The following is a 57,671-nucleotide window of genomic DNA, read 5'->3' on the forward strand; positions in this document are numbered from 1 at the left end:
TAGCTTCTTCTTAGCTTCCTTGTCATCACCGAGTTCAGCTGTTTTTCTTTCAATTGCTTCGGTCAGACTTGCCATAGCCTTGTCATAGTTTGGTTCTTCTGGCTGTTCTGGTGTTGGCGTATCATCTGTGCCATAATTTTCTTCCTTATCAAGGATCGTTTGCAAAGCGGCTACTGTCTTCAGAACTTCTTGTGCATTGGCATCACTTGCTGAAAGTTGCTCGGAGAATTTATCCAAGTTTGACTTGAAGGCTTGACGTGCCTCTGGAGTATTCTTCAAGCTTGTCTGGTCAAACTTAACCAACTCATCCTTCCAGTTCTTCATGGCTTGGATTAACTCTGCTTTGGTATAAAGAGCACTACCTTCACCATGAGTGATGAACTGGTCAACTTGGATACCAATATTTCTCGTAGTATCATTACGTTTTGGATCCAATTGCAAGGTTACAGCATGCCAACCTTCTTCGAGTCCAGTCAAACGAACAAGAGTCTGACCACCTTGACGTGTAGCAGCTGTACCACTGAAGTACTTCTTACCGTTGTACTCAGAAGCATTACCTAGGCCATCTTGATACTCGACTTTTCTACCGTCTAACGTCACCTTGTAGATACCATGTCCTGGATCCACATATCCTTTGATCTCAAGACCTGTTCCGTAGAAGTAGGCTGTTACGCTGGCATTTTTCTTCTGCTCTTCTGTCAAACGTCCAAATGACGCCCATGATTCTGTATTTTGGTATTTATCAGCTGAGTTCGTTTCATGGTTCCAACCTGGACTATAGTCAAGCTGAGTTGCCTGATCGTCATAGCTTGTCTGGTCTTTTAGGAGCAATTCTGCCTTCATCACTCGAATAGTAGCTTCTGAAGCAAAACCAAGAAGGGCATTGTCAGAAACGCTAGTCATTTTCACTTTGAAGTCAAAGATTGAATCAGCTTGCTCTGTAAAGTCGATCGTTGGAATCGTGATTGTTTTCTCAGTTTCACCGTCTTGGAAAGTCAGGTCAGCAGTCGTGTCCTTGTACACTTTACCATGAACCCCTGTTCCTGGTTCAGTCACGACATGGACTGTTGCTGTTCCTTTGCTACCACCAACACGTTTAATGGTTACAGTAACCGGTTGACCTTTTTGAACTTCATAGGTCGTTTCTTTCATCTCAAACATACCTTTACCAGCATTGTTGAGCGTGTAGATACCTTCCGTTGCAATAGGCTCGCCAGTCTTATTGACAAGCTTGATAGTATGTTCACCTGGAGCCAAGTCATCTGTTTCATAGACCATCTGACTACGCTTGCGAGCTGCATTTTTGGTTTGGACATCTGCAACCTTTTGACCATCCACGTAAACGGACATTTCACCGTGGTTTGGATCAACTGTAGACACTACATATGCTTTTGTTCCAGTGAAGCGGTAGGTTACGCTAGCATCTTTTTGGTTAGTCCACATAGATGTTCCGCGGACGCCTTCAGATTCATCATACCAAGTTGTATTCTCTTTATCAGCAGTTGTATTTGAATGGTAGTCTAGTCCTAGAGGGTAACCATCTGTCTTCTCGATACTGCTTGGTGTCTTATAAACAGAGAAGTTTGTCAAAATTGGAGTCGCTTGTGCACCAGTAATGGTTACACGAATCTTTTGTGCCTCTACTGGTTGACCTTGGATAAGACGACGATAACCAACAGTTGACCCCTCACCATATGGAACCCAACGACCATTGAGTTCAACTTCAACCTTGAAGCCAGAGATACGTTGACCCTTAGCGATATCTTCTTTGAGTTCGACTACATCAAAACGTCTCTTTTGTCCAAGATCGACAGTAAATTCACCTGTCTTAGCATCATTTGCTAGTGCCCAGCTCGTATCATCCTTACCATCTGTCAAATGACTTGCTTGATACAAGTGATTCTTACGAGTAGAGCTTGCAGTTACAGTTGCACCCTTAGCGAAGTCAGTTGCATACATTTGATCCAAGGTTGCTCGGAATTCTTTCAAGCGAGCGACGTCTGCATCTGCGAATTTACCTTCTTTATTAGGTGGAATATTGAGGAGAAGTGGCGTTCCACGACCAACAGACTTGAAGTAGATATCCATCAAATCTTTGATTGATTTTGGCTGTTGATTGTCATGGTAGAACCAACCTGAGCGGATAGAAACGTCTGCTTCACCAACTGAGTACATATCTCCTTCTGGATCTCCATGGTTGAGATACTCATTCTTCACATCATCAGTGATTTTAGCTTTCTTGACCTTATGCCAAACTGGATCTCCGGCGATACCACGTTCATTACCGATCCAACGGACACTTGTTGGTTGAGCAGAGAAGATAGCGATGTTTCCTTCAGCTTCCTTGATGTACTTGAACCACTCATCAAAGGTATAAGTTACTTTTTGAGCTCCGCTACCACGCGCACCGTCCATCCAAACTTCGATAAATTTACCTTTGTTTCCGTATTTAGGATTGCCAAGGATTTCCTTGAGTTGGTTGAGGTAGTATTCGTTGTACTCTTTCTCAGTTGCAACATGATATTTAGGATGGTTGGCATCCCATGGTGATAAGTAAACACCCATATTCATGTCATACTTAGTCGCTGATTTAGAGATCTCTTCGAGAAGGTCTCCCTTACCATCTTTCCATGGACTTGCAGCCACCGTATGGTCTGTATATTTAGATGGATAAATCACAAATCCGTCATGATGTTTTACAACCATGATTGTTCGTTTGAATCCAGCATCCTTCAAAGTCTTAATCCACTGATCTGTATCAAGATTTGTTGGATTGAAGTACTGAGGATTTTCTCTACCGTTCCCCCACTCAGAGTTGGTGTAGGTGTTCATACCATAGTGGATGAAGGCAGCCAATTCTTCCTTGTGGTAGTCCAATTGAGCCTTGCTTGGAAGTGGACCGTAAGCAGCAATTTCTGTTTCTTCATCTTTTGGATCAACCACTGGAGTTACAGGAGTTGCTGGTTTTGGATCTTCAATCTTTTCGTATTCAAAAATAACTTCATTCACCCCTTTATGTTGGATAGTTGCTTCTTGACTTGCATTTACTGCACGATAACCTGCAATTTCTTTAGCTTGGAATCTATGAACAAAGGAAACATCGTATTCCTTACCTTCGTTATTATCCACAGTTGCAGTCGCCAATTCTTGGTCGGTACCTTTCAAACGATAATGAATGTCAAAGGAACCTTTATTGACCTTATAAACAACCTTGATAACACGAGTTCCTGCAGGAGCCTTGCTCACAACGCTATAATCCTCATCCCAAGCGTCTTTCAATTGTTTATTGACAACTTTGCCATCAATCGATACAATCTCATATTTTTCTTTATTCTTCTTGAAGAAGTCAGTCTTTTCAATTTCTGTTTTGTAGTTATAGTTGAATTGAGTACCAACTTCTGCCTTATCTACAAAGGTATCGTTTTCTTTGACTGGGTTATCATTTTGGTCCACATGCTCGATAACTACACGACCATAGTCAACGCCTTCAAGGAGAGTTGCTACACCACTTTCATCGAATGAATATTTGTTTTCACCGATAACTGCTGTCTTATTTCTTAACATTTCTCCCTCTGGAGTGAAATAATAACGGCTACCGTTATCGCCTTGATACCAGCCTTTAACACCGTATTTATCAATGATGCCTTTAGCCCATGCTAATTGTTCTGGAGACAAGACTAGACCTCCACCGAAGCGGTCTTTTTCAGCAATGTTCGCATTATCAACAGTACCACGTTGGTGGATCCCAATGACCTTACCATCACCGTTGATGATACCGCCACCAGAAAGACCTGATACAGAAGTCAAACGATAGGTAACACCTACTGTTCCCTTATCATCATACTTTTCAGTATCTCTAACGACACCGTCTGCCTTATACAATTGACCAGGTACAATTGGTTCCTTCAATTCTGGTGAGCTTGAATCTGTAGGATAACCAATCGTACTAACAGGTTCTCCTGCTTTGTATTCCCGATGCTCTGCTAACGGAGTAAAGGTTGCAGCCTTATTTGGACTTGCAATCTGTACTGGAACTGGAGCCACAACCAAGGCTAGGTCATTTTTGTACCCTTCACCAAACTTTTCTTTATTCCAGAAATGAATATCCTTTTCTTGGAACAAAACAGTTTTTCCTGAGGTTGGCAATGATCTTTCTTTTGGAGTATTAGAACCAACATTGTAGTAGAACTTAGCAGTATCACCCCCTAAGATATTACCAGCATTGGTTTCAGCATCCTTCTTCAAGAAATTGTGAGCGACTGTCAGCATGATATTTGGAGCCACAAAGATACCTGAACCTGAATTGAGGTAACGCTGAGTTCCACCGTCTGCTAGAGGTGAACTGTAGATTGTGTAAATCATGGTAGCCGATGTAGCTGGTTGCCCCTCATAATTGATATGCTTAAGGTCTTGGCCACCATTGATAATAGCTCTATTTTCTTTTTCGCCTTCAGTTGTACTTGCTTCTTCAGCTTTTAAAATACTTTTAGTTTCAACTTTAGGGCTATCTTTTTCTGATACAATGGCTGAAGTGTCAAGTTTCTTCACTGGTGTATCAGGATAAGCACGGTCAGGAATTTCTGCTGGAAGTAAATCTCCAGCCTCTTCAGTAGTTTTAGTTTCTTCTGTTACTTTTTCTGAAGCAGGAGCTGCTTGTTTAGCAACTTCTTCTTTAACAGGACTCACTACTTCTTTAGTTTTCTTAACTGCTTCCGCTTTTTCTTTATCGACATCGATTACTTCTTTTGCTTGACCTTCTACTTCCAGTTTTGGCTCTAACACAACTTCGTTAGCGGCAACATTTCCAGATGCAAAAAAAGCCAGTCCAACTGCCACAGAGGCTACACCAACCGTTAGTTTACGAATACTGAATATACGACTTCTTTCAAAAAAATACTGTTTCATCAAATTCTCCTAATGAACAAAAGCAGTCAGCTACTGCAAGAGCCCAGTTTCTGCTGGCGACAATTTTATTTCTCAGTGCCTACTTTAAAACTCTTCTTCCTCCCACTCTTATCTTCTGTTTAGATTCATTTTAGAAATCGCTTACATTTTTTCTGAATAAAAAAATGACTTGATTTTACAACCGCTTTTTCGAGATTTCTCAGCATAATAAATATACTATATTATTTCAAGAAATGCAAGGGTTTCCAAAGTTTTATTAAAATTTTACCTAACTTTTTTCCTGCCAAAAAAACCTAAATTGGCAAAGCCAATTTAGGACTGTTTGGTTCTAAAATGATAATATGCACCGAGCATGCCAGCAGTATTCTGATGGTGAGCAAATTCAAGTCGAGTCTTGTCTGCCAAGCTTGGAACAAGCGAATCTTTCAAAGCCTTACGGATTTTTGGTTTCAAAATTGCTTCTTGCCCCATGATACCACCACCAAGGATGACAACTTCTGGATTGGCAACATAACAAATATTTGCGAGACCCTTGCCAAGGTAATCCACCATACGGTCAATCCCCTCCATACAGAGTTTATTGCCTTCGGTAGCTTCTTTGAAAATTCTGCGACCGTTCCACTGTTCCACTTCATCTCCATGTGCGTCTGCTACATACTTAACAAGAGCTGTCGTAGACGCTAAATCCTGGAAGGCTCCATCCTGCATGTGCAGATAACCAACTTCACAGGCAGAATTACTACAGCCATGAAAAACTTGGCCATCAATGATTAAGCAACCACCGATACCTGTTCCAATTGTCAAACAAAGGGTAATACTTGCACCCTTTCCCGAACCAGAGACAGCTTCAGCAAGGCCTGCACAGTTAACATCATTTTCAATTTCACAAGGAATGTTAAAGCTTTCTTCAATTTCCTTTTTAAATTGGGTTCCAGCATAATTTGGAATCTGTGGACCAGCATAGAAAATCTCACCCTTATCAGGATCAACCATTCCCGCTGAGGAAATGGCTACACCTGACACTGGTCCTTTTTCTAGATAGCAAGCTACGATATCTTTTGTTTTCTGTAAGATGTGTGGACCACCCTTGTGCGCCTCAGTCGCTACTTCGTTAGACTCTACAAGTTGTCCATCCTGATCAATTAAACCATATTTGATATTAGTTCCACCAATATCAATTGCAACGTAATTAGTCATAAAACCTCCTGTTGATTAGAGGAAACGCTCCTTAGTTTCACGAATCAATTGAGCAGCTGCTTCTACAACTGGACGATCTTCTTCGGTCACTGGTGTAAGTGGAGAACGAACTGATCCGATATTAAGCCCTTCATTGATTTTCAAGACTTCTTTAATCACACAGTACATATTACCATGAGCTGCAGTTAATTTACCGATGATAGCGTTGATAGCATATTGCAATTCACGCGCTGTTTCTAGGTCTTTATCTGCAATCAATTGGTTGAGTTTCAAGAAGAGTTCTGGCATAGCACCATAAGTACCACCGATACCAGCTTTTGCACCCATGAGACGTCCACCGAGGAATTGTTCATCTGGACCATTAAAGACGATATGATCTTCGCCACCAAGGCTAACGAATGTTTGAATATCTTGAACTGGCATTGAAGAGTTTTTAACACCGATAACACGTGGGTTCTTCAACATTTCTGTGTAAAGACTTGGAGTCAATGCAACACCCGCCAATTGAGGAATGTTATAGATGACATAGTCTGTATTTGGTGCAGCAGCACTGATGTCGTTCCAGTATTTTGCAACTGAGTATTCAGGTAAGCGGAAGTAAATTGGTGGGATTGTTGCAATAGCATCTACTCCCAAGCTTTCTGCATGACGAGCAAGTTCGATACTGTCTTTAGTATTGTTGCAAGCCACGTGAGCAATGATAGTCAACTTGCCTTTAGCAACTGCCATGACTTCTTCCAAGATCAATTTGCGGTCTTCTACGCTTTGGTAGATACATTCACCTGAAGAACCGTTGACATAAAGCCCTTGAACACCTTTATCAATAAAGTATTGTACCAAGGCACGAGTACGTTCTGGGCTAACTTCACCCGCATCATCATAACATGCGTAGAAGGCAGGAATGACACCTTCATATTTTTTTAAATCTGACATAGATTTCTCCTAAGATTTCTTTTTTCTGCTTTGAGCAGATGATTTTTTACTATTTTAGTATACACCTTGTAAAAAGCGCTTTCAATACATCTTAGCCACTTAGATTTTAATTTCTATTCATCTTCCATAGCTTTTCATGTTTGAAAGTAGTTTCATATCATTTTCAATCTGCTTGATATTTAGCAAACAATTTTTCCATTAATCCAGCTTGGCAAAAGGCAAGAAGACCAAAGCCAAAGAGTAGAAATGCTGAACCACCAAGCACTAGAGTAAAGCCTGATAGATAGAGAAGCATAATGATTAACAAAATAATCGCAAGCATCAAGAAGAACCATACGAAGTTAAAACTTACCAAAAGTAATCCCTTTTGGAGCACTTCTTTCCAAGTTAATTGATAGCGTGCAGCAATTGGATAGCTAGCCAACATAACTAGTGTTAAAAATATCAGAATTCCCAAACAAATAGCTTTAATGAGCTGAAAGGCAACACCAGTTTGACTCCAAAATAGTGATAAGTCAACCACGCTAATCAAAAAGATTCCTAATTCCAGCAAACCTAACTGAAAACCTAATTTCAAATTTTGCTTGAAGGCTCTAATATAGATTTTGAAAACAGGAATACGACGGCTGCGCTTCACTTCAAAGATTGTCTGATAGAGACTGATTTTAGCTACTCCAATAGTCACAATAGGCAAACAAGACACAACAAAGAGTAGGTTAACCGTCACGATATCTAAAACTTTCTCGCAAAAACGCATCAGAAAGTTATCCGTATCGAATGCTGCTTTTATCAATCCAGATCCTTTATGTGCCATTGTTTCTCCTCCTAACTGACTAATCGATTAAAATTTTAAATAAATATTTGCGAACTTTATCTTCCTTACCTGCATAACCGTTAGGCTGATGAGGTTCTCCTGGGAAGAAAACTGCAAAATTGTGATATCCCAACAAGAGTGGGTATTGTTCGTGACAATGAACAAAGCCAATATCGCTAGCTTCATCAAAGGCTACAGCCTCATCTTTGATACGAGAACCATAGCTAGAATACTCATGTCCTTCAACTAACAAATGTAAGTCTGCATAGTTTTTATGATGTTCAAAGCGATCATTTTCTTCTTTGTTGAGAACATTTTCCTGCACAACTAAGAAGACCTTATCTCCATCAATGTCGTATTTACCCAATTCAAAAGTTTCTTTACGATGCTCATAGAGATAATCAATAGCCTTGTCCAGATTTGGGTGAATTCCCTTGTAAAAGCTAATGTTTTTTAAATCATCAAAAATCATAGTAATTTCCTTCGCTTCTGATGCTTATTGCCAATTTGATTTATCTTTTTATAATTTCCCTTAAATAGTGCGGACGGAAGGTAAAATTATCCAGTGGATGATTTTAGAAAACCATGAAAAGAAAGTCCTAATTTTTGAGCTCCTCGCTCATTCATTTCTAGGCTCAGGCTAAAATAGTTCCCCGAACTATTTTACTCTCAAAAATTCCGTCCAAGATAAGTACAACATTCTTATCTTGGATACCACTAAAATGGGAAATAACTATTCTACATAATATCTAAAAAGTCAAAAATCAAGTTTATAAGTGTCTAACAAAACTTCATGAAGTAACCAACTCCTCTCCATTTTGTAGACACTTATAATACTATATCATTTTCAATAAATAGATTTTCCTATTCTCAATTAAAATTGAAGAGTAAACTAGGAAGCAATCCGCAGGCTGTACTTGAGTACGGCAAGGAGTCGCTGATGTGGTTTGAATTCAATTTTCGCAGAGTATTAACCTTTAACGGCTCCCATAGTAATCCCTTGAGTGAAGGATTTTTGGAAGACAAGGAAGACTGTTACAATTGGCACAGCCGCAAGAGCAGCCCCTGCCATAATTAAACCATAGTTGGTTGCCATCTCAGCCTGCATAGTCGCAACCCCGAGTGAGATGGTCAAGTTGTTACGAGATGTCAACATAACCAACTGCATAAAGTAGTCATTCCATGTATTGATGAAGGTAAAGATTGCAAGAGCTGCAAATCCTGGTTTCACAATAGGGAAGGCTACGCTCCAGAAAGTACGAATCTCACCACATCCATCAATCTTAGCTGATTCGAGCAATTCTGTTGGAATGTTTTCACTGAACTGTTTCATGAGGAAGACCCCAAATGGCCATCCGATCAAAGGCAAGATAACCGCCCAAAGAGTGTCATGGATTCCCATGAAGTTGACGATACGTACCAATGGTACAAGGACAACTTGTTTTGGAAGAGCCATGGCAGCGATAAAGATAGCAAACAGGATACGTTGACCGTAGAAACGTTTCTTAGCCAATACATAACCTGCTAGGGATGAAGTTGCACAAACCAAGAACATAGTAACCAATGAAATGAAGACTGAGTTCCACATCCATTGTAAGGCTGGGTTTTGCACCATCAATTGTTGGAAGTTCTCCATTGTTGGAGCTTTAGGGAACCATTGTGGTGGAATCATAATGGTATCTGGTTGTGATTTGAATGCACCTGTCAAAATCCAGTAGAATGGAAAGATAAAGAGTACAGTCAATAAAAGCAAGAAGATGGTTGAAATAACAGTGAAAGCTGTTAAAGGTTTCTTTTGTGTAGATTGCATAGCTGTCTCCTTTCTATTAATATTCTACGTCGTTTCCAAGTACTTTAAATTGAACAAAGCTGACGATAGCGATCATAACTGCCAAGAATACACCAATAGTATTGGCATAACCATACTCAGTCAATTGGAAGGCTTTCTCGTATAGGTAGTACATAAGTGTACTTGTTGAGTAGTTTGGACCACCAGAAGTCAAAAGCTGAATCAAAGCGAAACACTGGAATGAGTTGATTGTTGTAATGATTGCGATATAAAGAGTTGTTGGAAGGAGGCTTGGCCATTTAATCTTCCAGAAAACTTGTAACTCAGTTGCTCCGTCGACACGCGCCGCTTCAACAAGAGAGTTATCAATATTACCCATTGCAGCGATGTAAAGGATGATTGGTTGACCAACTGATGTTGTCAAAAGAATAATCATAATCGCCATCAAAGCCCAGTTTTTATCACCCAACCAAGAAATGTTTTGGCTAATGATATGGCTTGACTTAAGCACGAAATTCAAAATACCTGATAGAGGATCATAAATCCATTTCCATACAACCGTTACGGCAACACTACCTGTTACAACAGGAAGGAAGAATACGAAACGATAGAAGGATCTAGCAACTGCATTTTGTTGGTAAGTTTGTGATGCCACAAATAGTGAAAAGAGTACAACGACTGGTACAGATCCGATAACTAAGATTACGGTATTAATCAAAGATTTAGTAAAGACAGGGTCTTTAAACATGCGGATGTAGTTGTCAAGTCCCACAAATTCAAAGCTAGTCATCGAGTAGTTAAAGAAACTAGTGATGAATCCCATGATCATTGGAGCAAGGACAAAGACGGTAAAGAATATTAATACTGGTGCTAAGAAAGCATAAGAAACAATTGTTTCTCTCATGCGAATTTTATTGACTTTCACAGTCGGCACCTCACTTTCAAATAGTTTTTGTTTTTTTAATTGTTGTCTGACATTGATGTAAAATCAAAATGAAATTTTTTCCAAGAAAAGCCTATGTAAGAACTTCATTTTAATTTTGACCTGTCAGTTCCTTACACTTTTTAAACAAAACTCCCCCTTTTCGTACACAAATGTGCACAGGGAAAAGGGGGGATTTTACTTTTTATTTAGGGCTTATTGTTTAGCTGCTTTTTTGATTGTTTCATTCGCTTTTTCAGTGAATGTCTTCAAAGCTGCAGCAGGTTCTTGGTCACCATTAGATACTGCTTGCAACATTGGGAACCATAGAGTTCTCATTTCAGCAAATCCGTCGATTGTGTTGTAGTATGGAGAGTAGTATTTAGTCCAACCACTGATAGTTTCCATACGTTTATCATCATAAAGTTTTCCAAATGAAGTACGAACTGGGAAGGCACCTGTACGAACTACGTCTTTAGGACCCCACTCTTTATCATCAGCGATGAATTGGATGAATTTCTTAGCAGCAGCAACTTTCTTTTCATCTTTGTTGTTAAATACTGCAAATCCGTTTACAAGGTACTCAAGAGCTGGTTTGCCTGAATCAGATGGGAATGGAACTTCTACCACTTCAACTTTACTTGCTTCCAACAATTTAGCTTGGATACCGTTTTGAGCTGGTGCCCAAAGGATTGTGTATGATGTTTGACCGTTTGCAAAGTTTTGGATGTCTGCTCCACCGTCAAATTGTGAACCGTTGTTCAACAAACCATCTTTAATCCAGCTAGTTGCTTTTTCAAGACCTTTGACGAACTTAGGATCGTCAGTTGTGTATTTAGTAACTTCTTTGTCTGTTACAGAACCGCCGTAAAGGTTAGAGATGAAGGCACGTGTTCCTTGGTCTCCCCCTTGACCAGAACTGAACAATGAACCTGGAGTGTATCCTTTATCTTTAAGTGCTTTCAAGACTTTTTCAAAATCATCTGTTGTCCAACCTTCTTTAACAAGGTTAGCTACACCAGCATCTTCCAACATTTTCTTGTTCATAGCCATGTAGAATGGTGCAGAACTGATTGGATACATGTAAGCTTTATCACCAGCTTTACTTGCTTGAATGATGTTTTCGTTGTTAACATCTTTTACAAATTCATCTGTAAAGAGGTCATTCAACTCAGCCAATTTACCATTTTTACCGTAATTAATGATACGACCTGGTGCATCGAAAAGTACATCTGGAGCAGTTCCAGCTTCAATAGCTGTCGTGATTTTTTCTGGACCAGATTTGAAGTCGATTGTTTCTAGTTTAACTTTGATATCTGGGTTTGCTTTTTCGAAAGCTTCGATGATAGATTTTTCATAAGTTCCTACACCGTCACCAGATTTTTCTTGAGTGAAGACTGGGAAAGCCCACCAAGTGATTTCAGTTTTTCCTGCATCACTTGCAGCGTCTTTTTTAGCGTCTGATTTGCCACAAGCAGCAAGAGATAGAACAGCAGCACCCGCAAGTACTGTACAAGCTAGTTTTCTAAATTTCATTAGTATTCTCCTAAATGATGATAAGCGTATCCGAAACGGATAATGAGTATTGACAACTTTGTATACGTTTACATTTTGTTTTACTAATCAACCACTCTCCTCGTGTTTTAATTGTCTTATTTGAGACCTGCAACAAATCGTTCCGTGATCTCTTTTGGTCTAGTAATAGCGCCACCAACTACGATGCCTCGCACTCCGTAACCTAGGATTTGCTTAGCCTGTTCTGGTGTATGAATTTTTCCTTCTGCGATGACGTCTACACCTGCATCACAGAGTTTTTTAATAAGTTCAAAATCTGGACCATCCACTTTTGGACTATAAGATGTGTAGCCTGACAAGGTTGTTCCGACAAAGTCGATTCCCGCCTCAACTGCTGTTAGTCCTTCTTCAAAGGTACTTGTGTCAGCCATCAAGAGTTGGTTTGGATATTTTTCTTTGATTTGACGGATAAATTCTTGAATCTCTAGGCCATCATGGCGTTCTCTCTTGGTACAATCTAGAGCGATTACCTCAATATCTAGAGCTGCTAGTTCATCAACTTCTTTCATAGTAGCTGTGATGAATGGTTCCTGTGGTGGATAATCACGTTTGATAATTCCGATAATCGGAAGATTTGTGACCTCTTTGATTTCCTTAATATCTCGAACACTATTTGCTCGGATACCGACTGCTCCACCTTGCTCAGCCGCTTTGACTAGCAAGGGCATTACACCTCCCGCTTCTGTATAAAGCGGTTCGTGAGGAAGTGCTTGACAAGAAACGATGATTCCATCTTTAATCTGCTCAATCAAAGCTTCTTTACTGATCTGTGGCATCCACTTTCCTCCTTTTCTTTTTTCTTATGAACCTATTATATATCATTTTTGAAGCGCTTTCAATAACTTGCACTAGAATAGATTGAAGTTTCAAAACAATTTTAGGAAACAGAATCTCCTGAAAGTAGTTTCAGGGGAGAAATACCCGAGTTTGAATCGCCTTCCATCCGCTTATTCCCACTAGAATCTTAGCTTTCTACAAATAAAGAGCCTGTAACGAATGAACGTTACAGACCCTTCTAATATAAGTCTAAACCTTTTTTATAGAGACTTTTTAGATTCAATGTTGCCATTAATCTTCTTTTTTCTTAGTCATTCCAAACAAGCCGAGAAGCATTCCAACCATTCCCACAGATACTAGAGGAGTTGAAACCTCACTTCCTGTTGCAGGGAGAGTTGGTTGTGGTGGTTGAGCTGCTGGAGCTTGATATGTCTTGTCTTGTTGTGCTACTAAAGTGACAAGCGGTTTTTCTTCAACCTTATATTCCGGAAGTTCGTTTTTGGCTGCTTCGACTGCATTTACTCCGCCTGTGAATTCTGGAAGTTCATGCTTAAGGGCTTGAACGGCATTTACTCCACCTGTGAATTCTGGAAGCTCATTTTTGAGCGCTTCAACTGCGTTTACTCCGCCTGTGAATTCTGGAAGCTCATTCTTGAGCGCTTCAACTGCGTTTACTCCGCCTGTGAATTCTGGAAACTCATTCTTGAGCGCTTCAACCGCGTTTACTCCGCCTGTGAATTCTGGAAGCTCATGAACTGCAGCTTCGACTGCATTGACACCACCTTCGAATTCTGGGACTTCTACTGTTGGTGCTGCCTCATCACCTACTGTTGCGCTAGGAACAGAGTGTTCAGGAAGCTCAGATTCAGATGATGCTTCACCATTTACGTCACCTTTAAACTCAGGGACTTCTACTGTTGGTGCTGCTTCGTCACCTACTGTTCCAATAGATTCTGTGTACTCAGGAAGTTCTGTTACAGTTGCTTCGTCACCATTGACACCACCTTCGAATTCTGGGACTTCCACTGTTGGTGCTGCTTCGTCACCTACTGTTCCAATAGGTTCAGTGTACTCAGGAAGTTCTGCTACAGCTGCTTCGTCACCATTGACACCACCTTCGAATTCTGGGACTTCATGGATTGCCGGTTCGTCACCGTTAAAACCATTCGTAAGTTTAGTACCTACCACAGATACTGGCAAGTTATGCATACTTTCAATTGCACCCGCTTCAATAGCTTTAACTTTTTGACCGATATCTTCAGGAGCTATTGTAAATAGGAGAGTCTTAGTATCATACTGAGTCATGAAGGTTGCAGTCTTACCATTAGCTAGTTTGAGAGTTGGAGCTTGATTTACCAAGACTTCTGAATCAAATTCCATAGCAATAATGCCTGGCCATTTTTCCATAGCCGATGTAACTTTCACTTCTTTAGAAGCAAGTCTCTCTTTAGTTAGATAATCCCAGTTGAATTTCTTGAAGGATAGAGTATAAGGATTGCCACCAGCTTCATGATGTTCATACAAGAGACCAAATTCTTTTGGTCCAATTTGTTGAAGTGAGTTATAAGCGTACTCACCTTCTTGAATCAAATGATGGTGCAACCAAGTCAACTCGCCATCTTCTTCTACGCGAGCCACTCGAATGTAGCCATTCTTACGACCTGGTCCATTAGCATTTGCTAAAAGGATATACTCTTTACCATCTTGAACCGTATGAGTCGCCGCCATTTGAACATAAACATCGGGTACATCATAGCGTGCTACATAGTTGTCCCATGTAATACCACCATCATTACTTGTCGCAACTTGCAAATCACCAGTCAAACCACGCATAAAGAGTTTTAACTGACCATTGTTCAACTGAACAACAGAAGCTTCTGTATTTTGAGCGTAGTAATTTTTCATGTTGCTTGAATCAATTACTGTGCCATCATAAAGTGTACGATTGTCATTGACACCGCCACCCATATGCCAAGTCTTCCCATGGTCATCTGAATAGATGATACGAGATGATTGAGAACCGTCGAGGTGGTTGGTTCTGTTTGTCGTATAGACAGGGACAACAATCCGACCTTTATGAGGTCCATTCTGGAGGGTAATTCCCACTCCAGGTCCTACACCTAAGAATTTCATCCAATCAGCTTTGACCATTGGAGTAATATCTTGTGGCGCAGACCAAGTCTTACCATCATCATCACTGTAAGACATCCATAGGTAGCTGTCTTTAGCAATTCTAAATGGAGAAGTTTTATTACTTGTAAAGTAGATATTTCCTAGTAGCTGCTCACCTTGATAAAGATCGCCTTTATCACTATAAGCAGGTTTGACAGGATTTACAACAACACGGTAATCCGTTGCCTGACCATCTGGTGTGTAGACAACACCATTTTCACGAATCGTATAGGCTCCATTTTCTCCTTCACGGTATAGAATTTGATACGTTTTTCCATCAATTTCCTTATAGGCAACTTCTCTTTCAGAAGACATTCCGAAGATTCCTTTACCTTCTGGGAACATATCGTAAACCGAGAAGATTCGTTTAGTTTCCGTATCTTGGACCAGAACCATATCGATGTTTACTGGTGAACCAATGTTTGGATCCTTGGCTTTTGGATTGTCACGTAGATTCGTAAGAGTGATGCGATCACCCCATGTTTGGCCCTTGTCTTCACTTCGTTTAACGACCATACCAATATCACCCCAGTCATAGTGGTGTAAGCGGCGTTCGTCAGCACCAGCAATCAAAGTTCCTTTGTCAGTCTTAAGGAGGGCTGGAATACGATAGCTATTAATACCATCTGGATTTGACTGCCCATTTGTACCCGCTGTAAAGACATCTGTTTTTTTAGAAATTTCAGCCCCTTCTGGAAGTTCTTGCTTCAAGTCTCCTCTTTCAAATAATTGACTTCGTGTTCGAACTTCATCTTGTGTTAAGGCACGGTCGTAGACCGTTAGATTACGAACTTGTAGATTTGAGCCCCAAACTGTCTTACTTCCTCGTTTGGTTGCTCCGATTTGAACGTGGTTAACATCTGGCATATCTTTGATGAATTTCCCAGATTTTAGACTTGTTCTAGACAAGACACCATTTACATATAGACGAACTCTTCCAGTAGGGACTTCAGTTGTTGGTTTTTCCACAGTAAAGGTAACTGAATTCCACTGATCTGAGCGAACCTTTAATGGCGCATCGGTGTATTTATCATAGAATTGCGCACCATTTGCATCACGGCCTTCGATAAGGGCTGTATTATCAAAGACTGACATGGTGAAGTACTCATTTTCCTTGGTATCACTTGATACAGAGAAAAGATTGTAAAAACGTGGTGCCGATGCATCTGGTTTGAACTCCATATGCACTGTTGCATCTTGAAGTTTCTTTAGTTTCTCTAAGTCACTTGTAAGATCATCTCGCTGATTATTTTCAGCATTGGTTGTAACGTCATTTTTTTCTACGACAGTGTTGACATTTTCCAATTCTCTTGAGTAATAATCACGAGCGATAGCTTCTTGTTTCTCAGTTTCTTCTGTCTTATCAGTTTCAGCTGCTGGAGTTTCAGTTTCTGTTGGGTTTTCAGAACCTGGATTTGCTTGCAGCTCCTCACGGTTTACCTCAGTTCCTTTATCTGTCGCTCCTGCCAACTTATCAGCAAGTTCCTTATCTATGTTAGCCAGATTTCCTGATTCTACTTCTTTTGGCAATTCTGGCAAAGCTTGTCCAGCTGTTTCACCACTGGTTGCTGGAGCTTCTTGAGCTAAAACTGGTGACGCACCAAAAACAACTGCCCCAATGACTACTGATGCAGCTCCTACTGTAAACTTTCTAATTCCAAAACGTTGTTTCCGTTCAAAATCTCTCTGTGTCATATATTTCCTTCCATTTTTCACAAAAATAAAGCGCTTTCTTTTTTGCTTAAAAATTTTAGCCCCTAGGACTTTGAGCAAGAAAGAAACTGTATTGTTGATGGGTTTTTCCCATTCTTTTCATCTGAATTTCTGTTGCATTTTTATACTTTATATCCTAAAGCAAGCAACAATTTTACTCCTTTCAAATTGATACTACATTTATTATATAATAAATATTCTAAATAATAGCCTTAATAAACTATAATAGAATTTACTTTCAGATATATTTCTATGTTTCAAACTTTTTGAAACTACTTTCTTTAATCTCCCAAAAAGAAAGCCCTGTTTTAGCAGGGCCCTTTTTCATTTTTTTAATGACCTACATAGGTAAAGGGAATCTCACTACCACACAACCAGTTGTAAACCTTGTCATTGACATGGACATTCATAGCCTCGTGAGCATATTCTGGCATGAGACGATAGCTCTTTTCACAAGTCAAACGATTGTAAATAGCGAACTGGGTGATTGGATAGCAGACATCATCATCAAGCCCTGTAATCATTCTCACCTCACCTTTAATGCGATGGGCAAGGTTTTTCACATCGATATAGCCAAGTGTCTCCATGATCTGTTCTTCTGTCTCATGGAAAGGATCATGAAACTTAAAGTAACGAAAAAGCTCATCATAAGCTTCGCTGGTATTGCCAATTTCTAGCACTCGTCTAAAGTCTGACAAGAATGGATAGATGGCAACTGTTCGCTTGATACGTGGATTGAGACCAGCAGCCACTAAAGCCAAGGCTCCACCTTGAGAAGCTCCATAACTAGCCAACTGTTCCTCATCTATTTGAGGGAAGCTAGCTACAATCTCAATCAATTGATAAATATCAAGATAAACATCCTTATAGAAGAGTTGCTCTTTTCCTTCTACTGCACCACGGATGATTTGCCCCTTAACTGTATTTCCGAGAGGCGAACGCAAGCCATCTTGTGAGTAACCAGATTGCCCACGAACATCCATCGATACAACCCCATAACCAGCGACGGTAAAAGCTAGCATATCTGTCCAATCCCAACAACGTCCCATATAGCCATGGAAGTGGAAAATAACTGGTACTTTCTCTTCTGATTTTGGTAAGACCACACGCGCATAGACAAGGCCATCACGTGTACCTTTAAAGGTTAACTCATAGCAATTAACATTTGGAATATGAAAATCACGTTCCTCTAGTTGGTAATCTGGCAAGACCGAAACCTTGTCAATCTCACCATCCCAAAAAGCATCAAAATCTTGAGGTACTTCATCTCTTCCTTTATATGTTTTCATTTCTTCTACTAATGCTGGATTTCTCATAGAACACTCCTTTATTTTGTAACCGTTATCATAACTGTAGCACATATGAGGAAGCAATGCAAGAAAGAAAGGGAAACGGAAAGTGGATTTAATGTCCAACCCCAGCAAGAATCCCTCTGAAAGTAGTTTTAAAAAATAAAAAAGAGCGATTTCGCTCTTTTCTTAGTATTTAGGAGAAGGTTGAGTTTCCTTTTGAAATGTCTTTTGGTAATTTACTTTAATAGTCATGAGAGAGTCCTCGTTTCTTTTGGATGACTCTAGTATAGATACTCACCCTAAAAGCAAACTTAACATTATCTTAGAAAAAGCTTAATCCAGATATTCTTTCTTCTCTAGATTTAAGGCAATCATGTGCCACTCTGGATCCTCTCGCCAATTTGGGAGGGAGCTGATATAGCTAGCTACCTTTCTAGCTTCCTCAAGGATTGGGAAGTCTTCGATGATATCAGCCACATGGAACTCTGGTAGACCTGACTGTTTAGTTCCAAAAATTTCACCAGAACCTCGCATTTTCAAATCTTCTTCTGCAAGGACAAAACCATTGGTCGTTTCTGTCATGATACGCATGCGGTCTTTCCCAGAGTCAGTTTTTGGATTGGCCACTAGAACTGCATAGGACTGCTTGTCTCCACGACCGACACGACCTCTGAGCTGATGGAGCTGACTAAGTCCGAAACGGTCAGAATCCATGATAATCATGACTGTCGCATTTGGCACATTTACCCCAACTTCGATAACTGTTGTAGAGACCAGGATATCTGTCTTTCTCTCTTTGAAATCCTGCATAATCTGGTCTTTTTCATCACTCTTCATCTTCCCATGTAAGAGAGCAACTTTTGCTTTTCCTTCAAAATGAGTTGTTAACTCTTCTGACAGAGCAATAGCATTTTTAAGATCCAAAGCTTCAGATTCTTCAATCAAAGGAGAGATAACATAGACTTGGGAGCCTTTCTGAATCTCACCCTCCAACCAAGTCAAGACCTGTGATAATTGCTCATGCTTGATCCAGCGAGTTACGATGGGTTTACGCCCTGCTGGCATCTGGTCAATAATAGAGACATCCATGTCCCCAAAGGCAGTGATGGCTAAGGTCCGAGGTATGGGAGTTGCCGTCATCATGAGGACATCTGGATTTTCACCTTTTTCCCGTAAAATACGCCTTTGCCCTACACCAAAGCGGTGTTGCTCATCGATGATAATCAAGCCGAGTCGAGCATAGTCCACGCCGTCTTGTATAAGAGCATGGGTTCCGATAATCACATCGGCTTCCCCTTTGGCAATGGTTTCCAAGACCTTGCGTTTTTCTGCAGCTTTCAATGAACCTGTCAGGAGAGCTAATTTCAAATCAGGAAAGAGACTCTCTAGACTTTCAAAATGCTGCTCTGCAAGAATTTCTGTTGGAACCATGAGGGCAGCCTGATACTCTGCCGTTACAGCTGCATACATAGCAAGACCTGCAACCACTGTCTTCCCACTTCCTACATCCCCTTGTAAGAGTCGATTCATGTGATGGTCCGACTTCATATCTGTTAGAATTTCTTGCAGGCTCTTTTCTTGGGCTTGGGTCAAGGCAAAAGGCAATTTCTCTTTAACTGCAGTTAATGTTTTCTGAGACCAGTTCAAGACCAGACCACTTCCATGAACCTTATTTTCAGACTTGAGGGTCTGTAATTGCATTTGGAAATAAAAGAGTTCCTCAAATTTGATTCGACGGAGAGCCTGTTTGTATTCTGCCAAATCTTTAGGGAAGTGCATGGCACGAACAGCCTGACTACGGGGCATGAGTTTGTATTTATCTAGCAAGGACTGGGGGATGTTTTCTTCTATCAAGAGGTCCAGTCCTTGATCAAAGGCTGTCTTGATGACTTTAACAAGTCCTGCTTGACTGACGCCTTGCGCTAGGCGATAGACAGGCTGGAGGTCATCCTCTACTTGGGCTAAAACCTTCATTCCTGTGAGACTAGCCTTAGCACGATCCCACTTGCCAAAGACAGCCAAGGTTGCTCCTAGCTCAATCTTGTCAGCAAGATAGGGTTGATTAAAGAAATTAACCGCAAACACAACCTCTCCCTGCTTGAGGCTAAAACGTAGGCGATTACGCTTAAAACCATAATACTGAACACTAGCTGGCGTCACTACCTGACCAGATAGGACCGCCTTCTCACCATCTTCTAACTCTAGCACCTGCTTGGTCTTAAAATCTTCATAACGGAAAGGAAAGTAAAGCAAGAGGTCTTGCAGGTTTTCAATTCCTAGTTTGGTATATTTCTCTGCAGATTTTGGTCCCACGCCAGGCAAGACATGCAAGGGTTGATGTAAATTCATGCTCCTCTCCTTTCCTTCTGTTTCTTAATGATATTCTCTCGGAACTCGATCACTGAGGAGACAAACTACCTCATAATTAATCGTTCCTCGGTAGACTGCTACATCTGTTGCAGTAATTTCTTTATCACCGTCTGAGCCAATCAAAGTTACCTTGGTACCCAATGGGTAAATCTTAGGCAAGCGAACCGTGATTTGGTCCATAGATACTCGCCCTACAATAGGGCACAATTGTCCATCAACCAGAACTAAGAAATTCTGCATATCTCGTGTCCAACCATCCGCATAACCGATTGGCAAAGTAGCAATGACTTGCTCACTGTCTGCCTGATAAGTCGCTCCGTAGCCCATACAAGCCCCAGCTGGAACTGTTTTGACATGAATAATAGCAGTTTCTAAGGTCAAAGCTGGTTTTAGTTCATAAGGCAACTCCAAAACTTGTCCGCTTGGATTGAGACCATACATAGAATCTCCCATACGAACTGCATTAAAAATCGTTTCCGCATGCCATAGAGTAGTCGCAGAGTTACTCGCATGAACCAATTCTGGTACTTCTTGCAAGCCTGCGATTATTTCCTTGAAACATTCCAACTGTTGATTAAAGTAGCTGTCTGACTCTTCATCTGCAGTTGCAAAGTGGGTAAAGATTCCCTCGACAGAAGCACCATGTCCCTTGAGTAAAGTTTGGGCTTGTTCGGCCTCACTGGCACTTCTAAAACCAATTCGTCCCATGCCTGAGTCGATCTTAAGGTGAACGGTTAAACCAGCTAAGTCTGACTCAGCAGCAAGGAGATTCTCAATCCATTCCAATCCTGCCACTGTCAAGGTAATATCAAAATCCTTAGCCAATGAAAAAGATTCAACTTCAGATACTCCCAAAATAAGAATTTTCTTAGCGATACCTGCCTGACGGAGTTCGATGGCTTCATCAATATTTGACACACAAAAGCCATCTACATCATCCTGGATAGCTCTTGCAACAGCTATCGCTCCATGTCCATAAGCATTGGCTTTCACAACCGCCCATTTGAGGGTGTCTTTAGGAATATGTGCTCCCATCTGTTGGATATTGTAGCGGATTGCTTCTAGATTAATAAGGGCCTTGGTTGGTCTATGTGGACTAGTTTTCATGATTTTCCTCCAAAATAACACTAGCTGTCACAAACTGTTCTGTATGGCTAATCGATAACCAAACATTTCCTGAAAATGGGGATTTGCTGAAGTAGGGAGCTCCCTTCTCATTGTTCAAGACTTCCAAATCCTGAAAGCCTAACTTCCCAATTCCCGTTCCCATAGCCTTTGAGAAAGCCTCTTTAGCTGACCAACGACCAGCCAAATACTCGACCTGTCTGCGACCTTTGAGACTAGCAAAGCGCTCCATTTCCTTGTCTGTCAAGACACGCTGCGCAAAGCCTTCTCTTTTTTCAACTGCATTTTGTATAGAAGCTAATTCTTCAATATCGATTCCGTGTCCAACTATCATTTTCATCAAAAGGAGTTGAGATTCCCCCAACTCCATCCTTTTCACTTATTTTGTTAAGGTAGAATAGATTTCTTCTACTAAAGCTACTGTGTTTTCCCAGCCCAAACATGGGTCTGTAATGGAACGGCCAAAGATTTCTGGCTGATTTTGGCGCCCATCTGCTAAGTAAGACTCGATCATGAAGCCTCGAATTGTCTTCTTAATCTTTTCATTCCAGGCACGGTTGAGAAGAGTTTGGCGAACAATTCGAACTTGCTCCATATATTGTTTCCCTGAATTATCATGGTTGGTATCAATCATGATAAAGGGATTTTCGAGCCCCATAGACTCGTAACGACCAATGGCATTTAAGAGGGTTTCATAGTAGAAGTTAGGTTCATTTTTCCCGTATTCATTCATAGCTCCACGAAGGATGACGTGAGCCAAAGGATTTCCTGAAGTTTCAACTTCTTGACCATGAAAGAGAAAGGTTTGTTTGTTTTGTGCAGCATAGATGGCATTAAACATCACAGATAGGTTTCCAGATGTTGGGTTCTTCATTCCCACTGGTGCATCGATTCCTGAAGCTACAAAACGGTGTTCTTGATCTTCTACTGAACGCGCACCCACTGCATGATAACTCACCAAGTCATCAACCAAGACGAGATTGGCTGGATAAAGCATTTCATCTGCTGTAGTCAATCCAGTTTCTGTAATTACCCGATAATGAAGCTGACGAACAGCTTGTAAACCATTGATCAAGCTTGGAGCTTTAGAAGTATCTGGCTGATGAACCAAACCCTTATATCCATCTCCATTGGTACGTGGTTTGGCCGTGTAAACACGCATAACCATGAAAATCTTATCTGCCACTTTTTTCTGCAAGTCTGCCAAACGGCGAGCATACTCAAGGACTGCTTCTTCATTATCAGACGAACAAGGCCCAATGACCAAAAGGATACGATCATCCTTACCTGAAAGGATATCTGCTAATTCTTGATCACGATTTTCCTTATGTTGCAAGGTTTCTGCAGATAGCCGTGTTTCCGCCTTAATCGCTTCAATATCGATTTCTTGACCTTTCTCGATAAATGCCATATTATTCTCCTAGTCTTTGGTAGATTTCGCGAACAAGAGCTTCCGTATTTTCCCATCCTAGACATGGATCCGTGATAGATTTGCCAAATACCTCCGGTTCGTTTTGGCGACCGTCTTCTAGATAAGACTCAATCATGAAACCACGAACATATTTTTTAATCTTTTCATTCCAATCACGGTTAATCAAAGTTTGACGAACGATACGAATCTGCTCCATATACTGTTTACCTGAGTTATCATGGTTGGTATCAATAATGATGAATGGATTTTCAAGTCCCATCTTTTCATACTGAGCAATAGTATCCATCAAATTATCGTAGTAGTAGTTAGGAATGTTTTTCCCGTACTCGTTAAGAGCTCCACGGAGAATAGCATGCGATAGAGGATTTCCAGTAGTTTCGACTTCTTTCCCTAGGAAAAGGAAACTTTGCTTGTTTTGAGCTGCATAAATACCGTTGAACATGACATTGAGATTTCCAGAGGTTGGATTTTTAAAACCTGTCGCAAAATCTGCTCCACTAGCTACAAAACGGTGTTGTTGATCTTCGACTGAACGAGCCCCAACTGCCATATAAGAAATCAAATCATCTACCAAGGGAAGGTTCTCTGGGTACAACATCTCATCAGCTGTTGTCATTCCTGATTCAGAAATAACACGGTAGTGCAAATGACGAACTGCCTTGATCCCATTGATGAGGCTAGGTGCTTCTTTGGCATTTGGTTGGTGAATCAAGCCCTTATAGCCGTCACCATTAGTACGTGGTTTAGCAGTATAGACACGCATGACCATAAAGACACGGTCTTTGACTTCTTCCTGAAGTTTTGCCAAACGCTTAGCATATTCGAGAACTGCTTCTTCATTGTCAGATGAACAAGGACCGATTACCAACAAAATACGTTGGTCTTCCCCACGAATAATTGCTTCAAGCTCTTGATCACGTTGGAGTTTGTTCGCAAGTACTTGTCCTTCTAGTTTAGACAAACTACGAACTTCATCGATATTAATTTTAGGGCTTTTTGCTGTAAATACCATTATCCATCTCCTTATAAAGCAAACGGACGCCAAGCGAAAATTCACTTTTCACTAGGCATCCGCCTGAAAATTAGTCATTCTTAACGTCGTTTACCGTGACAGTTTTTAAATTTCTTACCAGATCCACATGGGCACAAGTCATTACGTTTTACTTGACTGAGGTCCAAATCAGCTGGAAGATCTTTCTGTTGCGCAGCAATATTTCGAGTTGCTGTCGTACTGATATGATGCTCAGTTTGTGGTCGTTCTTGTTCATGAATTTGTGCTTTCATCATCAAGCGAGTCACATCAAACTCAATCGAACCAATCATATCATTAAACATACGGAAGCCTTCCGCTTGATATTCCACGACAGGGTTGTTTTGAGCATAACCACGAAGACCAACTGCATTTCTCAACTGATCAAGGGCATCGATATGGTCAGTCCACTTGTTATCTACAACACGTAGAATCAAGACTTTTTGGAATTCTTTCACAGCTTCTTCATCACGAAGTTTCGCAACTTGGCTATCGTAGACTTTCAATGCACGTTGGTATAGTTCATCCTTGATAGCTTGGTCTGACAAACCTTCTAGGTCTGAAAGTGAAATCGAATCTTCTGGGAGCAAGTTGTACTTGGCAAAGTTCAAGATTGCTTCAAGTTTTTCATCTTGTTTAGAACGAGCATGCCCATCGACAATTCGTCCAATCGTACGGCGAATCATAGCGTGAATTTCAGGAGCCAAGTCACGTTCTGCAGTGATAACATCATAGCGTTGTGCGTAGATGATCTCACGTTGTTCACGCATAACGTCATCATATTGGAGGACTTGTTTACGAGTATCGTAGTTATTTCCTTCAACACGTTTTTGCGCTGCTTCGACCTGACGTGTCAACATACGAGATTCGATGGCTTCGTCAGACATATTCAGACGTTCAAAGACACCTTTCAAACGTTCTGAACCGAAACGCTTCATCAAATCATCTTCGAGTGACAAGTAGAACTGTGACTCACCTGGATCACCTTGACGACCTGAACGTCCACGAAGCTGGTTATCGATACGACGGCTCTCATGACGTTCTGTACCGATGACACAAAGACCACCAAGTTCACGAACCCCTTCACCAAGCTTAATATCAGTACCACGACCAGCCATGTTGGTTGCGATTGTAATCGCACCACGTTGACCAGCGTTCATGATGATTTGCGCTTCTCTATAGTGGTTTTTAGCATTCAATACTTCGTGAGGTACGCCTGCTTCAACCAATTTCTTAGAAAGAAAATCACTGGTTTCAACGGCAACAGTACCTACCAAGACAGGTTGACCTTTTTGGTAACGCGCCTTAACATCTTCTACTACAGCCTTGAATTTTGCATCGAGGCTAGCGTAGAGAAGGTCTGAATGGTCGATACGTTGGATTGGACGGTTAGTAGGAATTGGAATAACACGGATATTGTAGATTTCGCGGAATTCTTCTTCTTCTGTTTTACCAGTACCTGTCATACCTGCCAATTTTTTATACATACGGAAAAGGTTTTGGTAGGTAATCGATGCTGATGTCTTAGTCTCATCTTGGATTGGCACACCTTCTTTAGCTTCAATCGCTTGGTGCAAACCATCAGAGTAACGACGACCTTCCATGGTACGACCTGTAAATTGGTCGACAATCAAGATTTCTTGTTCTTCGCTGACCACATAGTCAATATCAAGAATCATGATGTAGTTGGCACGAAGGGCGTTGTCAATAAAGTGAGTCAAAGCCACATTTTCGATATCATAAAGATTTTCTAGCTTGAAGAAACTTTCGGCCTTGTCAATACCTGAATCAGACAAACCGATTGTCTTAGACTGAATATCAATGATATAGTCATCTTTATCCAAAGACTTCACAAAGTGGTCAGCCATGTGGTAAAGTTGGCTTGTTTCAACTGCATTAGCTCCTGAAACGATCAATGGTGTACGAGCCTCGTCGATCAAGATAGAGTCAACCTCATCGACCAAGGCATAGTTAAGTGGGCGTTGAACCATGTTCTCCGCACGAACAACCATGTTATCACGAAGATAGTCGAAACCAATTTCTGAGTTTGTTGAATACGTAATGTCACAGAGATAAGCTTCTTTTTTCTCCATTGGAGATTTTGCAGCCAAGTTGATCCCTACTGACAAACCAAGCCATGAGTACAACTCACCCATCTCAGTCGCGTCACGTTCTGTAAGGTATTCGTTGACGGTAACTACGTGAACCCCTTTGCCTGCAAGGGCATTAAGGTATACAGGCATTGTCGCTGTCAAGGTCTTCCCTTCACCGGTACGCATTTCTGGAACGTCACCATGGTGAAGAACGATACCACCCATAACCTGAACCTTGTATGGGAAAAGTCCAAGAATACGCTTAGCTCCCTCACGTACAACCGCAAAGGCTTCGTACAAGAGTTGATCAAGCGTTTCACCATTTTGATAACGTTGCTTAAATTCTTCTGTCTTAGCTTGCAACTGCTCGTCTGTCAAAGCAGCCATTTCATCTTCGTATTTGAGGACTTTATCAGCCATTTTTTCTAAGCGGCGAAGTTCCCCTTTATCATTTTCGATGATTGTTTTTAATAAATTTGCCATTTTTTTCCTTACTTTAAATTCTGAATATTTTAGAATGTTCTTTTTATTGTAGCATATTTGACCAACTTTTTCAAGAAAGAATCCATGTTTATACAAGATAAAAAAGGCTCATTTAGAGCCTTTTGTTGTAAATGATCAAACAATTGCTAATCATCAATTTTCTTTTAGAAATTTCAAGCCTATTCTTTGGTTGTAGAATTGCCAAAATCAACCTTTGGAGCTGTCTTAGCTTCTTCGCTTTCTTTAAAGGTTTCTGCCTCTTTAAAGTTCATCATGTTAGCGAAAAGAACTGTTGGGAAGCTTCTTAATTTTTGATTGTATTCTGTTGCCGCTTTGTTGTAATCCTTGCGGGCTACAAAGATACGATTTTCACTTCCAGACAACTCCGTCATCAGTTGTTCCACATTTTGATTGCTCTTGAGCTCTGGATAATTTTCTGTTAGCGAGATCAATCGTGAAATAGCGGAACTCAACTCTCCTTGAGCTTCCTGATTTTCTGTGGATGTAACTGAACTATTTCCAATCTTAGCTCTTGCTTCTGCAATCCTAGTGAAAACCTCTGTCTCATGGTTCATTTGTCCCTTAACAGACTCTACCAGATTTCCAATCAAGTCAGAACGACGTTGAAGAGCTGTCGCTACATCGGCTTGCGCTTGTTCGACCTTGGTTTGTTCAGAGACAAGTCCGTTATAAGTGCCTACTACTGAGCAACCGCCAAGCAAGATAATAGCCAGCAAAATGCTCAACACATAAATGATTCCTTTATTTTTCATATCTAAACCTACTTATTTTCTTAAATTTTATACGAGCATCACCAATCATCGGATGAACCACCGCCATCGAAGCCACCACCGTCCCAGCTACTAGAAGAGTCTGAGCCTGAATCTGACCAAGAAGAACCTGAGTCGGATGAGTCACTAAACCACCATCCTCCGTCAGAGGAATCTCCTCCTCGGCCACCGCCGCCTCCTCTAATAATGGCTATAAATACGATAATGAAATAAATGATTATCCCGACTCCGAACACATTGTCCATAGGGTCACTGTTCTTACGATGACTAGACGAGCTACTATTGCGACTCGATTTTTTGCCACTGATACTTTCAGAATAACGTTTGATATCAGAGGAGTCATCATCAGACGAGAAGGTCCCACTTCCTCTATAAAACTGATTGTCCAATCCTTTGGCAATCGCTAGAATTCCTTTACCATAGTCACCAGTTTTGAAATCTGTACGGCTGGCTGCCAAGATCTGCTTGGTTTGATAGTCCGTTATTCTAATGGCGGTGTTATTACTGGTTTCAATTCTTGATTTACGGTCTTGAACAGCTACTACAATGAGACTTCCAAAATTATCTCCTGAATAGCCAATCTTCCAAGCCCTGGCAGTTTCATTAGCCACCGTTTCAATGCTTTCTCCTTCCAGACTATCTACGATATAGACACCTATTTGGAGCTTTTCTGCCTTTTGACTATTGGCTTCATTCAAATCACGAATCTGAGTAACTACTTCCTCTGTCAAATAATGATTTGGGTCATAGATACCATAGTCTGGTTTTTCAGGTGCAGTAAATGCTGATAGGAAGAAAAATGCCATCAGCAATCCAAGTAGACGCACCAAGAAAGGATTCTTTAACAATCTATCTTTTTTCATAATAACCTCCTTATGCAAGGAAAATTGTTTAGAGCATTATAGCATTTTGAATCTTACAAAGAAAGTACATTTCCATTACAAAACCGTGACAAGGACCAGGAAAATGATGTTAATTTGATGACAAATTTAGTCCTACGCTCTTGATATCCTCTACAAAAAAGAAGGTCTGAGAACCTTCTTCTTTTCATCATTTTATTTCCGTTTTCTTGCAATCAGATGGATTGGTGTTCCTTCAAAGACAAAGGCCTTGCGGATTTGATTTTCCAAGAAACGCAAGTAAGAGAAGTGCATTAATTCTTCTTCGTTTACAAAGATAACAAAGGTCGGTGGTTTAGTTGCCACTTGAGTCGCATAAAAAATCTTAAGGCGTTTCCCTTTGTCTGTCGGTGTTGGGTTGATAGCAATAGCATCCATAATCACATCATTCAAGACAGCTGATGGGATACGTGTATTTTGACTCTCGCTGATTTGCTTAATCATCTCTGGGAGTTTGTGAAGACGTTGCTTGGTCAAAGCCGAAACAAAGATAATCGGTGCGTAAGGCAAGTATTGGAACTGCTCACGGATATCCTCTTCCCAGTTTTTCATAGTATGATTATCTTTTTCAAGTGTATCCCACTTGTTAACCACGATGATCATCCCTTTACCAGCCTCGTGAGCAAATCCAGCGATACGTTTGTCGTACTCACGGATACCCTCTTCGGCATTGAGCACCATCAAAACTACATCTGAACGGTCAATAGCACGCATGGCACGCATAACTGAGTATTTCTCTGTATTTTCATAGACTTTACCAGACTTACGCATACCTGCCGTATCTATCATGGTAAACTCTTGACCGTCAGCATCTGTAAAATGCGTATCAATGGCATCACGAGTTGTACCAGCTACAGGACTGGCAATGACGCGGTCTTCTCCCAAAATGGCATTAATCAAGCTAGATTTTCCGACATTTGGGCGACCAATCAAGCTGAATTTAATGACATCTGGATTTTCATCTTCGACTTCGTGTGGGAGATTTTCGACGATAGCGTCCAATACATCCCCTGTACCAATCCCGTGTACAGATGAAATTGGCAATGGTTCACCCAAGCCTAGTGCATAAAAATCATAGATATCATTTCGCATCTCTGGATTGTCCACCTTGTTGACTGCAAGGATGACCGGTTTATGAGTCTTATAGAGTTTACGAGCTACGTATTCGTCTGCATCTGTGATTCCTTCTTTTCCAGAAACGACAAAGACGATGACGTCTGCCTCTTCCATGGCAATCTCTGCTTGGTGCTTAATTTGTTCCATAAATGGAGCATCAACATCGTCAATCCCTCCAGTATCAATCATACTGAAAGAACGGTTGAGCCACTCACCAGTAGCATAGATACGGTCCCGTGTCACTCCTTCGACATCTTCTACGATTGAGATGCGTTCCCCTGCAATACGGTTAAACAGGGTTGATTTCCCAACATTGGGACGTCCTACGATGGCAACAGTTGGTAAGGCCATGTTTTCTCACTTTCTACAATAAGTTCTTTTGTTCAAGATTTTCTCTAGTTGAGCTTGGTTCAGGCTGACCGAATTGCTCTGCAAGACGTTGACTCCAAGTGGTCGTCGCACGAGCTCCTGCATATTCAGTCTGCACACGATCATAGGCTTCAATAGCCTCAGTTGTTTGTTCTTGGTATTCTTCCTCAAAAACAACATTCTCTAGTGGCAATCTTGGTTTTACATCATGTTTTTGGTTCGGCACACCAAGTGCAATCCCAAAAACTGGGTAGGTATAGTCAGGAAGCTTGAACAATTCTGCTAATTCAACAGATTTGTAACGCACCAAACCGATGATTACTCCACCATAGCCAAGGCTTTCTGCCGCAAGCAAGGTATTCTGTCCAGCCAAGGCTGCGTCTACAGAAGTAATGAGGAGTCCTTCCACCCCTTGAGGTTGGAAAGTATCGGTATGGAGACGAGCCCCTTTTTCTGCACGGTTTAAATCTCCTACAAAGAGGAGGAAGGCGGCAGACTGACGAATCGCTTCCTGAGGAACCAGCTCAAAAAGAGCATCTTTCTTTTCTTGACTTCTGACTAGAATCACAGAATAAGATTGGAAATTTTTCCAAGAAGAAGCCATTTGGGCAGCTGATAAAATCTCATTCAAGTCCTCTTGAGGGATCGCTTCTTCTTTAAATCTGCGAACCGAGGTATGAGATTTCATTAAGGTGATTGTTTCACTCATCGGCGATTTTCTCCTTCTAGTCGTGTTTCTTCTGCTAAATAGCGGATACGCTCCATAACGCGTCTAGCTTCCCATGTTTCATCGTTTCCGTTCTTGCCTTTAGCAAAATGTTTTTCCAAATCTTCAAAATTGAAATTTGAGGTAAAGAAGGTTGGCAAATCTTCCTGCATACGATATTGGAGAATGACTTGTAAGACTTCATCACGCACCCAAGGCGTTGATTGCTCCGCACCAATATCATCCAAAATCAAGACTTCAGCTTGCTTGATTTCATCCACCAAATTCTTAACATTCCCATCACCGATAGCATTTTTGACATCAATGACAAAGCTAGGATAGTGAAGAAGGGTTGATGAAACACCACGTTTTTCTGACAAATCATGAGCTAGGGCAGCTACCATAAAGCTCTTCCCAACACCAAAGTCTCCATAGAGATAGAGACCTTTACGGACTTCTGGATATTGCTCAACAAAGGTAAAGAGCTTTTCAAAAACTGGCAAACGTCCCAAATCATCCAAATCAACTTGAGCCAAACTAGCTTTTTTAAGACTAGCTGGAAGATTAATCAGTCTGAGACGGTTCTTGATAGCCGCTTCTTTCTCAGCCGCAATCAGTTCCGGAGTTTCCTCATAGGATACATCTGCGTAACCATGATTCATAACTAGAATGGGCTTATAGCCACGCGCGATATAGTCAGTATCTCCGCGAAGAAACTTATCTCGCTCGGTGATGTATTGGTTAAACTTAGAGATACTACGATTCAATTCCTCTTGACTGAGAGATTCCTTCTGGATAAAAGCCGCAACATCAGGATCTTTTACAATCTGCTGAACCAGGTCCTGATATTGAAAACGGCTGGGATGATCTTTAAGTACATCTCCTACACTTTCCATCTAGTCTCCTCCTTTTCCTAATCGATCTAACATTTCTTTTTTCTTACGTTCTAACTCCAAGCGAGTTTCTTCGCTAGTTTCATTTTTATATTCTGGATTACTCCATTTTGGGACATTGCTTTTGGCTTGGCTTGGCTTCGCTGATTTTTGTTCCTGCCCCTTTTGATTTTTCTCTCTGATTCGAAGTACAGCTTCCTCAGCAGAACGAATCTTGTTATAAGAGTAATCATTAGCCACTTTCATGGCATATTTTTCATTGAGATTGGCCGAATCAACCTTATTGAAGGTCAAAAGTATAACAACATTAATGACTTCATCAAGCAAGCCCAAGTCCGCCATCTGTTTTAACAAATCGCGTTCGGCTTGGATAATTCCAGCATTTAGGGTTTGTTTGATCCCCGCTAAAAATTGCAGGGCAGTTTTACTTTTAGCTTCTCGGATAATGGTCGCTTCTTGGGGACTAAAGTCCGATGCAACAGACTCTTGCGCTAATTTTTCACGCATGCGCTTGACAGAAATAACTTGTGAAACAGCTGTTCCTTTAGCTAGTTGATAGGTTTCAAACCAGGTCCATTTTTTCTCATCAGCAATTTTAAATAACTCCAAGACATCTGACTGTTCATCTTGGAAACGGAGTTTATCTCTCGCCATGAGCTGACGAAAATGCTCCAAATCAAAATCATTTTTATAATCAGCTTTTACTGGTGTCTCATCATGACTAGCCAATTCTTCTATCTCTGGAAAGGCCTGACTCAAAGGAACAGTCAAAGGCTCTCCGCCTGCCTGCTCTTGGCGCAAATCAGAAACTGCTGGCTCACCAATTTTTTTCTCCAATAAGGTACGATAAACCGTATGACGCAAGAAATCCGAGCTAGAAAGCGTTGGATGAATAGCAAGTTCATAGCCGTCACCCTTTTGATAGAGGGTAACCAAATTGAAGGCTGATAAGATTTTAAAAGCCTTTAACAGCCTATCCATCCCAAAATTGAGATGATTGAGGATAGCTGCAAACAGGTGTTCTTTTTGGCCATTATCCCAAAAAGCTAAGGTATAAAGGTAAAGACTCAGCGCATCCTGACCGATAATCGGGAGGTAGCACTGCACCAAAGTTGTGGGATCTTGCGACACCCGATTATTCTTTAGAAAAGAAAAACGATCATTAGGCTTCATTTATTTTTCCTTTTTCTTCTTTGAAGATTGCGTAATTTGTTTGAGAAGATTTTCGAGCTCACTCACGTCTTTAAAGCTACGATAGACGCTGGCGAAACGAACATAAGTGATTTCATCCAGTTCAGCCAATTCTTCCATGACAAGAGAACCAATATCTTCACTTTGAATTTCATTATCATTGCGACTGAGGAGTTTTTGTTCGATACGATTGACCACCATGCCAATCTCATCACTAGACACCGGACGTTTTTGAGCCGAACGAATAATCCCGTTAAAGATTTTATCTCTTGAAAATTGCTCCCGTGTGCCATCCTTTTTGACTACAACCAGCGTTCTTTCTTCTACACGTTCATAGGTCGTAAAACGATGCTGACATTCTTCACACTCACGTCTTCTTCTAATCGTATTTCCTTCTTCAGCCTGACGGCTATCGATAACACTTGATTTAGTAGCGCCACATTTTGGACAACGCATGCCTTCCCCTCCTTGTCGTTTTCTTTTCATTATACCATTTTTTAAGCAATTCCCAAAATAATTCTCCTTTTGGCTTGACAAGTTTTTTGTTTAGTTGTATTATTTAAGTGATACAAAAAGAAATTGTTGAAAGGAGACCGTGATGCCCTGGACATTTGATAACAACAAACCCATTTATTTGCAGATAATGGATAAGATCAAACTGCAAATCGTTTCTCATAAACTAGAACCCAACCAACAACTGCCAACTGTCAGAGAACTGGCTAGCGAGGCTGGCGTCAATCCTAATACCATCCAACGTGCCCTATCAGACCTAGAAAGAGAAGGCTTCGTTTACACCAAGCGGACTGCAGGGCGTTTTGTCACCGAGGATTTGGACCTAATCCTCCAATCCCGGAAGCAACTTTCTGAAGAACAGTTGCAACAGTTTGTAACAGGCATGGTAGAATTTGGCTATAAAAAAGAAGAACTACCTACTGTTTTAAGAGATTATATTGAAGGAGTTTAGACTATGACCTTGTTAACGTTTGAAAATGTTTCAAAATTCTATGGAGCAAGCCCTGCTCTTCAAAATGTTTCCCTTGAAATCCCGGCAGGGAAGATTGTGGGTCTCCTCGGCCCAAACGGTTCCGGAAAAACAACCCTGATTAAACTAATCAACGGTTTACTCCAACCAGAGCAAGGGCGTATCCTCATCAATGGCATGGAACCAAGCCCAGCAACTAAGGCTATCGTTTCTTATCTACCTGATACGACCTATCTCAACGAGCAAATGAAGGTCAAAGAAGCTCTTACTTTTTTCAAGACCTTCTATAAAGATTTCAATCTGGATCGTGCTCAAGGTCTTCTTCGTGACCTTGGTATCGATGAGAATAGCCGTTTCAAGAAACTCTCAAAAGGGAACAAAGAAAAAGTTCAGTTGATTCTTGTCATGAGTCGTGATGCTCGTCTATACGTCCTTGACGAACCAATCGGTGGTGTCGATCCCGCAGCTCGTGACTACATCTTGAACACCATCATCAACAACTACTCTCCAACTTCGACTGTCTTGATTTCAACTCACTTGATTTCGGACATCGAACCAATCTTGGATGAGATTATCTTCCTCAAGGACGGAAAAGTCGTCCGTCAAGGAAATGTGGATGATATTCGTTACGAGTCAGGTGAATCAATTGACCAGCTCTTCCGTCACGAATTCAAAGCCTAGATAAAGGAGATTATTATGTTTTGGAATTTAGTTCGTTATGAATTTAAAAATGTCAACAAATGGTTTTTAGCCCTCTATGCTGCTGTGCTCTCCCTCTCTGTCATCATAGGAATTCAGGGCAGCACCCTCTCAAGCACCTATTATCAAGACAAGGGCGTTGTCATGTTAGTCTTTCTATCTCTGGTTTTTGGGGGTCTGGTTATTACTTTGGGTATCTCAACCTTGATTTTGATTATTCAACGATTTAAAGGAAGCGTTTATGATCGTCGTGGCTATCTAACCCTCACCCTTCCAGTATCTGAGCACCAGATTCTCTCCTCTAAACTCCTTGGAGCCTTTGTTTGGTCTTTGGCAAGTACAGTAGTATTTCTTTTGAGTCTTTACATTATCATTGCTATGATTCAACCAGACGCCTTCATATCCAACGTTGCCGAGTTTATTCTCAAAAATTATCAAGATGATTTCTGGTTAGCCTTGATTTCCTATATTTTTAACACTCTTGCAAGTATCCTTTGTATCTACTTTTCTATCTCTATCGGTCAACTCTTTAATGAATACCGTACAGCTCTTGCGGCTGTCGCCTACATCGCTATCCAAATTGTTCTTGGCTTTGTCACCCTCAATCTTCGCATCGATTTCGACTACAATTGGGTATTATCCTTTGAAATTTTCAAAGACTTAATCCTTAGCGTCGGCTTCTATCTTGGTACCTACTATATTTTAAAGAACAAAGTAAACTTACAATAATGAATGAAGCCCCTAGCAAATAAAGCTAGGGGCTTCTTTTTACACAAAGAAATATAACATTCTTATTTTTTAACTCAATATCAAACCTGCTACGATGGGACTTACAAATACATAGAGAATACCGGTGACACCGATGGCTAGTCCTCCCATAGCACCTGCAACTGGTCCATAGCTAAAAGCTGTTCCAGTCCCAACTGCGTGACCAGTTCCTCCAAGAGCAAGACCAACAGCTACTGGGTCGTCAATCTTGAGCCATTTTAAAAGTGTTGGTCCAATAACGCTAGTCAAAATGCCAGTTGCTACCACAACTACCAAGGTGATCGTCGCTATCCCTTGTAGCTTATCCGTTATTCCAACAGCCATGGCCGTCGTTACAGACTTTGGGAAAAGCGAAATCGCCAAGAAGAAATCCATACCGAAAAATTTTGCAACTAAAGCTGTAAAAACTGTATTTACAACAACAGCAAGGAAACTGCTGAGTAGAATACTTCTAACATGGTGTTTCATGAGGTGAAAACTCTTATAAAGAGGAATTCCTAAAGCTACTGTTGAGGGAACAATCAAGTTATTGAGGTAGACCCCACCTTGATAATAGGCAACATAAGAAATACCAGTCAGTTTTAGAAAAATAATGATAAATAAAGTTGCTAGCAGCAAGGGAGTGGTCAGAGGATGAGGGTACCGTCTAAAGATAATCATGCCTCCAAGATAAGCCAAAATAGACAAGGCTATCCCAAAAAGTGGATTGGATACAAATTCGCTCATTTGGCACCTCTTTCTTCGTAATCACCTTCATAACGCTTTTTGATAAACTGAACTACAAGCGCAATCAAGATAATATTGATAACTGCTGCAAAAAAGACAATCAAGACAATGGGCAATAAATAAGGAGCAATCACATCAAATTTCTCCATAATCCCAACTGCAGGAGGCAAAAATAGAATAGTCATATTAGCTAGGAGAAAATTCCCAACCATGTTGACATGACGTACCCGCAACCACTTGAACTGCAAGGCTAAAAATAAAATAATCAAACCGATAATGCTTCCAGGAATAGGCAAATGGAAAAAGCTAGAGATTCCTTCACCGATTAGAGAAATCACAAAGAGAATCATTAACTGAACATATAACTTCATCGAATACTCCAAAAATAGACTTTCTGCATACCAGTTTACTCCTTTTTCAGAAAATTTCAAGGAAATACACAAGAAACATCCTTCTTGCTATCTCATGGAAAAAGTTGTATACTAATTGCGTGCGCAAGCATCTTAGATATATAAAGCTATTTATAACTATTATAGAGGAAAGGAGATTAACATGACTTACTTAGAAAAATGGTTCGACTTCAACCGCCGACAAGTAGAGCTAGAAGCTATTTTAGAGCAAACGATTGCTGATCAGAGCGACCAAAATCTAACGCTCAAAGAATTCTATCTCTTGCACTTTTTACATCAGGCTCAAGAAAAATCTTTGAGACAGATTGACCTGCCTGACAAACTCCATCTGAGCCCAAGTGCTGTCTCACGGATGGTAGCACGCCTAGAAGCCAAAAACTGTGCTTTACTGAGTCGGAGATGTTGCGACCAAGACAAGCGAGCTAGTTTTATCTGCCTCACTAAGGAGGGCCAGACCACTCTTGCCTATTTACAAAAAGCTGTTGAAGAAAGCCTAGCTACAAAAGCAGACTGGTTGTTCTAAATTTTTCAAAAAACTTGCGTGCGCAATCAATTTTCTTGACATTCCTTTTTCCAAGGAGTAAAATGAAGACATGATTTAGCAAAGGAGAATCCTATGATTGAAATCACTTATTTAGACGCCAGCAAGCAACAGAGAACAATGACCTTCGATTCATACGAAGAATTTGAACGTTCTCAACATGCCTGCCTGATTGGTGTCGCCGACTATTACCCTGTCCAAAAACTAACCTACAATGGTCATGTTCTGGACTACCATGGGACTTATGGAGATGTTTTCTTCTATCTCATGAAACAAGATTTAAGCCAATATAATTAAAAAGGAGAAATACTATGGCAAAAGCAATTACAGATGCAACATTTGAACAAGAAACTAAAGACGGATTGGTCTTGGTAGACTTCTGGGCTACTTGGTGTGGTCCATGTCGTATGCAAGGTCCAATCTTGGACAAATTGTCTGAAGAACTTTCAGAAGATGTCTTGAAGATCGTTAAAATGGACGTTGACGAAAATCCGAATACAGCTCGTGCATTCGGCATTATGTCTATCCCTACTCTTCTCTTCAAGAAAGATGGACAAGTTGTTAAACAAGTGGCAGGTGTCCACACTGCTGAACAAATCAAAGCTATCGTTGCTGAATTGAGTTAATCAAAGGAGAGACCAAATGCATTTATTTGGTCTCTTTTTTCTTGCCCTTTGCCATTTTTCAAAAAATATGCTAGACTGTAATTAGAATATTACGATGTTTGGGACATGCCATCGCTAAAAAAAACCTCTACTTGGTATTTTTTAGCTCCCTCTGGGGAGCTTTTTGCGTGCTCTGAACATTTCCCATTTTGGAAGGAGTACTATGAAACGTCAATCAGCCTTGGTCGTCTTTAGTGGCGGTCAAGATTCAACAACCTGCCTTTTCTGGGCCAAGCAACACTATGAAAGGGTCGAAGCCGTTACCTTTGCCTACGGTCAACGCCACCATTTAGAAATTCAAGTGGCCAAAGAAATCGCTGAGGAACAAGGAATTCGTCATCATATCCTAGATATGTCTCTGCTAGGACAAATTACTGAAAATGCCTTGACTTCAGATTTAGAAATTGAGCAAAAAGAAGGAGAGGTTCCTAATACCTTCGTTGACGGCCGCAATCATCTCTTTCTGTCCTTTGCGGCAGTCCTTGCCAAACAGCGTGGAATTACGGATATCGTGACAGGAGTGTGCGAAACAGACTTCTCAGGTTATCCTGACTGTCGGGATGTCTTTGTCAAATCACTCAATGTCACGCTCAACCTTGCCATGGATTACGACTTTGTGATCCAAACGCCTCTCATGTGGCTAGACAAGGCTGAAACTTGGGAATTAGCTGACCAACTTGGTGCCTTTGACTACGTTCGTGAGAAGACCTTGACCTGCTACAATGGGATTATCGGTACTGGTTGTGGAGATTGTCCTGCCTGCCATCTACGCCAACATGGTTTAGAGGTTTATCTCTCTCAGAAAGGAGAAGCCTGATGTTTTTTGCCCCCAAAGAAATCAAACAAGAAACTGGGGAATCTCTTGTCTACAATCCTCACAGAACCTTAGTCTCAAAAGAATTTACCTTCGATGCTGCCCACCACCTCTTTCACTATGAAGGAAAATGCAAATCCCTACACGGTCACACCTATCATCTGCAAATCGCTGTCAGTGGATTTTTAGATGATAGAGGTATGACCTACGATTTCGGAGACATCAAAGCTATCTACAAGGACTACTTAGAGCCCCACTTGGATCATCGCTATCTCAATGAAACCCTGCCCTACATGAATACGACTGCTGAAAATATGGTTTACTGGATTTTCCAAACCATGAGCCAAGAGCTGCCAGACGAGCGCGGTCTCCGTTTGGAATATGTTCGCCTCTATGAAACTCCGACTGCCTTTGCAGAGTTTAGACGGGAGTGGTTAGATGACTAAGGAACGTGTCCTCAAACTACCAGTTCTAGAAATTTTTGGGCCTACCTTTCAAGGTGAAGGTCGTGCTATCGGCCAGAAAACCATGTTTGTCCGCACTGCTGGTTGCGACTACCACTGCGACTGGTGCGATTCTGCCTTTACTTGGGACGGTTCTGAAAAACCAACTCGTATGACAGCTGATGAAGTAATCGCTGAGTTAGACAAACTAGGAAGCTACGACTATGTCACCCTATCTGGGGGAAATCCTGCTATCCTAGCAGCCAATATGGCTCAACTGGTCACCAAACTCAAGGAACGTGGGGTCACTCTGGCTGTTGAGACCCAGGGATCCCGCTGGCAAAATTGGTTAAAAGATATCGACCAAGTCACTCTGAGTCCTAAGCCTCCTTCCTCCAAGATGGAAGTCAACTTTGAGACCTTGGACTTTATCGTTTCACAACTAGACCCAGACAAAGTAACCTTTAAAATCCCTGTCTTTGATGATGCAGATCTAGCCTTCGCCAAAAATATTCAAGAACGCTACCAACCAGATGTCCTCTTCTTATCGGCGGGAAATCCTGAGCCCAAGGCTACAGGCAATATTGTCCAAGACCAACTGGACCGCCTCAAAGAACTCTGGGAACATGTCGCTGCCGACGATAGCTGGGGCAATGTCCGCGTCCTTCCTCAACTCCATACCCTCCTCTACGACAACCAACGTGGTGTTTAAGATTAGAAAGAAAAAATCATGTCACAACAAGAAGAAATGAAAAACCTCAGCCTCCTGGGCAACAAAGAAACCAACTACATTTTCGAATATCAACCCCAAGTCCTCGAATCCTTTGACAATCGTCATGTGGAAAATGACTATTTCATCAAGTTCAACTGCCCTGAATTTACCTCACTTTGTCCCATCACTGCTCAGCCAGACTTTGCAACTATTTATATTTCCTACATTCCTGACAAGCTCTGTGTCGAGTCAAAATCCCTCAAACTCTACCTTTTTAGCTACCGAAACCATGGAGATTTTCATGAAAACTGTATCAACACTGTCGGGAAAGACTTGGTCAACTTGCTAGACCCTCGCTATTTAGAAGTCTGGGGAAAATTTACACCTCGCGGTGGCATTTCAATCGACCCCTACTACAACTACGGTAGACCTGGAACCAAGTATGAAGGATTGGCAGAACAACGCCTCTTCCAACACGACCTCTATCCAGAGAAAATTGACAACCGCTAAACTCATACTCAATGAAAATCAAAAAGCATACTAGGAAGCTAGACGCAGGCTGCTCAAATCACTGCTTTGAGGTTGTGGATAAGACTGACGAAGTCAGCTCAAAACACTGTTTTGAGGTTGCAGATAGAGCTGACGTGGTTTGAAGAGATTTTCGAAGAGTATAATACGAAAAAGCCCTGTTCCTCAAGATGAGAAGCAAGGCTTTTTAAGTTTCAATTATTCTTCAGTTCCAAGGAAGTTTTTAGCAACAAGGGCTGCAAGAACTCCACCAACGATTGGTGCAAGGATGAAAATCCAAACTTGTTGAAGAGCTGCGCCACCTACCAATACAGCAGGAGCCAAACTACGAGCTGGGTTTACTGAAAGTCCAGTGATGTTCAAGCCAGCTAGAATCAAAGCTGTCAATGACAAACCGATCACCAAACCAGCGATTGCGCCATTTCCTTTGCTTTCTGATGTTACAGTCATGATCACCAAAACAAACAAGAATGTTGCGATTGTTTCAAACAAGAAACCACCAAAGACAGTTACACCATTTGCCAAGGCATTTTCACCAAGACTTGCAGTTGACATACCTGAATTTGCCAAGAGGAAGAACACAGATCCTGATGCTAAGAAAGCACCAACTACTTGTCCAAGGATGTAGTTTACAAGTTCTGAAGATGACAAACGTTTGTTAACAAACATAGCGATAGAAACAGCTGGGTTCAAGTGAGCACCTGAAACAGTTCCGATTGAGAAAGCTGCAACTACGATTGCTAAACCAAAGGCAAGAGCAATTCCAAGGTGTCCAAGACCTTCAACACCATTTCCAAAAACAACAGCTCCTGTTCCGATGAACACAAGCATAAATGTACCGATTAATTCAGCAACAAATTTTTTCATGTTTAGTCTCCTTTTTTTCAAACTATGTATTAGTCTATCAGAAGGAGGAAAGGGTTTCAAGAAATGTGCTTGGAAACATGATTGAAAAATTAATTTCAATTTTTTCTTAAATTGTGAACTATTCGACCTATACATTCTAAAAAGGTGTTGACTTTTATTATTGTTTTAAAATTGTTCTCAAAATCTGTTATAATTGGTAACCTATATTCATTTGTAATTCTTTACAAATACTTTAAATAATATATACTAAGTAACATTATATAACTTTTAATTTGTCTATCTAATCCATTCCCCGTTATAATTCACTTTATAACCATCTGGTGTAGTTGTACTGATTGCTAAGGCACCTGAACCATATGCATAGTACCATTTCCCTGAGACACTAAACCAACCTGTTTGCATTGCTCCCGAAGAATTGAGGTAATACCATAATCCACCTGTTTTTACCCAGCCTGTTTTCATTGCACCTGAAGAATTAAGATAATACCATGAACCGCCTGTTTTTACCCAGCCTGTTTGCATCCATCCTGAACTGTCAAAATAATACCATGTACTGTCGATTAGTTCCCAACCATTAGTTGTATAAGAACCATTGTTGTGTCTGTACCACCAACGACCAGAGGATTGAATCCAACTTCCTTTCGAAGCCGCTTTTTGTTTTAACAATAAATATTGTTTATATGCTTCAGATACTTTCGTGTATTCTTTCTTAACAGCATCTTTTTTAGCTTTTGCATTTTTTAGTTTAACATTTGCATTTTCAAGTGCTTTTTTAGATTCCTCAACCTTTTGTTTAGCTCTAATCAATTGTTTTTTAGCATCGTCGAGTTTTCTTGGAGCATTTTTGAGGTCAATGACATCTTGTTGTGCCTTTGTCAAATACTTTTTAGCATTAGCTAATGACTGTTCCGCATTCTTACTAGCATGAGATTTATTATTCTTGATTGTTTTCAATCGATTTAATTGAGATTCTTGCTTCGAAAGTTCAGATTTAGCAGCATTTAGCATAGTTTGTTGTTTACTAAACTCAGATTTAGCAAATTTTAAAACGTTTAACTTAGATTGATTTTGTTTTGTTAAATCTGCAAGACGCTTTTTATTTTTGTCTAGTTCTTTTTGATCTTTATCTAAAGTCGTTTTAGCAATGGTAAGGTTATTGTTGAAAGACGATATTTTCCCATTTACTATGGTCTCTTCATTCCTTTGTTTTCTGTTAAAATTATCCAGAGCCTCTTTAGCTTTTGTATAATCTGGATTTTTAGGATGTGTGATTTCATTCCAAACATAACGGAAGGTTATTTTAGGTAAGAATTTTACTCGTTTCCCATTAAAGTAAAATTCGCTATAATCTGGATTACTATCTTTATTTTCTGCTCTTGCTAAAAAATAACTACTATACTCTTTAGCTCCAGAAGGAAGTATTCCATAAACATCTTTATTCTCACTAATAAATGTTAACACTCCATAATTGCCATAGCTTGTTCTTTCGCTAGAGGATGCTCCAACAGCCATTCCTGTCCCAGAAGCTGCTAGCAATGGAATTCTATGACCATAGTTACGTCTATGTGCTTCTTTTGGATCTGATGAGCCATATAACGAGGCATTACTATAATCATTAAAGTAAGATAGGACCTCTTTATAAGCAAGTTCTTTTTCACTTAACAGGCTCTTTTCTGGAACCGAACCAGCTGTTGCATTTTCAGTCGCATCCTTAAAACCAAAATCTTGATTTTTCAATTTTGTATCATGTGACAATTTATTATTTGCCACCATTTCATTTGCTCTCGCTCTTGCATATCTCAGAGCTTTGTCAGTCACAGCTGGCACTGGAATATCAATACCATTGATTCTACGCAATTCAATTAAGTATTTACGAACTTCTTCAGAAACCTTTTTATAATCAACCACATGAGGATCGCTGACATAATCTTTAGATGAAACAACGATAGTTTCTGTTCTTTCTCCGCTAAAATTCACATCTTCATTTGCAGCAACATAATATGTCTTCCCATCACTTCCTACAAAAGTTTTTTCCTCAAGTGGCGGAGTCTTGGAATCACTCTCGCTAACAGAATTTGATTGAATCTCGTGAGGGACCGTAACTGTTAAAAACTCATTCCCAGCTGATTTTAAATTCTTTTCAAGAGTAGAACGGTTCTTATTTCCTCTTTCTACAAGTGCTTTTCTTTCTTGTTGTGCTTTTGAGAACTCACTAGTTAAAGAACTCACTTTAGCTTGGTCAGCTTTCACCTTCGCATCCAATTCCCCAGCAGTTTGTTGGACCTCACGTAATGTATTCCAATCAAAAGAATTCTCTGCTACCCTTACTTTGTCTTGTGCCTTTTTTACGTCTGCTGCTCTTTGAGCAACCTGAGTTTTTGCCTTATTAACAACTGTTTGTTGGTTCTCGACACTTGTCTGAGCTTGTTTCTCACCTTGTTTTGCTCCAGCCAAATTTTCTTCGGCTTTCTTGACAGTTACTTGTTTTGCGGCAAGATCCTTTTCTGCATTTTTAATTTTCTCAGGTGTAGCTTGCTTAGCAAATTCTTGAGCTTGTTTCAAAGCGTCATCTGCTTTATTCTTATTTGTTACAGCAGATGCATACTCTTGTTGCGTTTTATCAACAATCTTCTGAGCATTCTTTTCTTCATCAATTGCTTTGTTTAGTTTGACTTCTGCATTTTTTACATCTGATTCTGAAACTTCAACATCCTTTTTGGTCTCTGATTGACTGACAGTAGTTTTATTCGATTGTTTATTTGTAACCTCATCTGCTTGGACATGACCATTAAAAGCAGTTACTATTGCAGTTGCAACTCCCAAACCAATCAGCACTTGTTCCTTTTTCATAAAATTAACCTTTCTTTAAAAACGTTTACATTATTAATTTTAACATATTTACTTATATTTCAAAATAAAACGAGTAACACTTCATCTGTACTCTCTACATAACTTCTTCTCAGGAGAGTATTTAGGAGTACAGACTTCAGCTATTTTTAGGGCGATCTTATTATATAGTATAAATACAAGTACAGAGAATACCAATACTATTCCTGCTTTAATTTTTTTTAATCACCACCAAAAATAAATATCATTCTAAAATCTCAACAATATAATTCTATTGTTGCACTTTTATGATTTTATTCTCCCAACTCTGCACTGTAAGCTATAATCTGATCAACCGTATCAGACAAGAACTGAATCGTATCACGGAGTGGTTTATCTGTTGAGATATCCGCTCCGATAATCATAGCTGACTCAAGCGGTGTCTTGCTACCTCCTGATTTGAGGAGTTTGAGCCAATCTTCAGCTCCAGTTTCTGAATGTTTCAGATGAAGGTAACCCGCTGTCGAGATGACTAGTCCAGCTGAGTAGGTGTAACTATACAAGCCCATATAGTAGTGAGCTTGGCGCATCCAAGTCAGAGCCGCATCGTCGTCGATTTCAATGGCATCTCCCCAGAAATCCGTCAAAACTTCCTTCATAATGCTGTTAAGTTTGCTTGCTCCGAATGTTTCTCCTTCTTCAATCAATATATAAACCTTGCGCTGGAAGGCCGCTTCCAAGAGGTGGGTAATAAAGTTATGGAAATAGGTGTCCGTCAAGCGATGTGCTAGGGCAAAGCGTTTCTGACGAGGGTCGTCAGACTGGTGTTCCAAGTAATCACTGAGAAGTAATTCATTAAAGGTTGAAGGCGCTTCGACATAGTAAGTCGACATGTGGGCGTTGAAAAAGCCCTGGTGGTTGTCTGAAAAGATAAATTGACCAGAATGCCCAATCTCGTGAATCAAGGTATAGACATCGCTCAAACGGCCTGTCCAACTCATGAGGACATAAGGGTGCACGCGATATGGATCCGCCGCATACCCACCAGAATCCTTGCCACTATTGGCAGCGAAGTCAACCCAGCGCTCTTCTTGGTAACGAGCAATTTCTTGACTATATTCCTGACCCAGTGGTGCGACTGATTTCATAACCAAATCGTAGGCATCATCAATGCTAACCTCTGGGTTAAGAACACTGTCCAAATCCAATTTCCAATCAGCAAAGGTCAGCTTTTCAAGACCATTAACCTTAGCCACATGCTTGAGATATCTCTGAGCAACTGGCGCAAAGTCCTTCATGATGAGGTCAATCTGGCGGTCAAACATGGCACGGTCTACTTCTTGCTCAGCTAAAAGATAGTCGAATACTGAATCATAACCTTTCATATCTGCCAACAGTTTCTCAGACTTGACCTGAGCTAGATAGGCTGCCGCAGCTGTGTTTTGGTGCTTACGGAGTCCTTCGGAGAAGGAACGGAATGATTTCTCACGAACCTCAGCGTCCTCGTGATTTTGGTAGAAATTTTCATAGGTCACAAAGCTGTTTTTGTAGGTTTTTCCATGGACTTCAAAGTCAGCCATTTCGAAATCCCCAGCACGCATCTTAGTATAGATATCCTGTGGACTGTAGAAAACTTCACCAAGATTAGTCAAGGCCTTCTCCACATCAGCTCCAAGATAGTGGGCTTTTTTGATTTTCGCCTGACGAATGGTTGCCGTCAATTGTGGCAAGTCACCCAAACGGTCCAAGACTTCCTCATCTGCAGCCACTAAGGCATCATCAAAGAAAGTTAAGGCAACACTTGCTTCTGTCTCAAAGTCCATCCCAGCTTGGGCAATATTAGCAAACTCTTCATTGCTATAATCTGTCGTCTGAGGCATAAAGGCATAATTACCAATATGGCTCATCTGGATATAGATTTGCTCCAATTCTGCAAAGGCCTTTTCAAAATCTTCAAAAGTGTGAAGATTGCCCTTGTAATTTCGGCTAAATTGATTGATGTCTTCACGCGCCTTTTCAATCGCACGCAAGAAGTCCTCACGATCTTGATATAAGGCTGTCAAGTCCCAAAGTTCCTTTTCGGGAAATTCTGAACGGTGTTTTTGTTCCATGTTTTTCCTCTTATTTCTTTAATTCAAGCAAAACACTTATGGCAGATAAGGCATAAAGTGGTGCTGTTTCTGCTCGTAGGATTCGAGGCCCAAGTCCTGCTAGGATTGCTCCTTTGGCTTCAAAACTTTCAATTTCTGCAGGGGATAAACCACCTTCTGGACCAAAGATAAAAAGCAGTTTAGCTCCTTTTTCAAGACCAGCGACAACTTGGATGAGGGCTGCTGATTCTCCTTCTTTGGCTGACTCTTCGTAAGCTACCACGATACGATCAAACTGGTCGAACTGAGCTAAAAAGTTTGCTTTTTTTTCAAAAAGGGTAATGCTAGGGACATGATTCCGCTTGCTTTGCTCGGCTGCTCCAAGGGCAATTTTTTCTAACTTCTCAACCTTTTTGCCCAATTTCTTACCATCCCACTTGGCAACGGACCAGTCCGCGGGGAAGGCCCAAATCTGGCTAGCGCCAAGTTCTGTTACTTTCTGGGTGATCAACTCGAGCTTGTCTCCCTTAGGGAAGCCTGATGCGATGGTCACTTGGACTGGCAGTTCCACATTGTCAGCCAATTCCTCAACCAGCTCCAATTGACGCTCCTCTACATTTATCACGCGCGCCAAGCGCTTAATACCATCATCAAAGACCAAAGTAACCTCATCATTTTCCTTCAGGCGCATGACCTGAAACATGTGCTTGCTAGTTTCCTTGTCCTCAATGGTGACAGGTGAGATTGCACTCCCCTTGACAAAATACTGCTGCATGCTAGCCTCCAATCACACCAGAAATATCCTTGGTCTTCTTGAAGACACAAGCATTCCACTCCCCTTGGATCATGTGGGTTTCAAGGAAAAATCCAGCTGCTTCTGCTGACTCACGCACCATGTTCCACTTGTCCTTAATAATGCCACTCATGATCAGGTAGCCTTCATCCTTGACCAAGCGATAAGCATCATCCGTCAGATGAATGAGGATATCCGCCAAGATGTTGGCCACGATGACGTCTGCATCAATCTCCACGCCTTTAAGCAAATCGCCTGGCGCCACATGGATATTTTCCATGCCAGGATTGAGTTCGATATTCTCCTGAGCAACGCGAACTGCTACATCATCCAAGTCATAGGCGAAGATTTCCTTAGCACCTAGAAGTGAGCTTGCAATAGAAAGAACCCCTGAACCAGTCCCTACATCTATCACTGTTTCCCCACCACGAAGAACCTGCTCCAAGGCAAAAAGGCTCATCTTGGTTGTCGGGTGAGTTCCTGTCCCAAAGGCCATCCCTGGATCTAGCTTGATAATCTTTTCTCCCGCCGTCGCCTCATAGTCCGTCCATGACGGCACGATGGTCAAGTCATGGGTAATGCGAGCTGGTTCATAGTATTTCTTCCAGTTGTCGGCCCAGTCTTCCTCAGCCAAGGCAGTCGTGCCCATCTTGACCTCTCCCAGATCCATAAAATCTGTCAATTCTGCCAAGCGAGCCTGCAAGTCCGCTTCAACCGCTGCCACATCCACCGTTTCAGGATAGTAGGCTGTCACCACGATTTCTTCCTGTTGCTCCACCTCAGGAAAAATCTCACCAAAGCGGTCCACATTACCCACATAGTCCATGCTGTCTTCGATTGCAACCCCTTGGGCGCCTAGCTCAATCAGGAGGTTAGAGACTAGCTCCTCCCCCTCACGCTTAACCGTTACTTTTAACTCTTGCCATGTTTCCATAATTAAGATACCAAGCCCATAAAACACAAAGCCAAAATAGGAAACTCTCTTAAGACACTTATGTTTAAGAGAAGTTTATCTTTTTGGCACAGTGTTTAGGGCGGGTTCAGTTTAGAAATTTAACCGAACCGTCCTTTCTAATCACTTACTTTTAAATAATCTTTTAATCTCTCTTGCAACTGAGGTACAACCTTATCTGAGCCAAGAAATTCATCAATGCTCATCAATTTATAGCCCTGGCCTTCATCTCCAAAGACGATACTGTCAAATTGTTCTTGACTTAACTGACTAACCATAAAGACCGACTGCTTCCTCTCAAAAAGCATACTTGGGTAGACCTTACTCCCAAGCAGGTTATCTTCAGTTAGATGAATCCCTAACTCTTCAAAAACTTCACGCGCTACGCACTCAAAAGGAGTTTCGTCCCCTTCACGACCTCCACCTGGCAACTCCCACATATTGGGCCAAGGAATGCTGGGCTTGTCATCACGCAGAATAGTTAGGACACTATCTCCACAAAGTAAGGCAATCTTGCAGCCTGTGAAATCAGAAATCTCTAGCTCCATGCTAGACTCCTAATATCTCGGATAAGGATAAAATTCTCCCTCTTCCAAGCCTGCTTTCCCTTCTTCAAAGACTTCTTGGTTCCATTCCATGACGAATTCTTCTGCTTCTGGGTCTTCCAAAAAGTCCATGAGAGCATCTAGTCCAACCTCTGCAGTATCTTTGAGAAATAGCGCAAAATAAGCTAAAAATTCACGAGAAAAACCTTTCTTCGGCAGGTAAGGGATGACCGTGAGATAGTCTTCTTCATTAACAGTTGACTTGGCAGGGTTGTAAAAAAGTACCGCTTCTTCAAAAAGGATATCATCTGACGAAACCTCTCCGTCTTCATCTAACATCTCCACCCCTGCAGCATTTTGTGCCTCTAATAGAAAACTCACTTCAACCGCATGATTACGCTTGTCCCAACTAATCTCATAATCAAAAGGAAAGTTCTTGTCCAACTCTTCTTGTAAAACATCTAAAAATCCGTATGTTGCCATTTTGTCCTCTTTCTATACGACTCTTAAATCGCCCCGAATACTCGGAAATATGCTAAAATAGATACTACCATATTACCACATTCGTATCAGAAAATCCATGTTAGAAAGGACTGCTATGCCAGACAATCTCGCGCTTCGTATGCGCCCCAAAACCATCGACCAGGTCATCGGTCAGGAGCATCTGGTAGGACCAGGAAAAATCATCCGTCGCATGGTGGAAGCCAATCGCCTATCCTCTATGATCCTCTACGGACCTCCAGGCATCGGAAAAACCAGTATCGCTTCAGCCATCGCTGGAACGACTAAGTATGCTTTTCGGACCTTCAATGCCACTGTTGATAGTAAAAAACGTCTCCAAGAAATCGCTGAGGAAGCTAAATTCTCAGGTGGCCTTGTACTGCTACTAGACGAGATTCATCGCCTTGACAAGACTAAACAAGACTTTCTCCTTCCTCTCTTGGAAAGCGGTCTAGTCATCATGATCGGGGCGACAACTGAAAATCCTTTCTTTTCTGTCACTCCAGCCATCCGCAGTCGTGTTCAGATTTTTGAGTTGGAACCCTTGTCTAACCAAGATGTTAAAGAAGCCATTCAAATCGCCCTGACTGACCCTGAACGAGGTTTTGATTTCCCAGTTAAGTTAGATGATGACGCCCTTGATTTTATCGCAACATCTACCAATGGAGACCTCCGGTCTGCCTTTAATTCGCTTGATTTGGCAGTTCTCTCCACCCCAGAAAATGATGCCGGTGTCCGTCACATCACGCTCGACATCATGGAAAATAGTCTTCAGAGAAGCTACATCACTATGGACAAGGATGGAGACGGACACTATGATGTTCTATCTGCCCTGCAAAAATCCATCCGTGGATCCGATGTCGATGCTAGTCTCCACTATGCTGCTCGCTTGATAGACGCAGGTGACCTTCCTAGCCTAGCTCGTCGTTTGACTGTGATTGCTTATGAAGATATTGGCTTAGCCAATCCCGAAGCTCAGATTCATACCGTAACTGCTTTGGATGCTGCGCAAAGAATCGGCTTTCCCGAAGCTCGTATTCTCATTGCCAATGTCGTCATTGATCTGGCACTTTCACCTAAGTCTAACTCAGCCTACGTGGCTATAGATAAGGCCTTATCTGACCTTAAAACATCGGGTCATCTGCCAATTCCACGTCACTTGCGAGATGGACATTATAGCGGCAGCAAGGAACTAGGTAACGCCCAAAATTATCTCTATCCACATAATTATCCTGGTCACTGGGTCAAGCAAGAATACCTACCAGAAAAAATTCGTGACCATCACTACTTTTCTCCAGAAGATAGTGGAAAATACGAACGGGCCCTGGCTCAACGCAAGGAAACCATTGATAAATTACGAAATTTATGAAATCCTTTTCAAAAATTTTAATTTTCCCTTGATTTTTTTTGAAAAAGTGGTATCATATAATCATAGAAACGCTGTGGTGTACGACTTCACATTTAAGTGTTGACCGACTATTTTTTGTATTATTAGGGAAACAAAAGTCTTCTAACAGCATGTAGGCCGTCTCACACGGAAACAGCTTCAGTTAGAGCGAGTTGCCCACCTGCTTAATTGCGCGGGTTCAATACAAACCGTGAAGTTTCGGCACCAATACAGCTTTTTATTTGCCTCCTTAGCTCAGTTGGTAGAGCAGTAGACTCTTAATCTATGGGTCACAGGTTCGAGCCCTGTAGGGGGCATCTAAATCAACAGGAAAAAGCCTTGATTTATAAGGCTTTTTTGCTTGTCTATAACTGATTTGCCCCATCATTTGCCCCACATTTTTTTATGAGCAATCTTTCCAAACATCTCTGATTACGAAAAACAAAAAAGCTATCCTACCTTTGCAAATTTGGATAAGATAGCGGAATATTTTAATGCAACTCCAACCCAACTCTTTGGAACGAGTAAAGAGATTGAGTTAGAAAAGAGTGTTCTTGAATCTAATGAATACTCTGATAAAGTAAGTGAAATCTTAAAAGCTGTCAAATACATCGAGCATTTCCTACATACTGATGGACAGTACTTAGAGGATTTACTTTACCTAACAAGAGGCAACCAACTATACACAGAAGATGGAGATGAGTTGTATATTGATCCAACTTCTCAGAAAAGAACACTTCATAACCAATATGAACCTGGTTTTATTGAAGCAAGGGATAAATCTCCACTAGAACTCTTAATTGAAAATAAGGAATTGTTTGATAAATAGAAAAAGCGAGGATAACCTCGCTTCAGATTGAAGTTAAAATCTTTAGAAGACACTTTTATAAGGACTTTGTCTTCAATCTGTGAAAAGGAGTGAAAACTCCTTTTCTTTTTGTAAGTCAGACTGAAACTTCCAAATTGTTTATTTATTTTATTGACATTTTCTATAAAAATAAGTATAATAGTTTTATTAGCAAACTATACTATATAGGGGGTATTGAAATGAAATTTTCTAATCGTTTACTGCTATTCCTTGCAGGAGTTGTTTTTGTCCTTTTAGGACTTTTCCTATTTACAAACCCAGTAGCTAATCTTGTTGCTTACAGCTGGTGGATTTCATTTGGTTTACTGGTTTCTTCTATAGCAGCTATTTTAGGCTATTTCTCTGCACCAAAAGAGCTTCGCTCACCTGTTTATCTTTTCCAAGGATTTGTTAGTCTTCTCTTAGCTCTTTACCTCGTTGCTTATGGCTTTGTGACCCTGCCGGTCGTCATTCCGACCATTGTAGGAATTTGGTTAATTGTAGAAGCCATTATTGCTTTCTTTAAAGGCAATCGTCTAAGATTGATTTTCCCTATTATTGGTAGCAATATCATGTGGGTAGCCTTGCTTGAATTTTTACTAGGTCTAGTGATTCTGTTCAATCCAGTGGCTACAGGTGTCTTTGTCGTTTATGTCATTGCCTTTTCATTTTTAGTTACTGGCTTCACCTACATTATTGAGGCCTTTCGTAAATAGTCTAGTTGCTATTTCTATCGCATTCAAAAAAGCTGGGAAATCATATTCTCAGCTTTTTCGTCTCTTTAATTATCACTTTTTCGCATTCCATTCTACGTAGAAATTTGTTTTTCCATTTTATTCTCCAATTTGATCTCGCACTGACATTTATTTATAACAAAACTATATATCTAGAATAGCATAATCATTAGGTATTATAGGTTTTCAAACAAAATACGAGTCATTCGTTTTTGCCCCGCTTTTGCCCCATTTTTAAATCCTGACATTGAAAATACCTAAAAGTATTTCCCTAAAATCAGCTATATTTCAACATTTTTGTTTATTTTCAATATGAAAAGTTCTTACAAATCCATGTAGGGGGCATCTAAACAACAGGAAAAAGCCTTGAAATCAAGGCTTTTTTGTTTATTTAAAACAAGTGGATTTGTACTACCTCTTCTGTATAAACTAGAAAATATACCTATACTTTCATTCAGAGATTATAATACGATAATTTAAAAAACTATCTGCGAGTAAACTACATTTTAAAAATTAGCTAACTAAAGAATAGGTCTTGCTTTATCTTTTAAATCTTAGTATTATAGATTTAAAACTTTAGGAATAAGCCTATGAATTGGTAAATAAAATTCCTGTATTCCAATTTATCGTGATGCTAACAAGTCACGTAATAATTTTCTAAAAGAAAGATATAAAATGAACGATAGTATCTTAATTTCAAATCTTACCAAAAAATTTAAAGACAAAACAGCACTCAAGGAAATCAGTCTCTCAATAAGTAGTGGAAAAATATTTGGTTTTTTAGGACCATCTGGTGCTGGCAAAACTACGACAATCAATATTTTAACCGGTCAGTTGCCACCTGATGGAGGAGAGGTTAAAATCTTAGGAAAAGATTGCACCCAATTAACCTCTGACGACTTTTTAAAATTGGGAATTATGAGTGATAATGTGGGTTTCTATGATAGACTGTCTCTGTACGATAATCTTTTATTTTTTGCTAAATTCCACAATGTAGAAATATCATATCTAGATCATTTATTAAAGCGATTGAAGTTATATGATGATCGATTTAATAAAGCAGAGAAGTTATCAACTGGAATGAAACAACGAATGTTGTTAATTCGGGCGATTCTACATTCACCAAAAGTAATTTTTTTAGATGAACCAACTTCTGGAATGGATCCAACCCTATCTCAAATCGTTCATGAACTACTACTTGAAATTAAAAACTCTGGGGCAACTATTTTTTTAACAACTCATAACATGGATGAAGCGACCAAGTTATGTGATTCAATCGCTTTACTTCATGAAGGAAAAATCGTCGAACAAGGTTCGCCTCGGGAGATTATTGATAAGTACAGTCAAACTGATAAGGTTAAAATAAGCTATTTTGATGGAAGAGAGATTATTGTTCCTAAAGAGGAGGCTTATAAATATCTAGGAGAGAACACTAAAACGATTAATACTCTGGAAACAAGCCTTGAGAGTATCTTTATTCAATTAACAGGAGACAAATTATAATATGCTTAAACGATTTTTTAGTTTATTATGGTTACGGTATAGATACCTTCTTCATAACAAAATCATTCTATTTGTTTGTGTGTTCACACCAATAGTCGACTTCTCACTTTTAAACTTTGTGCCAGATGTTCGTGGTTCAATCTTTTTAATGAATATGGCGATTATTACCATCTATAGTCTGACCGCTGGAACCTTTACTACACTAATTATCAGTGAAGAAAAAGATAAAAAGAATTTAAGAACGTTGATTTTAACAGGAGTCAAAACTCCAGAGTATATTTTTTCTACAATCTTATTTCCATTTCTATTTTCAATTATAGGTGTTTGGGTGATGCCTATTACTTTTGGTATCTCAATACCTAATCTTGCCCTATATTCAGTAGTAACCTTCCTTACGATACTTTGTTTTATATTGGTCAACTTTGCTATAGCTTTGTTCTGTAAAAATCAAACACAAGCCTCTGCCGTGAGTCTAATATTCTATCTTGTCATTATGACTCTCCCTATGTTTTCGAGCATAAATAAATTTGCTAAATTATTAACAGATTTTTCTCTATTAGGAGCGCATAATCAATATTTTAATGATATCTCTGCCTTCAGTCTTTATAATATACAAATTTTAACATTGTTACTTTGGATCATGTTAATGTCCGCACTTGTATATACGGGATTCGTCTGGAATAGGAAACATTGAAATGATGTAACCAATCGATAGGGCATAGTTTACTGATAAAATAGTTTTTGCCCCATTTTGAAATAATTGCATTTAAATTCTCTTTAATTATCATCCGAAAATCACTTATATTTCAACTATTTTATTTATTTTCAATATGAAAATTCCTCCCAAATTCATGCAGGGGCATCTAAATCAACAGGAAAAAGCCTTGAAATCAAGGCTTTTTTTGCTGTCCAATAGCTTTTTATAGCAAATCATTATAAAGGTTTTATAACCTTATCCAACTTATCATTTATTCTCAATCAATTGCTAGTAGTGTTTGATAAGGCCAACTGTTTTTTACAATAGAGAGCTAGTCTATAATTAACTAAACTATACTAATTTGTGCCCATATTACATGGCCAGTCCGCATAGAAACTAAAATGGGCTATTATGAATTCATAAATTTTCGCAACATAACAAAAGCAATTCATTTAGAAATAAAAGAGAAGAGAATCTTTCACTCTCTTCTTAGTTTGTCTTATTAGATTCAGTCTTTCTCAATCTACCTGATTTTCCTTTGCAACGACAAATTCTTTAACCAATCGATAGATAACAGCAAATATGGGTGTAAAGAATATCATTCCAAGTAAGCCAAATAGATTTCCTCCAATACTAGCTGCTGCAAGTGTGAAGAGAGCTGGTAAGCCGATAGATTGACCCACAACTTTGGGATAGATAAGGTTTCCCTCAATCAGCTGTATAATTTGATAAAGAAGGATAGACAGTAAAGCTTGACTTGGACTGACTGTAAAGATAAAAATCGCTCCTAGCACACAAGCAATCATAGGACCAACATAAGGAATGAAAGACAGCACTCCTGCAAAGATACCTGTCATTACCCCATAAGGTAGTCCAAATAGGCTATAGCCAACCGCTACCATAACTCCTATGATGACTGCTTCAATTAGCTGACTCATCAAAAACTGATCATAAGTTTCTAGTCCTATTTGTCCGATGTAAGCCAACTTTGTCACTACCTTCTCTGAAAGTAAGACTTTCAGAAGTCGGCTCGTCATCGCTGCCAAATGTTCCTTACTGGATAAAAATAAAAAGGTGAAGACTATAATCAAAAAGGCATTCATCAAACTTGAAAAAATATTGCCGATATTACTAGTCAGACCCGATAAGAAACCTATCAAGGCTTGGCTAATAGAACTAGACTGTCCCTGTATGCCTGATACAATAGTTGACAACATGTCTTTGGTTACAAATTCCGAGCCGTCTAGCAATTTCCCAAGTTGAGTCAGGACTGTTGAAAGGACTGTTCCCAGCTGACTAATAGTCTGAGCTAGGGTTGGTAGCACCAAAACCAAAAGACCTATCACGATTAAGATAAGAGCTAGGAAAACAAGTACCATGGCAATCGGACGACGCAACTCTGCCTTTACCTTCAATTTAACTAAGTACTGTTCAATTTTTTTCATAGGAACATTAAGCACAAAAGCAATAACAGCACCATAAATCAAGGTTGATGTTACATCAAAGAGAGAGATTGCTCCTGATATAAAGCTCGATGCATTCAGAATTACAAGAGCAACCAGCCCTATAAAAAGGATTAACGGGGTATATTTTTTAACTAAGTTCATAAATTCTCCTTAATAAACATGTTTAGATACGACTATACTATTTGGTTTTTCAAACTCTCGATCAAGGTAGGCTTGGTAAGTTCCTGGTGCGATAAATCCTTTTGGTGAGAGGATATCTGTTCCAGCTTGACCGACTATGGTATCAGCCAAGAGCACACAGTTTGTGGACAAGACAAAGTAGGATTTAAACTTAGATTTGATAAATTTATAAAGTTCCCCATCCGTCTCATGTCTGATTTTATAAGCGTAGGTGTAGTCTTCCTTACCATCTTCCGTTTTAATTTTATCTGCGCTTGGCTCCCAAGGAATCGTTAGTTGTTTTAATTCAGCTAATTTTTCCTGAACCGCTTCTTCCATTTCCGGTGTCAAATCTATTCCGTAACCAAATAGCGTTTTTTGACTCTCCCGTTTACATAAGTCAATGTACTTATCACGGTCACAGAAATATAAGACACCATCTCCTACCATACCAAATAAGGTCTCAGATGACGGATCATAGTTGCCATAAGAAATAACACGGCCCTGATAGCAGATATCCACATGACCAATAGCTGAAAACAGGGAGGTCTCAGCTGTATGAACAAAAATTTCTAGCTCTGCTGTCTTACCAGACTTCACTATTCCAAGATGGATATCTTCTTCCTCATCAGCATTTTCCAGCATAAATTTGTTAATTTTTGCTAAAGTACTTGCAGGGATGAGAGCGGCTAGGGCAATAGGTAAGCTCATTCTGACACGACGTTTGAGATGGTTTTTCCCAATTTCCTTTTCAAATAAGAAACCGTCACGGATATTGGACACACCATAAAGGCAAAAATAAGCCCCTAAAACAAAGAGTTGAAAGACAGAATTTCCCGTAGAGGACAAAAGACTAGTCCCACCAAGAAAAACTAGTACGAGACCATCTAGTAAGAAACGAAAACGAGGTCGAATTTTGTTTTTGCGGTAGAGAACATAGGTGACAAGGTTGATACTAGCATGAAAAATCTGATAAATTCCAATCACAAGAGCCAAAATATAAATTGGCACATCAGTAGCAAGATTCGAGCCTAGCAAATATCCCATCACTAACAATTTAACCAGTGCAACTCCCAAGGTGTCCGTTGACTGACTTTTTTTGAAAATACGTAATACTAAATCTAAGACCGTTGCTATCCAAGCTAAAAACAGAACCAGTCGAATAACCGTCACTGGCAACCAAGTTCCCGTGACCATCAAGATAAGACCTAGCAGAACAAACAAGAAACCCTGAACAAGTAATTTCTTACCTGTCAGACCTAAAGAAAGAATTTTTTCCATAAAAGACCTTTCAAAAATAATAATTAAGCCCTTTGATCAAATTGACTGGTAAATAGCTGACGGCACAAACAGCCTGTGCCAGCAAGACATGGCGACTGACTGTAGCAATGTCACCATCTTGTCTTTTGCACTTCTGAAATTTGTTTTATTGAGTCGAAATCAGAGCTTTTAAAAACTAGCTAAACTTGAAAGCTAACCATAATTGCTAGATAAAAAAGGTGCAACCAATCCTTCTTGTAAAGGTAGGAAAGAATTATATCCATTCCATTAATTATTTATATATTACCTATTGTGACACAATACTCACTATAATTCAACTTTTTACCTATTTAAAACCATAAAGCCTACATAACTCTTTGAAGAGAACAAAAATCTGAATGTAATAAGATAGTACCCATTACCCATATTATAATTAGATTATGAATTGAAGCTTTTTGGAACTAAAATTAGGAATAATTGAGAAAGTAGGGAGGGAAATTTTGCTTTTACCCCATTTTGAAATAATTTCATTTTAGATTTTTCTAAGTTTCTTTCAAAGAGCCTGCAGGGGGCATCTAAACAACAGGAAAAAGCCTTGATTTACAAGGCTTTTTTGTTTTTCTAAAAGATTTTCTCTAGATATTTAGCAGAATCCCAAGATAGTTTCTCAATGTTCCACTTCTTCCTTAAATCGTACTTTTCCTTGGCTGTATAATCTCATAATCTTCACAAAGCGAACTGGATTGTTTTGGTTATACAAAAGAAATACTGAAAAGAATAACAAGCCAGCAAACCACAAACCATAGCCTTCATCACCAATCGGTTGGCCAAATTTTAGAGGAAGAATCAAGAAATACAAAAAGTAATAGATAGACACTATATTTACTACAAAGCGGGCAAATCGATAAGGTAAAGCAGACAGTTGTCTAGGATCAAACTGGTTTTTTACAAACAAATTATGAGATGCTGCAAAGAAAAAGACTTTCTCTGTCGTTGGCTGGGCCTTTCGAACATTTTTATAAAGTGCTCGTTCAAGTATAGCAACCAACAAGGAAAACTGCATCAACCAAAATAGAAGAATACAGGCTAGACTGAACCAGTTATAGACACCAATAAACTTGAGGGAAAAGAAGCCCGAAATTGCAGGTCCACCTGCTAGTAAGAGAATT

At 40.2% G+C, this 57,671-nt stretch carries 51 protein-coding genes and 1 tRNA gene (1 of these 52 cut by a window edge); 16 read left to right on the top strand and 36 right to left on the bottom strand.

Features of this window, described 5'->3' with window-relative positions; translation table 11 throughout:
* The 24 genes from ACESNQ_RS04250 to nrdR all read right to left on the bottom strand — a co-directional run.
* Positions 1-4,905, bottom strand: a 4,905-nt coding sequence (locus ACESNQ_RS04250; protein ID WP_373075261.1) for an alpha-L-fucosidase, incomplete at its 3' end; no start/stop codon positions are given.
* 312 nt (positions 4,906-5,217) lie between these two features.
* Positions 5,218-6,102 (bottom strand): ROK family protein, encoded by an 885-nt coding sequence (locus ACESNQ_RS04255; protein ID WP_373075263.1) that lies wholly within the window; start codon positions 6,100-6,102, stop codon positions 5,218-5,220.
* A 15-nt stretch (positions 6,103-6,117) separates the two neighbouring features.
* Complete coding sequence (locus ACESNQ_RS04260) at positions 6,118-7,035, bottom strand: dihydrodipicolinate synthase family protein (protein WP_178894574.1); 918 nt, start codon at positions 7,033-7,035, stop codon at positions 6,118-6,120.
* A 163-nt stretch (positions 7,036-7,198) separates the two neighbouring features.
* Positions 7,199-7,849: a YesL family protein gene (locus tag ACESNQ_RS04265; RefSeq protein WP_281137475.1), complete on the bottom strand. Its 651-nt coding sequence runs from the start codon at positions 7,847-7,849 to the stop codon at positions 7,199-7,201.
* A 19-nt stretch (positions 7,850-7,868) separates the two neighbouring features.
* Positions 7,869-8,321: a NanQ anomerase/TabA/YiaL family protein gene (locus ACESNQ_RS04270; protein ID WP_373075266.1), complete on the bottom strand. Its 453-nt coding sequence runs from the start codon at positions 8,319-8,321 to the stop codon at positions 7,869-7,871.
* Positions 8,322-8,819: 498 nt separating this feature from the next.
* Positions 8,820-9,659 (bottom strand): carbohydrate ABC transporter permease, encoded by an 840-nt coding sequence (locus ACESNQ_RS04275; protein WP_004250812.1) that lies wholly within the window; start codon positions 9,657-9,659, stop codon positions 8,820-8,822.
* A 16-nt stretch (positions 9,660-9,675) separates the two neighbouring features.
* On the bottom strand, positions 9,676-10,542 hold the full coding sequence (locus ACESNQ_RS04280) for a carbohydrate ABC transporter permease (protein WP_053092415.1): 867 nt from the start codon (positions 10,540-10,542) through the stop codon (positions 9,676-9,678).
* A 234-nt stretch (positions 10,543-10,776) separates the two neighbouring features.
* Positions 10,777-12,096, bottom strand: a complete 1,320-nt coding sequence (locus ACESNQ_RS04285; RefSeq protein ID WP_373075268.1) for an ABC transporter substrate-binding protein — start codon at positions 12,094-12,096, stop codon at positions 10,777-10,779.
* A gap of 116 nt (positions 12,097-12,212) precedes the next feature.
* Entirely contained in the window at positions 12,213-12,911 is a 699-nt protein-coding gene (locus ACESNQ_RS04290; protein ID WP_006152943.1) for an N-acetylmannosamine-6-phosphate 2-epimerase, read from the bottom strand.
* A 292-nt stretch (positions 12,912-13,203) separates the two neighbouring features.
* Entirely contained in the window at positions 13,204-16,779 is a 3,576-nt protein-coding gene (locus tag ACESNQ_RS04295) for an SIALI-17 repeat-containing surface protein (RefSeq protein ID WP_373075271.1), read from the bottom strand.
* Positions 16,780-17,129: 350 nt separating this feature from the next.
* Positions 17,130-18,113, bottom strand: coding sequence for an acetylxylan esterase (locus tag ACESNQ_RS04300; RefSeq protein ID WP_373075273.1), 984 nt, complete (start codon positions 18,111-18,113; stop codon positions 17,130-17,132).
* 309 nt (positions 18,114-18,422) lie between these two features.
* Positions 18,423-20,438, bottom strand: coding sequence for an ATP-dependent DNA helicase RecG (recG, locus tag ACESNQ_RS04305; protein WP_373075275.1), 2,016 nt, complete (start codon positions 20,436-20,438; stop codon positions 18,423-18,425).
* 24 nt (positions 20,439-20,462) lie between these two features.
* Positions 20,463-21,566, bottom strand: coding sequence for an alanine racemase (alr, locus tag ACESNQ_RS04310; protein ID WP_373075277.1), 1,104 nt, complete (start codon positions 21,564-21,566; stop codon positions 20,463-20,465).
* Positions 21,556-21,918, bottom strand: a complete 363-nt coding sequence (gene acpS / locus ACESNQ_RS04315; RefSeq protein WP_247913247.1) for a holo-ACP synthase — start codon at positions 21,916-21,918, stop codon at positions 21,556-21,558. Before acpS ends, alr begins: the two co-directional genes overlap by 11 nt.
* Before the next feature lie 45 nt (positions 21,919-21,963).
* Positions 21,964-22,995, bottom strand: a complete 1,032-nt coding sequence (locus tag ACESNQ_RS04320) for a 3-deoxy-7-phosphoheptulonate synthase (protein ID WP_373075279.1) — start codon at positions 22,993-22,995, stop codon at positions 21,964-21,966.
* Position 22,996: 1 nt separating this feature from the next.
* Positions 22,997-24,028: a 3-deoxy-7-phosphoheptulonate synthase gene (locus ACESNQ_RS04325; protein ID WP_373075281.1), complete on the bottom strand. Its 1,032-nt coding sequence runs from the start codon at positions 24,026-24,028 to the stop codon at positions 22,997-22,999.
* An 80-nt stretch (positions 24,029-24,108) separates the two neighbouring features.
* On the bottom strand, positions 24,109-26,622 hold the full coding sequence (gene secA, locus ACESNQ_RS04330; RefSeq protein ID WP_006155883.1) for a preprotein translocase subunit SecA: 2,514 nt from the start codon (positions 26,620-26,622) through the stop codon (positions 24,109-24,111).
* A gap of 179 nt (positions 26,623-26,801) precedes the next feature.
* A complete protein-coding gene (locus ACESNQ_RS04335) occupies positions 26,802-27,395 on the bottom strand; it encodes a LemA family protein (protein ID WP_373075283.1) in 594 nt (197 codons plus the stop codon).
* A 38-nt stretch (positions 27,396-27,433) separates the two neighbouring features.
* Positions 27,434-28,276, bottom strand: coding sequence for a TPM domain-containing protein (locus ACESNQ_RS04340; protein ID WP_373075285.1), 843 nt, complete (start codon positions 28,274-28,276; stop codon positions 27,434-27,436).
* Between the two features lie 192 nt (positions 28,277-28,468).
* Complete coding sequence (gene der / locus ACESNQ_RS04345; protein ID WP_004250788.1) at positions 28,469-29,779, bottom strand: ribosome biogenesis GTPase Der; 1,311 nt, start codon at positions 29,777-29,779, stop codon at positions 28,469-28,471.
* 13 nt (positions 29,780-29,792) lie between these two features.
* Entirely contained in the window at positions 29,793-30,506 is a 714-nt protein-coding gene (locus tag ACESNQ_RS04350) for a nitroreductase family protein (RefSeq protein WP_006153056.1), read from the bottom strand.
* A complete protein-coding gene (dnaI, locus tag ACESNQ_RS04355) occupies positions 30,503-31,399 on the bottom strand; it encodes a primosomal protein DnaI (RefSeq protein ID WP_281137485.1) in 897 nt (298 codons plus the stop codon). The genes ACESNQ_RS04350 and dnaI overlap by 4 nt, the downstream gene beginning before the upstream one ends.
* Positions 31,400-32,569, bottom strand: coding sequence for a replication initiation and membrane attachment family protein (locus ACESNQ_RS04360; protein ID WP_373075288.1), 1,170 nt, complete (start codon positions 32,567-32,569; stop codon positions 31,400-31,402).
* Positions 32,570-33,043, bottom strand: coding sequence for a transcriptional regulator NrdR (nrdR, locus tag ACESNQ_RS04365; protein ID WP_004250782.1), 474 nt, complete (start codon positions 33,041-33,043; stop codon positions 32,570-32,572).
* A 142-nt stretch (positions 33,044-33,185) separates the two neighbouring features.
* Here nrdR and ACESNQ_RS04370 point away from each other — a divergent pair, with 142 nt between their 5' ends.
* Genes ACESNQ_RS04370 through ACESNQ_RS04380 form a run of 3 tightly spaced genes read left to right on the top strand, consistent with a single transcriptional unit; the run spans position 33,186 to position 34,997 of the window.
* Complete coding sequence (locus tag ACESNQ_RS04370) at positions 33,186-33,551, top strand: GntR family transcriptional regulator (protein WP_314944351.1); 366 nt, start codon at positions 33,186-33,188, stop codon at positions 33,549-33,551.
* Between the two features lie 3 nt (positions 33,552-33,554).
* Positions 33,555-34,250 carry an ABC transporter ATP-binding protein gene (locus tag ACESNQ_RS04375; protein WP_371500385.1) on the top strand — a complete coding sequence of 232 codons (696 nt, stop codon included), beginning with the start codon at positions 33,555-33,557 and terminating at the stop codon, positions 34,248-34,250.
* Positions 34,251-34,265: 15 nt separating this feature from the next.
* Positions 34,266-34,997, top strand: a complete 732-nt coding sequence (locus tag ACESNQ_RS04380) for a hypothetical protein (protein WP_373075291.1) — start codon at positions 34,266-34,268, stop codon at positions 34,995-34,997.
* Positions 34,998-35,066: 69 nt separating this feature from the next.
* On the opposite strand, the gene ACESNQ_RS04385 is transcribed toward ACESNQ_RS04380, so the two are convergent.
* Positions 35,067-35,762 carry an LrgB family protein gene (locus ACESNQ_RS04385; protein WP_373075293.1) on the bottom strand — a complete coding sequence of 232 codons (696 nt, stop codon included), beginning with the start codon at positions 35,760-35,762 and terminating at the stop codon, positions 35,067-35,069.
* A complete protein-coding gene (locus ACESNQ_RS04390; protein WP_004250774.1) occupies positions 35,759-36,133 on the bottom strand; it encodes a CidA/LrgA family protein in 375 nt (124 codons plus the stop codon). The genes ACESNQ_RS04385 and ACESNQ_RS04390 overlap by 4 nt, the downstream gene beginning before the upstream one ends.
* Before the next feature lie 181 nt (positions 36,134-36,314).
* Between ACESNQ_RS04390 and ACESNQ_RS04395 the strand changes: the two genes are divergently transcribed.
* From ACESNQ_RS04395 to queF, 7 genes are all read left to right on the top strand, one after another.
* Positions 36,315-36,695, top strand: a complete 381-nt coding sequence (locus tag ACESNQ_RS04395; protein ID WP_373075295.1) for a MarR family transcriptional regulator — start codon at positions 36,315-36,317, stop codon at positions 36,693-36,695.
* A 93-nt stretch (positions 36,696-36,788) separates the two neighbouring features.
* Entirely contained in the window at positions 36,789-37,010 is a 222-nt protein-coding gene (locus tag ACESNQ_RS04400; protein WP_373075297.1) for a DUF4649 family protein, read from the top strand.
* Positions 37,011-37,024: 14 nt separating this feature from the next.
* Positions 37,025-37,339 carry a thioredoxin gene (trxA, locus tag ACESNQ_RS04405; protein WP_001029581.1) on the top strand — a complete coding sequence of 105 codons (315 nt, stop codon included), beginning with the start codon at positions 37,025-37,027 and terminating at the stop codon, positions 37,337-37,339.
* Between the two features lie 202 nt (positions 37,340-37,541).
* On the top strand, positions 37,542-38,195 hold the full coding sequence (queC, locus tag ACESNQ_RS04410; protein WP_004250769.1) for a 7-cyano-7-deazaguanine synthase QueC: 654 nt from the start codon (positions 37,542-37,544) through the stop codon (positions 38,193-38,195).
* Complete coding sequence (gene queD, locus ACESNQ_RS04415) at positions 38,195-38,638, top strand: 6-carboxytetrahydropterin synthase QueD (protein ID WP_000464566.1); 444 nt, start codon at positions 38,195-38,197, stop codon at positions 38,636-38,638. The genes queC and queD overlap by 1 nt, the downstream gene beginning before the upstream one ends.
* On the top strand, positions 38,631-39,347 hold the full coding sequence (queE, locus tag ACESNQ_RS04420) for a 7-carboxy-7-deazaguanine synthase QueE (protein ID WP_373075300.1): 717 nt from the start codon (positions 38,631-38,633) through the stop codon (positions 39,345-39,347). Before queD ends, queE begins: the two co-directional genes overlap by 8 nt.
* A gap of 18 nt (positions 39,348-39,365) precedes the next feature.
* On the top strand, positions 39,366-39,857 hold the full coding sequence (gene queF / locus ACESNQ_RS04425) for a preQ(1) synthase (protein ID WP_373075302.1): 492 nt from the start codon (positions 39,366-39,368) through the stop codon (positions 39,855-39,857).
* A gap of 216 nt (positions 39,858-40,073) precedes the next feature.
* Here the strand turns inward: queF and ACESNQ_RS04430 are convergent, their stop codons facing one another.
* From ACESNQ_RS04430 to ACESNQ_RS04460, 7 genes are all read right to left on the bottom strand, one after another.
* The gene (locus tag ACESNQ_RS04430) at positions 40,074-40,742 is read right to left on the bottom strand and encodes an MIP/aquaporin family protein (protein ID WP_373075304.1); all 669 of its coding nucleotides are present in this window, start codon (positions 40,740-40,742) and stop codon (positions 40,074-40,076) included.
* 276 nt (positions 40,743-41,018) lie between these two features.
* Positions 41,019-43,592: a hypothetical protein gene (locus tag ACESNQ_RS04435; RefSeq protein WP_373075306.1), complete on the bottom strand. Its 2,574-nt coding sequence runs from the start codon at positions 43,590-43,592 to the stop codon at positions 41,019-41,021.
* A 290-nt stretch (positions 43,593-43,882) separates the two neighbouring features.
* Positions 43,883-45,679, bottom strand: coding sequence for an oligoendopeptidase F (gene pepF, locus ACESNQ_RS04440; RefSeq protein ID WP_373075308.1), 1,797 nt, complete (start codon positions 45,677-45,679; stop codon positions 43,883-43,885).
* 10 nt (positions 45,680-45,689) lie between these two features.
* Positions 45,690-46,433: a 16S rRNA (uracil(1498)-N(3))-methyltransferase gene (locus tag ACESNQ_RS04445; RefSeq protein ID WP_373075310.1), complete on the bottom strand. Its 744-nt coding sequence runs from the start codon at positions 46,431-46,433 to the stop codon at positions 45,690-45,692.
* 1 nt (position 46,434) lies between these two features.
* Positions 46,435-47,385 carry a 50S ribosomal protein L11 methyltransferase gene (prmA, locus tag ACESNQ_RS04450; protein ID WP_373075312.1) on the bottom strand — a complete coding sequence of 317 codons (951 nt, stop codon included), beginning with the start codon at positions 47,383-47,385 and terminating at the stop codon, positions 46,435-46,437.
* A 137-nt stretch (positions 47,386-47,522) separates the two neighbouring features.
* Complete coding sequence (locus ACESNQ_RS04455; protein WP_004250760.1) at positions 47,523-47,951, bottom strand: NUDIX hydrolase; 429 nt, start codon at positions 47,949-47,951, stop codon at positions 47,523-47,525.
* A 9-nt stretch (positions 47,952-47,960) separates the two neighbouring features.
* Entirely contained in the window at positions 47,961-48,431 is a 471-nt protein-coding gene (locus ACESNQ_RS04460; protein WP_219966991.1) for a DUF3013 family protein, read from the bottom strand.
* 115 nt (positions 48,432-48,546) lie between these two features.
* On the opposite strand from ACESNQ_RS04460, the gene ACESNQ_RS04465 reads away from it, so the two are divergent.
* The 6 genes from ACESNQ_RS04465 to ACESNQ_RS04490 all read left to right on the top strand — a co-directional run bounded on the left by ACESNQ_RS04465 (position 48,547) and on the right by ACESNQ_RS04490 (position 53,614).
* Entirely contained in the window at positions 48,547-49,818 is a 1,272-nt protein-coding gene (locus ACESNQ_RS04465; protein ID WP_373075570.1) for a replication-associated recombination protein A, read from the top strand.
* Positions 49,819-50,080: 262 nt separating this feature from the next.
* A tRNA-Lys gene (locus ACESNQ_RS04470) sits at positions 50,081-50,153 on the top strand.
* A gap of 95 nt (positions 50,154-50,248) precedes the next feature.
* Positions 50,249-50,665, top strand: coding sequence for a helix-turn-helix domain-containing protein (locus tag ACESNQ_RS04475; RefSeq protein WP_373075572.1), 417 nt, complete (start codon positions 50,249-50,251; stop codon positions 50,663-50,665).
* Between the two features lie 218 nt (positions 50,666-50,883).
* Entirely contained in the window at positions 50,884-51,399 is a 516-nt protein-coding gene (locus ACESNQ_RS04480) for an HdeD family acid-resistance protein (protein WP_003004261.1), read from the top strand.
* A 693-nt stretch (positions 51,400-52,092) separates the two neighbouring features.
* A complete protein-coding gene (locus tag ACESNQ_RS04485; protein ID WP_373075315.1) occupies positions 52,093-52,920 on the top strand; it encodes an ABC transporter ATP-binding protein in 828 nt (275 codons plus the stop codon).
* Between the two features lies 1 nt (position 52,921).
* Entirely contained in the window at positions 52,922-53,614 is a 693-nt protein-coding gene (locus ACESNQ_RS04490; protein WP_373075317.1) for an Rv2686c family ABC transporter permease subunit, read from the top strand.
* A gap of 521 nt (positions 53,615-54,135) precedes the next feature.
* Here the strand turns inward: ACESNQ_RS04490 and ACESNQ_RS04495 are convergent.
* From ACESNQ_RS04495 to ACESNQ_RS04505, 3 genes are all read right to left on the bottom strand, one after another.
* Positions 54,136-55,224 (bottom strand): AI-2E family transporter, encoded by a 1,089-nt coding sequence (locus ACESNQ_RS04495; RefSeq protein WP_373075319.1) that lies wholly within the window; start codon positions 55,222-55,224, stop codon positions 54,136-54,138.
* A 9-nt stretch (positions 55,225-55,233) separates the two neighbouring features.
* Complete coding sequence (locus tag ACESNQ_RS04500; protein ID WP_373075321.1) at positions 55,234-56,523, bottom strand: DUF308 domain-containing protein; 1,290 nt, start codon at positions 56,521-56,523, stop codon at positions 55,234-55,236.
* 646 nt (positions 56,524-57,169) lie between these two features.
* A protein-coding gene (locus ACESNQ_RS04505) for a hypothetical protein (RefSeq protein ID WP_006150873.1) crosses the window boundary here: on the bottom strand, positions 57,170-57,671 show its 3' portion. Its footprint extends 158 nt past the window's final position; 502 of the gene's 660 nt are visible here — the last part of the coding sequence; its start codon lies beyond the right edge, outside the window — the gene reads right to left on this strand; its stop codon occupies positions 57,170-57,172.

Origin of the sequence: Streptococcus infantis, assembly GCF_964243025.1 — a bacterium.
Classification (GTDB): Bacteria; Bacillota; Bacilli; order Lactobacillales; family Streptococcaceae; genus Streptococcus; species Streptococcus infantis_N.

Bases quoted from the DNA above. Each gene is read 5' to 3' on its own strand.
- ACESNQ_RS04255 (WP_373075263.1), bottom strand. From the start codon at position 6,102: ATGACTAATTACGTTGCAATTGATATTGGTGGAACTAATATCAAATAT.
- ACESNQ_RS04260 (WP_178894574.1), bottom strand. From the start codon at position 7,035: ATGTCAGATTTAAAAAAATATGAAGGTGTCATTCCTGCCTTCTACGCA.
- ACESNQ_RS04265 (WP_281137475.1), bottom strand. From the start codon at position 7,849: ATGGCACATAAAGGATCTGGATTGATAAAAGCAGCATTCGATACGGAT.
- ACESNQ_RS04270 (WP_373075266.1), bottom strand. From the start codon at position 8,321: ATGATTTTTGATGATTTAAAAAACATTAGCTTTTACAAGGGAATTCAC.
- ACESNQ_RS04275 (WP_004250812.1), bottom strand. From the start codon at position 9,659: ATGCAATCTACACAAAAGAAACCTTTAACAGCTTTCACTGTTATTTCA.
- ACESNQ_RS04280 (WP_053092415.1), bottom strand. From the start codon at position 10,542: ATGAGAGAAACAATTGTTTCTTATGCTTTCTTAGCACCAGTATTAATA.
- ACESNQ_RS04285 (WP_373075268.1), bottom strand. From the start codon at position 12,096: ATGAAATTTAGAAAACTAGCTTGTACAGTACTTGCGGGTGCTGCTGTT.
- ACESNQ_RS04290 (WP_006152943.1), bottom strand. From the start codon at position 12,911: ATGCCACAGATCAGTAAAGAAGCTTTGATTGAGCAGATTAAAGATGGA.
- ACESNQ_RS04295 (WP_373075271.1), bottom strand. From the start codon at position 16,779: ATGACACAGAGAGATTTTGAACGGAAACAACGTTTTGGAATTAGAAAG.
- ACESNQ_RS04300 (WP_373075273.1), bottom strand. From the start codon at position 18,113: ATGAGAAATCCAGCATTAGTAGAAGAAATGAAAACATATAAAGGAAGA.
- recG (WP_373075275.1), bottom strand. From the start codon at position 20,438: ATGAATTTACATCAACCCTTGCATGTCTTGCCTGGCGTGGGACCAAAA.
- alr (WP_373075277.1), bottom strand. From the start codon at position 21,566: ATGAAAACTAGTCCACATAGACCAACCAAGGCCCTTATTAATCTAGAA.
- acpS (WP_247913247.1), bottom strand. From the start codon at position 21,918: ATGATAGTTGGACACGGAATCGATATTGAAGAATTAGCTTCTATACAA.
- ACESNQ_RS04320 (WP_373075279.1), bottom strand. From the start codon at position 22,995: ATGGCATTTATCGAGAAAGGTCAAGAAATCGATATTGAAGCGATTAAG.
- ACESNQ_RS04325 (WP_373075281.1), bottom strand. From the start codon at position 24,028: ATGGTATTTACAGCAAAAAGCCCTAAAATTAATATCGATGAAGTTCGT.
- secA (WP_006155883.1), bottom strand. From the start codon at position 26,622: ATGGCAAATTTATTAAAAACAATCATCGAAAATGATAAAGGGGAACTT.
- ACESNQ_RS04335 (WP_373075283.1), bottom strand. From the start codon at position 27,395: ATGAAAAATAAAGGAATCATTTATGTGTTGAGCATTTTGCTGGCTATT.
- ACESNQ_RS04340 (WP_373075285.1), bottom strand. From the start codon at position 28,276: ATGAAAAAAGATAGATTGTTAAAGAATCCTTTCTTGGTGCGTCTACTT.
- der (WP_004250788.1), bottom strand. From the start codon at position 29,779: ATGGCCTTACCAACTGTTGCCATCGTAGGACGTCCCAATGTTGGGAAA.
- ACESNQ_RS04350 (WP_006153056.1), bottom strand. From the start codon at position 30,506: ATGAGTGAAACAATCACCTTAATGAAATCTCATACCTCGGTTCGCAGA.
- dnaI (WP_281137485.1), bottom strand. From the start codon at position 31,399: ATGGAAAGTGTAGGAGATGTACTTAAAGATCATCCCAGCCGTTTTCAA.
- ACESNQ_RS04360 (WP_373075288.1), bottom strand. From the start codon at position 32,569: ATGAAGCCTAATGATCGTTTTTCTTTTCTAAAGAATAATCGGGTGTCG.
- nrdR (WP_004250782.1), bottom strand. From the start codon at position 33,043: ATGCGTTGTCCAAAATGTGGCGCTACTAAATCAAGTGTTATCGATAGC.
- ACESNQ_RS04370 (WP_314944351.1), top strand. From the start codon at position 33,186: ATGCCCTGGACATTTGATAACAACAAACCCATTTATTTGCAGATAATG.
- ACESNQ_RS04375 (WP_371500385.1), top strand. From the start codon at position 33,555: ATGACCTTGTTAACGTTTGAAAATGTTTCAAAATTCTATGGAGCAAGC.
- ACESNQ_RS04380 (WP_373075291.1), top strand. From the start codon at position 34,266: ATGTTTTGGAATTTAGTTCGTTATGAATTTAAAAATGTCAACAAATGG.
- ACESNQ_RS04385 (WP_373075293.1), bottom strand. From the start codon at position 35,762: ATGAGCGAATTTGTATCCAATCCACTTTTTGGGATAGCCTTGTCTATT.
- ACESNQ_RS04390 (WP_004250774.1), bottom strand. From the start codon at position 36,133: ATGAAGTTATATGTTCAGTTAATGATTCTCTTTGTGATTTCTCTAATC.
- ACESNQ_RS04395 (WP_373075295.1), top strand. From the start codon at position 36,315: ATGACTTACTTAGAAAAATGGTTCGACTTCAACCGCCGACAAGTAGAG.
- ACESNQ_RS04400 (WP_373075297.1), top strand. From the start codon at position 36,789: ATGATTGAAATCACTTATTTAGACGCCAGCAAGCAACAGAGAACAATG.
- trxA (WP_001029581.1), top strand. From the start codon at position 37,025: ATGGCAAAAGCAATTACAGATGCAACATTTGAACAAGAAACTAAAGAC.
- queC (WP_004250769.1), top strand. From the start codon at position 37,542: ATGAAACGTCAATCAGCCTTGGTCGTCTTTAGTGGCGGTCAAGATTCA.
- queD (WP_000464566.1), top strand. From the start codon at position 38,195: ATGTTTTTTGCCCCCAAAGAAATCAAACAAGAAACTGGGGAATCTCTT.
- queE (WP_373075300.1), top strand. From the start codon at position 38,631: ATGACTAAGGAACGTGTCCTCAAACTACCAGTTCTAGAAATTTTTGGG.
- queF (WP_373075302.1), top strand. From the start codon at position 39,366: ATGTCACAACAAGAAGAAATGAAAAACCTCAGCCTCCTGGGCAACAAA.
- ACESNQ_RS04430 (WP_373075304.1), bottom strand. From the start codon at position 40,742: ATGAAAAAATTTGTTGCTGAATTAATCGGTACATTTATGCTTGTGTTC.
- ACESNQ_RS04435 (WP_373075306.1), bottom strand. From the start codon at position 43,592: ATGAAAAAGGAACAAGTGCTGATTGGTTTGGGAGTTGCAACTGCAATA.
- pepF (WP_373075308.1), bottom strand. From the start codon at position 45,679: ATGGAACAAAAACACCGTTCAGAATTTCCCGAAAAGGAACTTTGGGAC.
- ACESNQ_RS04445 (WP_373075310.1), bottom strand. From the start codon at position 46,433: ATGCAGCAGTATTTTGTCAAGGGGAGTGCAATCTCACCTGTCACCATT.
- prmA (WP_373075312.1), bottom strand. From the start codon at position 47,385: ATGGAAACATGGCAAGAGTTAAAAGTAACGGTTAAGCGTGAGGGGGAG.
- ACESNQ_RS04455 (WP_004250760.1), bottom strand. From the start codon at position 47,951: ATGGAGCTAGAGATTTCTGATTTCACAGGCTGCAAGATTGCCTTACTT.
- ACESNQ_RS04460 (WP_219966991.1), bottom strand. From the start codon at position 48,431: ATGGCAACATACGGATTTTTAGATGTTTTACAAGAAGAGTTGGACAAG.
- ACESNQ_RS04465 (WP_373075570.1), top strand. From the start codon at position 48,547: ATGCCAGACAATCTCGCGCTTCGTATGCGCCCCAAAACCATCGACCAG.
- ACESNQ_RS04480 (WP_003004261.1), top strand. From the start codon at position 50,884: ATGAAATTTTCTAATCGTTTACTGCTATTCCTTGCAGGAGTTGTTTTT.
- ACESNQ_RS04485 (WP_373075315.1), top strand. From the start codon at position 52,093: ATGAACGATAGTATCTTAATTTCAAATCTTACCAAAAAATTTAAAGAC.
- ACESNQ_RS04490 (WP_373075317.1), top strand. From the start codon at position 52,922: ATGCTTAAACGATTTTTTAGTTTATTATGGTTACGGTATAGATACCTT.
- ACESNQ_RS04495 (WP_373075319.1), bottom strand. From the start codon at position 55,224: ATGAACTTAGTTAAAAAATATACCCCGTTAATCCTTTTTATAGGGCTG.
- ACESNQ_RS04500 (WP_373075321.1), bottom strand. From the start codon at position 56,523: ATGGAAAAAATTCTTTCTTTAGGTCTGACAGGTAAGAAATTACTTGTT.